This window comes from Cobetia sp. MC34 (assembly GCF_018340035.1).
Classification (GTDB): domain Bacteria; phylum Pseudomonadota; class Gammaproteobacteria; order Pseudomonadales; family Halomonadaceae; genus Cobetia; species Cobetia amphilecti.
This window is the reverse complement of the sequence record NZ_JADPPY010000024.1, coordinates 1-53,462: the sequence shown is the minus strand read 5'-3', so window position 1 is coordinate 53,462 and position 53,462 is coordinate 1. Positions and strand designations below refer to the sequence as shown.

Annotated in this window: 50 protein-coding genes; 18 read left to right on the top strand and 32 right to left on the bottom strand. The window is 62.8% G+C overall.

The window, feature by feature from the left end:
- The first annotated feature begins 128 nt into the window (after positions 1–128).
- The 6 genes from IZU87_RS12675 to IZU87_RS12650 all read left to right on the top strand — a co-directional run bounded on the left by IZU87_RS12675 (position 129) and on the right by IZU87_RS12650 (position 3,852).
- Positions 129–308 carry a TauD/TfdA family dioxygenase gene (locus IZU87_RS12675; protein ID WP_249330593.1) on the top strand — a complete coding sequence of 60 codons (180 nt, stop codon included), beginning with the start codon at positions 129–131 and terminating at the stop codon, positions 306–308.
- Positions 308–907, top strand: a complete 600-nt coding sequence (locus tag IZU87_RS12670) for an HD domain-containing protein (protein ID WP_054556215.1) — start codon at positions 308–310, stop codon at positions 905–907. Before IZU87_RS12675 ends, IZU87_RS12670 begins: the two co-directional genes overlap by 1 nt.
- Before the next feature lie 256 nt (positions 908–1,163).
- Entirely contained in the window at positions 1,164–1,490 is a 327-nt protein-coding gene (locus IZU87_RS12665) for a gamma-glutamylcyclotransferase family protein (protein ID WP_213114755.1), read from the top strand.
- 198 nt (positions 1,491–1,688) lie between these two features.
- The gene (locus IZU87_RS12660) at positions 1,689–2,165 is read left to right on the top strand and encodes a GFA family protein (RefSeq protein WP_054556217.1); all 477 of its coding nucleotides are present in this window, start codon (positions 1,689–1,691) and stop codon (positions 2,163–2,165) included.
- A gap of 297 nt (positions 2,166–2,462) precedes the next feature.
- Positions 2,463–3,446, top strand: coding sequence for a LysR substrate-binding domain-containing protein (locus IZU87_RS12655; protein WP_213114754.1), 984 nt, complete (start codon positions 2,463–2,465; stop codon positions 3,444–3,446).
- A 76-nt stretch (positions 3,447–3,522) separates the two neighbouring features.
- Entirely contained in the window at positions 3,523–3,852 is a 330-nt protein-coding gene (locus IZU87_RS12650; protein ID WP_153636169.1) for a gamma-glutamylcyclotransferase family protein, read from the top strand.
- A gap of 161 nt (positions 3,853–4,013) precedes the next feature.
- Here the strand turns inward: IZU87_RS12650 and IZU87_RS17935 are convergent, their stop codons facing one another.
- Together IZU87_RS17935 and IZU87_RS17930 are read right to left on the bottom strand one after the other, a co-directional pair.
- Positions 4,014–4,427, bottom strand: coding sequence for a LysR substrate-binding domain-containing protein (locus IZU87_RS17935; RefSeq protein WP_213114753.1), 414 nt, complete (start codon positions 4,425–4,427; stop codon positions 4,014–4,016).
- Positions 4,428–4,440: 13 nt separating this feature from the next.
- Positions 4,441–4,698, bottom strand: a complete 258-nt coding sequence (locus tag IZU87_RS17930) for a LysR family transcriptional regulator (protein ID WP_213114752.1) — start codon at positions 4,696–4,698, stop codon at positions 4,441–4,443.
- 243 nt (positions 4,699–4,941) lie between these two features.
- Here IZU87_RS17930 and IZU87_RS12635 point away from each other — a divergent pair, with 243 nt between their 5' ends.
- Positions 4,942–5,457, top strand: coding sequence for a lactoylglutathione lyase family protein (locus IZU87_RS12635; RefSeq protein ID WP_043333918.1), 516 nt, complete (start codon positions 4,942–4,944; stop codon positions 5,455–5,457).
- Between the two features lie 154 nt (positions 5,458–5,611).
- Here IZU87_RS12635 and IZU87_RS12630 read toward each other — a convergent pair whose 3' ends face one another.
- Together IZU87_RS12630 and IZU87_RS17925 are read right to left on the bottom strand one after the other, a co-directional pair.
- Positions 5,612–5,857: a hypothetical protein gene (locus IZU87_RS12630; RefSeq protein WP_043333917.1), complete on the bottom strand. Its 246-nt coding sequence runs from the start codon at positions 5,855–5,857 to the stop codon at positions 5,612–5,614.
- A 447-nt stretch (positions 5,858–6,304) separates the two neighbouring features.
- A complete protein-coding gene (locus IZU87_RS17925) occupies positions 6,305–6,430 on the bottom strand; it encodes a hypothetical protein (protein ID WP_283248907.1) in 126 nt (41 codons plus the stop codon).
- A gap of 350 nt (positions 6,431–6,780) precedes the next feature.
- On the opposite strand from IZU87_RS17925, the gene IZU87_RS12625 reads away from it, so the two are divergent.
- On the top strand, positions 6,781–7,476 hold the full coding sequence (locus tag IZU87_RS12625) for a haloacid dehalogenase type II (RefSeq protein WP_213114751.1): 696 nt from the start codon (positions 6,781–6,783) through the stop codon (positions 7,474–7,476).
- A 236-nt stretch (positions 7,477–7,712) separates the two neighbouring features.
- Here the strand turns inward: IZU87_RS12625 and IZU87_RS18055 are convergent, their stop codons facing one another.
- Complete coding sequence (locus tag IZU87_RS18055) at positions 7,713–8,462, bottom strand: IclR family transcriptional regulator (protein ID WP_213114750.1); 750 nt, start codon at positions 8,460–8,462, stop codon at positions 7,713–7,715.
- 118 nt (positions 8,463–8,580) lie between these two features.
- Between IZU87_RS18055 and IZU87_RS12615 the strand changes: the two genes are divergently transcribed.
- From IZU87_RS12615 to IZU87_RS12605, 3 genes are all read left to right on the top strand, one after another.
- On the top strand, positions 8,581–9,927 hold the full coding sequence (locus IZU87_RS12615; protein WP_213114749.1) for an MFS transporter: 1,347 nt from the start codon (positions 8,581–8,583) through the stop codon (positions 9,925–9,927).
- Between the two features lie 307 nt (positions 9,928–10,234).
- Positions 10,235–11,263: an HlyD family secretion protein gene (locus tag IZU87_RS12610; RefSeq protein ID WP_192837692.1), complete on the top strand. Its 1,029-nt coding sequence runs from the start codon at positions 10,235–10,237 to the stop codon at positions 11,261–11,263.
- A gap of 116 nt (positions 11,264–11,379) precedes the next feature.
- Positions 11,380–12,474 (top strand): NAD(P)-dependent alcohol dehydrogenase, encoded by a 1,095-nt coding sequence (locus tag IZU87_RS12605; RefSeq protein WP_213114748.1) that lies wholly within the window; start codon positions 11,380–11,382, stop codon positions 12,472–12,474.
- A 109-nt stretch (positions 12,475–12,583) separates the two neighbouring features.
- Here the strand turns inward: IZU87_RS12605 and IZU87_RS12600 are convergent, their stop codons facing one another.
- The 6 genes from IZU87_RS12600 to IZU87_RS12575 all read right to left on the bottom strand — a co-directional run bounded on the left by IZU87_RS12600 (position 12,584) and on the right by IZU87_RS12575 (position 16,849).
- Entirely contained in the window at positions 12,584–12,952 is a 369-nt protein-coding gene (locus IZU87_RS12600) for a Lin0512 family protein (RefSeq protein WP_213114747.1), read from the bottom strand.
- Positions 12,949–13,347: a Lin0512 family protein gene (locus tag IZU87_RS12595; protein ID WP_213114746.1), complete on the bottom strand. Its 399-nt coding sequence runs from the start codon at positions 13,345–13,347 to the stop codon at positions 12,949–12,951. Before IZU87_RS12595 ends, IZU87_RS12600 begins: the two co-directional genes overlap by 4 nt.
- A gap of 51 nt (positions 13,348–13,398) precedes the next feature.
- The gene (locus tag IZU87_RS12590; RefSeq protein ID WP_160317865.1) at positions 13,399–13,569 is read right to left on the bottom strand and encodes a hypothetical protein; all 171 of its coding nucleotides are present in this window, start codon (positions 13,567–13,569) and stop codon (positions 13,399–13,401) included.
- 129 nt (positions 13,570–13,698) lie between these two features.
- A complete protein-coding gene (locus tag IZU87_RS12585; RefSeq protein ID WP_249330592.1) occupies positions 13,699–14,922 on the bottom strand; it encodes an ABC transporter substrate-binding protein in 1,224 nt (407 codons plus the stop codon).
- Entirely contained in the window at positions 14,919–15,770 is an 852-nt protein-coding gene (locus IZU87_RS12580; protein ID WP_153636179.1) for an ABC transporter ATP-binding protein, read from the bottom strand. The genes IZU87_RS12585 and IZU87_RS12580 overlap by 4 nt, the downstream gene beginning before the upstream one ends.
- Positions 15,767–16,849, bottom strand: coding sequence for a FecCD family ABC transporter permease (locus IZU87_RS12575; protein WP_213114745.1), 1,083 nt, complete (start codon positions 16,847–16,849; stop codon positions 15,767–15,769). The genes IZU87_RS12580 and IZU87_RS12575 overlap by 4 nt, the downstream gene beginning before the upstream one ends.
- 426 nt (positions 16,850–17,275) lie before the next feature.
- Between IZU87_RS12575 and yghX the strand changes: the two genes are divergently transcribed.
- Positions 17,276–18,163, top strand: a complete 888-nt coding sequence (yghX, locus tag IZU87_RS12570) for a YghX family hydrolase (RefSeq protein WP_213114744.1) — start codon at positions 17,276–17,278, stop codon at positions 18,161–18,163.
- A gap of 192 nt (positions 18,164–18,355) precedes the next feature.
- Here yghX and IZU87_RS12565 read toward each other — a convergent pair whose 3' ends face one another.
- Positions 18,356–19,441, bottom strand: coding sequence for an endonuclease/exonuclease/phosphatase family protein (locus tag IZU87_RS12565; RefSeq protein WP_249330591.1), 1,086 nt, complete (start codon positions 19,439–19,441; stop codon positions 18,356–18,358).
- A gap of 394 nt (positions 19,442–19,835) precedes the next feature.
- Here IZU87_RS12565 and thiM point away from each other — a divergent pair, with 394 nt between their 5' ends.
- Both thiM and thiE read left to right on the top strand, forming a co-directional pair.
- The gene (thiM, locus tag IZU87_RS12560) at positions 19,836–20,675 is read left to right on the top strand and encodes a hydroxyethylthiazole kinase (protein ID WP_213114743.1); all 840 of its coding nucleotides are present in this window, start codon (positions 19,836–19,838) and stop codon (positions 20,673–20,675) included.
- Positions 20,665–21,288, top strand: coding sequence for a thiamine phosphate synthase (gene thiE / locus IZU87_RS12555; protein WP_213114742.1), 624 nt, complete (start codon positions 20,665–20,667; stop codon positions 21,286–21,288). Before thiM ends, thiE begins: the two co-directional genes overlap by 11 nt.
- Positions 21,289–21,435: 147 nt before the next feature.
- Here thiE and eat read toward each other — a convergent pair whose 3' ends face one another.
- From eat to IZU87_RS12535, 4 genes are all read right to left on the bottom strand, one after another.
- The gene (eat, locus tag IZU87_RS12550) at positions 21,436–22,854 is read right to left on the bottom strand and encodes an ethanolamine permease (RefSeq protein ID WP_153636184.1); all 1,419 of its coding nucleotides are present in this window, start codon (positions 22,852–22,854) and stop codon (positions 21,436–21,438) included.
- 73 nt (positions 22,855–22,927) lie between these two features.
- A complete protein-coding gene (gene eutC / locus IZU87_RS12545; protein ID WP_213114741.1) occupies positions 22,928–23,788 on the bottom strand; it encodes an ethanolamine ammonia-lyase subunit EutC in 861 nt (286 codons plus the stop codon).
- Positions 23,785–25,191: an ethanolamine ammonia-lyase subunit EutB gene (locus tag IZU87_RS12540; RefSeq protein ID WP_213114740.1), complete on the bottom strand. Its 1,407-nt coding sequence runs from the start codon at positions 25,189–25,191 to the stop codon at positions 23,785–23,787. The genes eutC and IZU87_RS12540 overlap by 4 nt, the downstream gene beginning before the upstream one ends.
- A gap of 178 nt (positions 25,192–25,369) precedes the next feature.
- Entirely contained in the window at positions 25,370–26,302 is a 933-nt protein-coding gene (locus IZU87_RS12535; RefSeq protein ID WP_213114739.1) for a MurR/RpiR family transcriptional regulator, read from the bottom strand.
- 166 nt (positions 26,303–26,468) lie between these two features.
- Here IZU87_RS12535 and IZU87_RS12530 point away from each other — a divergent pair, with 166 nt between their 5' ends.
- From IZU87_RS12530 to IZU87_RS12520, 3 genes are all read left to right on the top strand, one after another.
- Positions 26,469–27,797, top strand: a complete 1,329-nt coding sequence (locus IZU87_RS12530; protein ID WP_213114738.1) for an aspartate aminotransferase family protein — start codon at positions 26,469–26,471, stop codon at positions 27,795–27,797.
- A 65-nt stretch (positions 27,798–27,862) separates the two neighbouring features.
- Entirely contained in the window at positions 27,863–28,435 is a 573-nt protein-coding gene (locus tag IZU87_RS12525) for a carboxymuconolactone decarboxylase family protein (RefSeq protein ID WP_213114737.1), read from the top strand.
- Between the two features lie 298 nt (positions 28,436–28,733).
- Entirely contained in the window at positions 28,734–29,990 is a 1,257-nt protein-coding gene (locus IZU87_RS12520; protein ID WP_213114736.1) for an NAD(P)/FAD-dependent oxidoreductase, read from the top strand.
- A gap of 14 nt (positions 29,991–30,004) precedes the next feature.
- Here the strand turns inward: IZU87_RS12520 and IZU87_RS12515 are convergent, their stop codons facing one another.
- From IZU87_RS12515 to IZU87_RS12440, 16 genes are all read right to left on the bottom strand, one after another.
- Positions 30,005–31,111 carry a glycosyltransferase family 4 protein gene (locus IZU87_RS12515; protein WP_213114735.1) on the bottom strand — a complete coding sequence of 369 codons (1,107 nt, stop codon included), beginning with the start codon at positions 31,109–31,111 and terminating at the stop codon, positions 30,005–30,007.
- Between the two features lie 685 nt (positions 31,112–31,796).
- Positions 31,797–32,276, bottom strand: coding sequence for a hypothetical protein (locus IZU87_RS12510; protein WP_213114734.1), 480 nt, complete (start codon positions 32,274–32,276; stop codon positions 31,797–31,799).
- A 17-nt stretch (positions 32,277–32,293) separates the two neighbouring features.
- Positions 32,294–33,460 (bottom strand): glycosyltransferase family 4 protein, encoded by a 1,167-nt coding sequence (locus IZU87_RS12505; protein WP_213114733.1) that lies wholly within the window; start codon positions 33,458–33,460, stop codon positions 32,294–32,296.
- A gap of 206 nt (positions 33,461–33,666) precedes the next feature.
- Complete coding sequence (locus tag IZU87_RS12500; protein ID WP_052384903.1) at positions 33,667–34,785, bottom strand: hypothetical protein; 1,119 nt, start codon at positions 34,783–34,785, stop codon at positions 33,667–33,669.
- 8 nt (positions 34,786–34,793) lie between these two features.
- Entirely contained in the window at positions 34,794–35,591 is a 798-nt protein-coding gene (locus IZU87_RS12495; protein WP_213114732.1) for a glycosyltransferase family 4 protein, read from the bottom strand.
- Between the two features lie 114 nt (positions 35,592–35,705).
- Positions 35,706–36,695: a phosphoribosyltransferase family protein gene (locus IZU87_RS12490; RefSeq protein WP_213114731.1), complete on the bottom strand. Its 990-nt coding sequence runs from the start codon at positions 36,693–36,695 to the stop codon at positions 35,706–35,708.
- Between the two features lie 142 nt (positions 36,696–36,837).
- Positions 36,838–37,962 carry a glycosyltransferase family 2 protein gene (locus IZU87_RS12485; RefSeq protein ID WP_213114730.1) on the bottom strand — a complete coding sequence of 375 codons (1,125 nt, stop codon included), beginning with the start codon at positions 37,960–37,962 and terminating at the stop codon, positions 36,838–36,840.
- Positions 37,956–39,425 carry a lipopolysaccharide biosynthesis protein gene (locus tag IZU87_RS12480; protein WP_213114729.1) on the bottom strand — a complete coding sequence of 490 codons (1,470 nt, stop codon included), beginning with the start codon at positions 39,423–39,425 and terminating at the stop codon, positions 37,956–37,958. The genes IZU87_RS12485 and IZU87_RS12480 overlap by 7 nt, the downstream gene beginning before the upstream one ends.
- Entirely contained in the window at positions 39,416–40,255 is an 840-nt protein-coding gene (locus tag IZU87_RS12475; protein ID WP_213114728.1) for a WbqC family protein, read from the bottom strand. The genes IZU87_RS12480 and IZU87_RS12475 overlap by 10 nt, the downstream gene beginning before the upstream one ends.
- A 2-nt stretch (positions 40,256–40,257) precedes the next feature.
- Positions 40,258–41,400 (bottom strand): DegT/DnrJ/EryC1/StrS family aminotransferase, encoded by a 1,143-nt coding sequence (locus tag IZU87_RS12470; protein WP_213114727.1) that lies wholly within the window; start codon positions 41,398–41,400, stop codon positions 40,258–40,260.
- A gap of 178 nt (positions 41,401–41,578) precedes the next feature.
- Positions 41,579–42,889, bottom strand: coding sequence for an exopolysaccharide biosynthesis polyprenyl glycosylphosphotransferase (locus IZU87_RS12465; RefSeq protein WP_249330590.1), 1,311 nt, complete (start codon positions 42,887–42,889; stop codon positions 41,579–41,581).
- Positions 42,890–42,944: 55 nt separating this feature from the next.
- Positions 42,945–45,164 (bottom strand): polysaccharide biosynthesis tyrosine autokinase, encoded by a 2,220-nt coding sequence (locus IZU87_RS12460; RefSeq protein WP_107336369.1) that lies wholly within the window; start codon positions 45,162–45,164, stop codon positions 42,945–42,947.
- A 90-nt stretch (positions 45,165–45,254) separates the two neighbouring features.
- On the bottom strand, positions 45,255–46,373 hold the full coding sequence (locus IZU87_RS12455; RefSeq protein WP_054556249.1) for a polysaccharide export protein: 1,119 nt from the start codon (positions 46,371–46,373) through the stop codon (positions 45,255–45,257).
- 1,634 nt (positions 46,374–48,007) lie between these two features.
- A complete protein-coding gene (locus IZU87_RS12450; protein WP_249330594.1) occupies positions 48,008–49,117 on the bottom strand; it encodes a glycosyltransferase family 4 protein in 1,110 nt (369 codons plus the stop codon).
- 119 nt (positions 49,118–49,236) lie between these two features.
- On the bottom strand, positions 49,237–50,418 hold the full coding sequence (locus IZU87_RS12445; RefSeq protein WP_213114725.1) for a glycosyltransferase family 4 protein: 1,182 nt from the start codon (positions 50,416–50,418) through the stop codon (positions 49,237–49,239).
- Positions 50,415–51,467, bottom strand: a complete 1,053-nt coding sequence (locus IZU87_RS12440; RefSeq protein WP_213114724.1) for a glycosyltransferase family 2 protein — start codon at positions 51,465–51,467, stop codon at positions 50,415–50,417. Before IZU87_RS12440 ends, IZU87_RS12445 begins: the two co-directional genes overlap by 4 nt.
- Positions 51,468–52,157: 690 nt before the next feature.
- Here IZU87_RS12440 and IZU87_RS12435 point away from each other — a divergent pair.
- Positions 52,158–52,919, top strand: a complete 762-nt coding sequence (locus IZU87_RS12435; RefSeq protein ID WP_054556253.1) for a sulfite exporter TauE/SafE family protein — start codon at positions 52,158–52,160, stop codon at positions 52,917–52,919.
- The last annotated feature ends 543 nt before the right edge of the window (positions 52,920–53,462 follow it).

Here is a 53,462-nt window from a genome sequence, read left to right as displayed (position 1 = left end):
CTAGACGATGCTACACCTGATGAAGTGTACTTCTCTCAACCACTGATCCAGGCGGCCTGACGCCGATGATGACCTGATCCGAGCTTAGACGACCCGTCAGGTGGTCCAAAGGATGGGGTCCACTTCAGATGATGTTCGACAACACCCGCGTGCTGCATGGCCGTACGGCGTTCGACACCAATGAGGGGCACCGCCACCTGCAGGGCTGCTACATGGATAGCGATGGCCCGCGTGAGCGCTTCGCCACGACCCTGATGCGTCAGCGTCAGCAGCAGGCACAACAAGAAAACCGTGAGGAAATGGCGTAATGGATCAGGTTTCATTCACCCAGATGAAGGACGGCACCGCAGAAGACTATGCGTTGCTCGAGCGTCTTGAAGATCAGTTCAATGAAGGGCTGGTGGAGCGTCTCAAGCTTGCCCTGCGCAAGCTCGATGATGGCCTGAGTGGCTACAAGGTCAGCCGTCTGGAGCATTCCCTGCAGTCAGCGGCACGCGCCGAGGCCGATGGCGCCGATGACGACCTGGTCGTCGCCACCCTGCTGCATGATCTCGGCGATGAGCTGGCGCCCTACAATCACTCGCAGCTGGCCGCCGCCATCATTCGCCCGTACGTGCGTGCCGAAGTGACCTGGATCATCCATCACCATGGCCTGTTCCAGAAGTTCTACTACGGTCACTTCTACGGCGAGGACCGCAACGAGCGCGAGATCTACAAGGACCACCCCTGGTATCAGAAGTGCGTGGATTTCTGCGAGCGTTATGATCAAGCGGCCTTCGATCCCGACTACCCGACCCCGCCGCTGGAGCATTTCGAACCGGCACTGCGTCGCGTCTTCGCGCGCAAGCCCTTCGATCCGGACGTGATCGGCGAAGAGCCGGCCGGCGGTTTCGACAGCCGCGTCTGAGTATGTGAAGGCGGGTGCGTGAAACGCGCCGGACCTGCTCGGCTCCCCCGCTTGACCATTGCCCCCACTGGCCCGCCCAGTGGGGGCAATCTGGTTTGTGGGCGTTGCGTTGAGTGCTTCACGTCAACAAGGGGTTGAACCTCGCCACTCAACCTTCATCATCATTGGCTAACGTCAACGTCAATGAAGGCGGTGCCGGTACGGCCGTCTTTCCCTCGCGGATCATCCCCCCTTCCCCAACCCGACAGGCAGACGCATGGAACATCTCTTCATCTACGGTCCACTGGGCCCCGGCGGCCTCAACGAACATGTCATCGCCAATATCGATGGCGAATGGAGCTCGGCCTATCTACGCGGCCGACTGGAAAACACCGATCACGGCGATGAGCACAACTTCCCGGGGCTGGTCGTCGACAACACGGGCCAGGTGATACGCGGCCACGTGTTCTCCTCGGCGCATTTGCCCGAGCATTGGGATGCTCTCGATGACTTCGAGGGCCCCATCTATCAGCGCACCGTCACTACCGTCATTCTCGATGACAATCGTGAACTCGAGGCCTATGTCTACGCCCTGCCGCAGTGAGACTCACGCGCGGTACGGATAGCGATTGCTGACTCGTGGCAAGAGATGGATGGATCGTGGCTAGTGATGGATTGATCGTGGCAAGTGATGAATGACGGCCCGCCGCCTTGCGCCCGGATGGAGTAACATTGCCCTTCGGGCGATGCATGCCCAGTCAGCGCCAGCGTCCTCATTCATGCATCACAAGGGAGATTCCTCATGCAGCTTGAAGGTTCCTGCCACTGCAAGGCCGTCACATTCCAGCTCGAATCGCCGCACCCCTATCCGTATCAGCGCTGTTATTGCTCGATCTGTCGCAAGACGGCGGGCAGCGGTGGCTACGCGATCAATCTGGCGGGCGATGCCAACACCCTGAAGGTGGAAGGCCGGGACAATCTCTCCATCTATCACGCGGTGACTGACGGGGTCGAAAGTCCGGCGGAACGGCACTTCTGCAAGCGCTGCGGCAGTGCGCTGTGGCTCTACGATGCCCGTTGGCCGGAGCTGATCCATCCTCAGGCAGGGGCGATCGACACCCCGCTGCCCGTGCCGCCGGAGCATGTCCACATCATGCTCGACAGCAAGGCCAACTGGGTGGAAGTCGCGCACGAAGCGCGTGATGCTCATCACGCCGAGTATCCTGAAGAGAGCATTGCCGCCTGGCATGCGCGGATTGCCGAGCGCGACACCGACTGATATCGGCGGCGCGTCAATCAGGACCAGCAACTCCTCGATCAGGATCCGATGCGACGCTGGTCAGGATCCGTTGCGACCTCATGGCCTGATCCGCCGGGCTGAGCGTTGATGTCATTCGCTGGGTCGCGTATAAGTGCCGCCTATACAAGGCGGCACTCCTGTTTGTATCCGGTGATCCTTGGCTGATGCCTTCTCATGTCTTATCCAGGCAATCTCCCGAGCCATCAGCCAGGCCATCATCCAGGCCAAAACAGTACGACAGGAGCGCCGCGACAGCGCATCACAGTGAGGACTCTCGTGCCGGCCCGAAAGACAAGCTCCCCAGCGCCGCTGGAAAGCGCAAGCCCTCTGGATGACCTGCCCTCCCTGCGCGGGCTGGTCGCCTTTGACGTGACGGTCCGCCTGGGGTCGATGACGGCCGCCGCCAGTGAGCTGGATACCACCCAGCCCACCATCTCCCAGCGCATCCGCGCGCTGGAGGAGCACCTGGGCCATCCGCTGTTCGATCGCCAGGGCGGCCGGCTGATCCTCAACCATTACGGCGAGAGCTTCCATGCCGAACTGGCAGGCGGACTTGGCAAGGTATGCAGCGCCGTCACGGAAGCACGTCGCAAGGTGCACAAGCCGACGCCGCGCATCACCATCGCCGCGGGCGCCGGTTTCGCGCATGTCTGGCTGCGCCCACGCCTGGAGCGGCTGGAACAGGACTTTCCCGACTGTCACTTCACGCTGCTGCCGATCGATCGCGATGAAGACCCGCAGATGCAGCAGGCCGACATTGCGATCCGCTTCGGCCCGCCGCTGACGGGCGATCATCGCGATACGCTGGTGGTCGCGGAGCGCGCCTTCCCGGTCTGCTCCCCGGACTACGCCCAGCGTCATGGGCTCGAGAAGGGGCTGGATGCCGAAGCGCTGTCGCGCATCACCCTGCTGCATCTGGACATGCGCGATACCCGCTGGCTGGACTGGGCCACCTGGTGTCGCCACGCGGGGCTGCCGGTGCCGCGCCTCGACAAGGCCTTCCCCTACAACAACTTTCCGCTGACGCTCAATGCTGCCGTCAATCATCAGGGCGTCGCGCTGGGCTGGAGCCACGTCATCCAGGACCTGCTCGACAACGGCTCGCTGATCGCCCTGACGCCGCATATCTCGCGGGACCGCCACGGCTATCGCATGAGTGTCCGCCATCCCAACAGTGCCGTGATCCAACCGATCACCCGCTGGCTGACACGCGAATTTTCCGGCCTCGAGATTCCGGGGCCTACCTCAAGGCAGCCGTGAACGGCCGCAAGCCCTCGCTCCGTCCGGCGCGCGCCGCCGAGACAGGCTTCTCCCCCGACGAACGACAGAGACTCCCATGCAGCATCTATTCATCTACGGCACCCTCGGCCCGGGCGGCCCCAACGAACACGTCATGCTCGACATTGGCGGCAGCTGGACTCCCGGCACCCTCAAGGGCCGCCTGGAGGCAGCTGGCTGGGGGGCTGAGATGGGCTTTCCGGGGCTGAGACTGGATGAGGCGGGCGACACCATCCGCGGTCACGTCTTCTCCTCCGACAACCTGGCCGATCACTGGCAGGCGCTGGATGATTTCGAAGGCAGCGAATACCTTCGCCAGCCGGCCACGATCACGCTGGAAGATGGCAGCACCCTGACGGCACAGGTCTATGCGCTGAGCCAGCCGTAAGCTGCTCCATGAACTGTTTCATGAACTGTTCCATAAGCTGATCAGTGCGCTGATGCCCGGCGTCGATGCCTGAGTGTCGAGGTCTGAGCGCTGATGCCCGGCGTCGAGGTCTGAGCGCCGATGCCTGAGCGCCGAGGTCTGAGCGTCAATGCCTCGGCGCGCTACAGCGCCACCTTCAGATACTCCAACACCCGTCTGGCGCGCGCCGAGAGCGGCCATTCCGCTCGCGTGAGCAACCATAGGGTATCGACCACCTCCGTGCTGCCCTCAGGCGGTGGCACCACCCGGATGGCCTGATGATCAGGGAAGGCCTCGCGGGCATGGCGCGGCACGACGCTGAAGCCCAACCCACGGGCGACCGGCTCCAGAATCAGGCTGATCTGGTTGGTGGAGCCACTGCGCGGCAGTGAGCTGATGCCCGGATTGCCCGGGAAGCGCCGACTCAACAGGCGCGAGGCCATGTCCTGACCATCCGGGTGGTCGATGAAGCCCAATGTCTCGAGATCCCCCCAGTCATGGATCTCGACTCCCGCCGGCACCACCAGCTCAAGGGGCTCACGCGCCCACTCCGTCACGCTCAGGCGCGGGTCATCCGGCTTGAGCGTGACGGGTCAGGCGCTGCTCGGCGGTTTCCATCTCACGCGCGAAATCCAGCAGTGCATGGCCGGCCGGCGTCAGTTCGATCTTGCGCGGATGACGGATCAACAGCGTGCCAAGTCGGGTTTCCAGCTGGCGCACATGCTGACTGACAGCGGCCTGGGTCAGATCGAGCCGCTCCGCGGTACGCGTGAAGTTGCCGACACTCACCAGGGTGCGAAAGGTGCGTAGCCATTGGGGTTGCAGCATTCAAGCTCCTGGGGGCTGGAAGAATCAGGGGGCAGAGTCAGTGGACAGAATCAGGATGGCAGCGTCAGAGGAGGAGCATCAGCAAGACTGCGACGGAGAACCCCCACCGCAATAAGAAAGTCTTATCATTATCATAACAGCTACGTAGTTTTCATTATTGCTCATGACGCCCAAGATGGCTTCCAACGTCACGCAGGCAGTGACCGAGCCATTTCCTTCACGACTCACATATCGAGGTGACTCATGAGCAACGAAAAGAACACACCGTATCCGCGTACCTTCTCCCACATCGGCCTGTCCGTCGGTGATGTGGAAGCCGCGGTCAAGTTCTACACCGAGGTGCTGGGCTGGTACGTGGTGATGGAGCCGACCACCATCACCGAAGATGACTCCGCCATCGGCGTGATGTGCAGCGATGTCTTCGGTCCGGGCTGGGGCAGCTTCCGCATCGCCCACCTGTCCACCGGCGACCGTATCGGTGTCGAGATCTTCGAATTCCCGAACCACGAGACGCCGGAAAACAACTTCGAGTACTGGAAGACCGGCATCTTCCACTTCTGCGTCCAGGACCCGGACGTCGAAGGTCTGGCCGAGCGCATCGTCGCCGCCGGCGGCAAGCAGCGCATGCCGGTACGCGAGTACTTCCCGGGTGAGAAGCCGTTCCGCATGGTCTACATGGAAGACCCGTTCGGCAACATCCTCGAGGTCTATAGCCACAGCTATGAAATGACCTACGCCGCCGGTGCCTACCAGAACTGAGCACGGCCGCAGACGTCAGATACAGCAAGGCCCCGCCATGGCGGGGCCTTGCTGTATCTGACATTCATGCTCGAGACATCCCGACAGGAACCTCGAGAGCAACACACGATGACTTTCGTTGGGCGAGCTCACTAAAAGCCCACCCGCTCACGCCTCAGTGGATGACGGGCATGCTGCGCACACGACGGTAAAGACTCTGACTGGCGAGTTCCGGACTGAGCAAGGCAATCCGTGCCTTCTGCACTGCAAGCTCACGTTGCAACAACGACCAGGTGCCGATGAACTCGGCACACTCACCACAGTGCACCAGGTAATCGTCAGAGCGCTCATGATATTGATAATCCATGCTCAGGCAGTTACATACCGGGCAGGACAGAACGGCGTTGGCTTTCTCATCCATGATTCGATTCCCTGGAGCCACACTGATTGAATTCACGGCAATGATCACACGCGTTCAGGTAACCATTACGGGTGTGAACATCCCTCATACTGTGCAAAACCCGCTGAACTCACACTATCCATGATGTGATATCTGTACAACTCTCTCTTGTGGGCGACATTTCTCGAAACGTTAACCAGTGGTAACTTGCTGGCGTGTTCAGCACGTTGATCTCATCGCGACTCGCCAGTCACCATGACCGCGACGAACATCCCGATAGCAAATCACTTCTCCATGATTACACAGCGATACGCAAGACTACATTCGCTGACCGATGGCGAGCCGGCTTCAGACTCGCGAAACCATCAAGCGCGCACACCCTGTAGGCTCTGTCGCCAAACGGGCATGAAAAACCCACCCTGGAGGGTGGGTTTTACGTGAATTCCTTCGGCTGTCACCGCCAGCAGATCATTTCATCTTGCGCGCCGAATCATTCTGCTCGATACGGGTCAGTAGCCTGTCAAAGACGCCAGTCGCCAACAGCACAAAGGTGACGGCCAAGCCAAGCCCCATCCAGATAGCGATATTGCTCATTGTCCCTTACCCCTGCTGTTTTCTTGGTTTTTTCAGCCCTTCTGCGACGCAATATGGCGTAAATTCAATATTTGTACAACATTTGATCATGAAAATATCGACCGCCGTCTGGCGCTGAGACTGCCGGTGCCATTCCAGACCTCTGACCGGCGTCATCACACTGCCAACGGCCATGATTTGAGCAATCGCTCAACAACGGGTAGTCTTGAGTCATGAAGAAAGTGACGCGGGCTTGCCAGCGCTGATTCCTTGGCGCTGATCCGCTGGCACTGACCCCCTGACGCTCCCCGTCGGCCTGCTACCTCGCTTCGCGTCCACTGCATGTCTGAAATATCACCCCAGGAGTCATCATGTCTGACACGACCTTTCCCGACGTACTGGTATTCGACGTCAACGAGACACTGCTCGACATCACCACTCTCTCGCCGTTGTTCTCACGCGTGTTCGGTGATGAAAGCGTGTTGCGCGAATGGTTCGCACAGCTGGTGCTGTACTCGCAGACCATGACGCTCTCACAACGCTACACCCCCTTCGGTGCGCTCGGCGTGGGCGCCCTCAAGATGGTCGCCGACATCCATCAGGTCAGACTCGCGGATGACGATATCGAGGAGCTCAAGTCGCGCATGGCCGAGATGCCGGCCCATCCCGATGTCGCCCCGGCGCTTGAGCGCCTCAAGCAGGCCGGTTTCCGTCTGGTGACGCTGACCAATTCCCCCGCAGGCGCCTCCCCGACGCCGCTGGAGAAGGCCGGTATCAGCGAGGCCTTCGAGCAGCACTTCAGCGTCGACAGCGTCAAGCAGTTCAAGCCGGCGCCGGCCACCTATCAGCATGTCGCCGAGCAGCTCGAGGTCGAACTGGGCGACATGTGCATGATCGCCTGCCATGTGTGGGACACCATCGGTGCCCAGGCCGCCGGCATGCAGGGCGCCCTGCTGACGCGCCCGCACAATGCCGTGCTGCCCGCCGAGAATGTGCCGGCCCCGGACTTCATCGCCGCGGAGCTGATGACCCTGGCGGACCAGCTGATCGCGGCCAGAGAGGCCTGAGCGAGCCCTGGCCTCTGAGCTCTCTTTCTAGACTCTCTTTCTAGACTCTCTTTCCAAACTCTCTTTCCAAGCTCAGTTTCTCAGCTCTGTCTCTGAGTGCTGCCTCGTAAATAAACACCGCTCGCCCATTCGGGTGAGCGGCGTTGCTGTGCCTGCCTTCCTGTTCGCCCTCTCCACCATCTCGCCGTTCGATCAGCCGCCGCACATGGCAGCCTTGCTGCCTTGGCGGGACGCCCTCACTTGAGTGAACGGAAGGCCTTGAGCATCTCGTCACGGGTCGCCTGCAGCGCGGCCTGAATCTCCGCCCTGCGCTCGCTGATGCGCCACGAGGGGCCGACCACGGACACGGAGTAATGGCCCTGGCTGGTCTCCAGGCCGATTCCGATCGCGCCAACTCCCTGCATATGCTCGTCCTCATCATGGCCGATGCCGGTGCGACGCACCTCGGCTAGTTGCGTCAGCAGTGCCGGCATCGCAAGGGTGTTGTTCGTGTAGGCCGTGAGATCCGTCCCCAGCAGGCGCTCCACCTTCTCGTCCTCGAGATGCGAGAGCAGCACCTTGCCGCTGGCTGTCGCATGCAATGACAGGAAGTTGCCGGCCATCGGCGATACCCGCAGCGGCAGCGGCGACAACACCGAGTGCAGTATCAGCAGCTCGTTGCCGCTCAGACTGCAGAGCACCACCGTTTCCTCGGTGGTGCCGCTCAACGCCTCCAGAAACGACTTGGCATGCGTGGTGATATCGAGCTGGCTATGGCGCGCCAGCCGCATCAGCGCAGAGCCGAGCCGTATCCCGCCATGGCCGTGGATTTCCAGCAGGTCTTCCTGGGCCAGCGCATCGACCAGCCGCTTGACGGTCGAGCGCGGCAGATCATTGCTGGCGGCGATCTCCCCCAGGCTCATGCCCTGCTCACTGCCTTCCAGACTCTTGAGAATCGCCGCCACCCTGGCCACGACCTGCACGCCACTACCTTCTCTTGTGGACACAGACACAACTCCTTAACAAGCTAACTACATGCCTAACGAAACCACCAAGTGGTACAGTGTACCGTATAACGATACACCCAAGGTATCTAGCGCTTCACCTCAAAACGGGAACTCTACAGTGGCCGCTCCTCAACCCTTCAATCTACGACTCGCACTCGGTCTTGTGGGCATTCTGCTCGCATCACTGATGTCCGGTGTGGGAGAGCGTGTCACGCAGACCGTCCTGACGGATGTGATCGGACACTTCGACTTCTCCCACGATGAGGGCAGCTGGCTGACCACCATCTACAGCGCGGCGGAAGTCTCGATGATGCTGCTCGCCGGCTGGCTGGCCGTCACCTTCAGCCTGCGCCGCTTCGCGATCGGTGCCTGCCTGTCACTGGCCCTGTTCTCATTGCTGGTGCCCCTGGCCGATAGCTTCCCGCTGATGGCGGGACTGCGCGTGGCCCAGGGCCTGGCCTCCGGCAGCATCCTGCCGCTGTTGATGATGTCGGCGCTGCGCTTCCTGCCGTGGCACAGCAAGCTCTATGGCCTGTCGGCCTATGCGATGACGGCCACCTTCGGCCCTTATCTGTCGGCACCGCTGGCCGCTCTCTATGGCGACCTGGGCGACTGGAATCTGGTGTTCTGGGAAACCGCGCCGGTATGCCTTCTCGCCGCCGCACTGGTCTCCTGGGGCCTGCCGCAGGACCCGCTCAAGCTGGAACGCTGCAAGCAGTTCGACTGGCTCGGTGCCTTGCTGGGCGTCACCGCCCTGTGCGCGCTGGTCGCCGGCATGACCCAGGGTGAGCGACTCGACTGGGGCAACTCGCCGTTGATCGTCGCCCTGCTGGCCACGGGCGGGCTGGTCTTCGTGACCTTCCTGATCCATGAGTGGTTCCACCCCATGCCGCTCTACAAGCTGCAGCTGCTGGCACGCCGCAACTTTGCCTTCGGCATCATCACCCTGTGTACCTTCATGTTCCTGACCCTGGCCGCCGGCACCATTCCCGCCGCCTTCCTGGGGGAAGTGCAGGGCTATCGCCCCATGCAGCTGTTCCCGGTCATGTTGACCATGGCCCTGCCGCAGCTGCTGCTGGCACCGCTGGTGGCGACACTGATCAACCGCAAGAGCGTCGATAGCCGCTACGTGATGGCCACGGGCCTGGTGTTGATCCTGATCAGCTGCCTGCTGGGCTCGCAGCTCACCAGCGACTGGAATCGCGACAACTTCTATCTCATCGAGGTGCTCAACACCCTGGGCCAGCCGATGGTGGTGGTACCGCTGCTGATGAATGCCACCGGGGCGCTCAGCCCGCTGGAAGGGCCGTTCGCCACCGCGATGGTCAACTCGCTGCGCGCCCTGTTCACGGTGGTGGCCTCCACGGTCTACGGAAGCTTCCTCGTCACGCGTGAAGCCCTGCACACCACCCGCCTGGGCGAGGCACTCGGCCTGCAGGGCAATCAGCCCGCCGGACTCATCTAGGTCGATGCGGCAAGCGATATCACCACGCGCATCTCCGAGCAGGCCTCCGTGATGAGCTATGCGGATGCCTACCTCGCCATCATCCCCTTCGTGGTGGCGCTGCTGATACTGGTCATGGTGCTGCCTATCCGCCCCAACCGGCGCCGGCACCGGCACCTCAACCAGAGCCAGCACAGCGCTCTCAGGCTCAGCCCTCTCAAGCACACCCCTCCGGGGCATAGACACAGACAAAGCCGGCGGCTGCCCGCCAGCCAGGATTCAGCCACTTCCCCCTTCTTCGACATAGACGACGAGATACGACACCGACATGAACAAGACACGTACCACCCTACTGTTGAGCGTTCTGGCGCTCCTGCTGGTCGCGACCTACGCGGGCCTCTACTGGAAGGGCCACGATGGCCGCGAAGCCACCAACAATGCCTATGTACGCGCCGATAGCGTGATGGTGACCACACGCGTCGCGGGCCAGATCGACAAGGTACTGGTGGAAGACAACGAAGTGGTCAAGGAAGGCCAGATCCTGGCCACGCTGGATGACCGCGATTACCAGGCCTCCCTGCACTCTGCCCAGGCCGATCTCGCCGCTCAGCAGGCAGCGGTCGGTGACCTGGATGCCAACATCGAGCGTCAGCACGCAGTCGTGCAGCAGTCAATCGCCGAAGTGAAATCCACCCAGGCCTCGCTGCGTTATGCGCGCAATGATGCCAAGCGTTACCGCAGCCTGCGCATGACCAACGCCGCCTCCCAGCAGGACAAGGAAAAGGCCGATGAACAGCAGGGCATCTGGGAAGCCAATCTCGTGCAGGCCCAGGCGGCTCAGCGCTCGGCGGAAAAGCAGATCGGCGTCCTTGAAGCCCAGCGCGTGGAAGCCCTGGCCGAGGTCGAACGCTCACGTGCAGCGCTCGAGCAGGCGGAACTGAACACCGGCTATACCGTCATTCGTGCGCCGAAGGACGGCATCGTCACCCAGCGCTCACTGCGTGTCGGCGCCTACGTGCAACCGGGTGATTCGCTGCTGGCCATCGTGCCGCACAAGGAAGCCTATGTCGTCGCCAATTATCTCGAGACCCAGATGGCCGAGATGGAGCCGGGCCAACCGGTCGAGATGACGCTGGATAGCCTGCCGGGCAAGACCTTCACTGGCCATGTCGACAGCATCGCACCGGCCTCCAGCAGCGCCTTCTCGGCCGTGGCCAGCGAGAACGCCACCGGCAACTTCACCAAGATCACCCAGCGCATGCCGGTCAAGATCGTGTTCGACCCGAACCAGCCCGACTTCGACAAGGTACGCATCGGCATGTCCGTGATCGCCCATGTCACGACCCAGCAGCCCTGAGCGACTTGCGACAGTCCTGAAACAGTCAAGAGAAGCGTCCCGGAGGACACGCCGCCCCGGGACGCCTCTGAAGAACGCCATCACGCCATCACTCGATCATCAACGGGATCAACACCATGAAAATTCGCGCCGCCGTCACCGCCACCCAAGGCCAGCCCTTCGACCTCAAGGACGTCGAACTGGCGTACCCCAAGGGAGACGAGATTCTGGTACGTGTCGTGGCCACCGGGGTCTGCCATACCGATGCCGCCGCACGCGACCTGGGCATCGCCCCCTATCCGATCGTGCTCGGCCATGAAGGCGCCGGCGTGGTCGAGCAGATCGGTGACAATGTCCGCGACATGGAAGTGGGCGACCATGTGGTGCTGTCCTTCGCGCACTGTGGTCATTGCAGCCACTGCCTGACCGGACACCCGACCGTCTGCGAGCGTGGCGGTGAGCTCAACTTCGGCGGTGTGATGGATGATGGCGGCAAGCGCCTGAGCTGTGACGGCCATGACGTCGCCACCTTCTTCGGCCAGTCGTCCTTCGCCACTCACGCCGTGGTCAGCGAGCGCAATGCCGTCAAGGTCGACAGCGATGTCGATCTCGCCCTGCTGGGTCCGCTGGGTTGCGGCATCCAGACTGGCGCCGGCACCATCCTCAATCGCCTCAAGCCGGGCTTCGGTGACAGTCTCGTCGTGTTCGGCTATGGTGCCGTGGGCCTGAGTGCCGTGATGGCGGCCAAAATCGCCGGCTGCAAGAACATCATCGCGGTCGACCTGCACGAGAGCCGTCTGGAGCTGGCCCATGAGCTGGGCGCGACCCACAGCGTCAACGGCAAGACCGAGGACCTGGTCGGCGAGATCAAGCGCATCACCGATGGCGGCAGCGAATTCTCCCTCGAGACCACCGGCGTGCCGATGCTGGTGCGCAGCTCCCTGCAGGTGCTGCGTCCGCTGGGCACCTCTGCCATCGTCGGCCTGACCCACGATGTGACCCTGGACGTGCACCACGACCTGATGGCGGAAGGCAAGTCGATGATCGGCGTGATCGAAGGCGACGCCGTGCCGCGCGTCTTCATCCCGCGCCTGGTCGGCTACTACAAGGAAGGCCGCTTCCCCTTCGACAAGCTGATCCAGATGTATGACTTCGATGACATCGAACAGGCCTTCGCGGATTCGAAATCAGGTCTGACCGTCAAGCCGGTGCTGCGCATCAGCTCGCTGTAATCAGCGCCTGCGCCACCTGGCCTGTACCGCAAAGCCCCCGTGCGTCACTGACGCACGGGGGCTTTCTTCGTTGGTCGGCACGACCTCAGTCAGCGCGCTCGCGCATTGCCTACGACTGACACAGCTGCCAGGCGTCGTGGTCGATATCCAGCATGGCGGCGACGGCGGCCGAGGCGATGACATGCGTCTGGCCACTGGCCTCGTCATGCACATTGAGGCCACCCTGCACCACCGTCACCTCGGCGCGCCCACGGGGAAGCTCGCGCGCCACCGCGTCCGTATCCACGGCGTCCGGCTCCTGGACCGCGATGGTGACCTCGACGCGCATCTGGTGGTGATCGATGCCGAGTGACTGGAACATCACGATGGAGGAATGATGCAGGGCATCATGCACCGCACGGCAGGCGGCCTTGGTGTAGTCCATGCCGTAGAGGTCATTGCCGGTGCCCATCTCGAGAATGATGCGTTGCTCGCTCATGCCTGACCTCCTGCCGACTGCCCGGGCGTGGAAGAAGTGGACGCCGCGCCGGCGGCCGCCATGTCGAATGACACGATGATGGCGACATTGGCGATCACGCTGACCCCGCTGCCATCCGGCTTGGCGACGTCCAGCCCGCCCTTGACCACGCGCACACTGGGCTGACCGTAGGGAAAGATGCCCAGCAGGGCGTCACTGTCGACCTTGTCGGGCTGCTGCACACCGATCTCGACCTCGATCAGCATCGCCTCCTTGGGGAAGCCGAAGGCGTCCGCCACGTTGAGCGAGTTGTGCCACAGGGCATCGCGGATGCCACGTGCCGCCGCCTCGGTGTAGTTCTGGCTGCGAATGGAGGTGCCCATGCCGAACTGGGTCACCATGCGTGTCTTGGCCACATTACCCCCTGATTTCCTGTCACGGAAAAGACGTACCACTCGCGCCGCCTATCAGCGCGGATGCTTGAAAAGCCCGATCACCCAACCTATCCCGCCCAGCAGCAGGGCGCCCTGCCAATCTCCCTGGAACAGCTCGATCAGCGCCAGGACGATCGCCACCAGCTGCGCACTGCGCACCGGGCTGACCGTCGCTGTGGGCTTGCGGTCATCCTGCTCTGACATGCGGCCTCCCGTCGCTGGCCCGATATCGTCATCAGGCGATGACAACGTCGCCCCATCGTTTCAGGAAAGCCTCAAGTAGAAAATACGACTTCCGTCCCCGAGCACCAGCAGGCACCAGCCCCGATCAGCTCATCGGGTCGTGTCAGGCGCCTCAAGCGCCAGCTGGCCCCAGAAGTGGCCGCTGCTGCGCGACAGCGTCGGGTCATTCATCAGGTAGCCAAAGGTGGCCATGGGGTCGAGATCGGCAAAGGTCTCGGGGTGCAACCAGCGCGCGATGGCCTCCAGCGCGACGATGGCATAGGGCCCCTGGTGGAAACCATGCCACAGCGCCATCACCCGGCCCTGCTTGACGGCATCCAGTGACTGCCAGCCGGGCAGTGTCTGCACCATACGCGCCAAGTCGTGCTGGATATCCTCACCCGAGATGCCGATGCCGGCGCGCAGGCCATCGCCCTTGGCCCACTGGCCGCCGGTATTGAGAATCGCCTCGGGCGGGTGTGCCAGCACCCACTCCTTGCTGAGGGTGGCACCGCTGACCGGCGCCAGTTCAGCGGCCAGATTGCGCCCGCCAGCCCGCGTGACCAGGTCCGCCACGCCGTTGTGCAGATTGGTACGACAGCAATCCACCTTCACGCCCGGTGCGATGTTGATCAGCACACGCGGCCGTTCGGTTATCGTTGCCAGACGTTCGTCAATCAGCGCCAGATGCGCCGCGATGGTGTCATCCACCTCGCGGGCACGCGCCTCGACACCGAGCACCTCGCCCAGCAGGCGCACGCTGACCGGAGCATCCTGCAACGGATGATGATTGAACTCGACATACAGATAGGGAGTGCCAACCTCGTCCAGCAGCGCCGCCAGCGGCGAGCCTTCGATACGTGAGCGCTGGGAGAGATCGAACAGCACCAGGTCCGGCGTCAGCGCCAGCAGGGCCTCGCCCTCGAGGCTCGGCGTCGAGGCGCGACTCAGCGCTGGCAGCGTGGCAAGTTGCGGCCAGCGCGCTTCGAGACGCGCGGTCATCGCCGGGTCAAATACCGCCAAGGGGTAGGCCCAGCCGACGATGCGCTCAAGCGGCGCATCCAATAGCGTCAACAGCGCATACAGCTGGCGCGGCTGGGCGAGGAAGATGCGCTGCGGTGAGGCCGCAAGCGTCACCTCGCGCCCGGCGAGATCCGTGACCTGGCGCGGAAAGCTGGCCCGGGTCTGCACCTTGGCGACCGGCTCGGCGGCATGGGCAAGGTTGCCCGGTGCGCTCGAGAAGGCGCCAGCGAAGACACTGGCGAGTGCCAGCAGGCAGGCACCTGCCAGTCTTCTGGGCTCGCTTCTGGGCTCAGTCTTGCGCACCGCCATCATCGTCTGGCTCCGGCATCGCGCGTGATATGGCCGATATCGGCGTGGGCCGAGTCGGCGACGCGGTCGGTGAGCACCACCGGATGGCCCAGCGAGCAGCTCTCGATACGCGCCTCGATGCCGTAGGCCTCGCGCAGATGCTCAGCGGTGATCACCTCACGCGGGGCTCCAGTGGCCAGCAGCCCGGAGGGCGCGAACAGGATGATCTGATCACAGAAACGCAGCGCCAGATTGATGTCATGCAGCGCGATCAGGCAGATGGCCTGCTGCTCCTGCACCACACCGCGCACGCCTTCGATCAAGGCCAGCTGCCAGCGCAGGTCCAGCGCACTGGTCGGCTCATCCAGCAGCAGCAGTTGTGGCTGGCGCACCAGCGCCTGGGCGAGACCGACCATCTGACGCTGGCCACCGGAGAGCGTGTCCATGCGCCGGAAGGCCAGCGAATGCAGCGACAGGCGCGCGAAGACCTGCTCGACCAGCGAATCCGTGGCCTCGCGGCTCAGTTCGGCACGCGCCGCGCGACAGGCACTGGCCACGGCTTCATAGGCGACCAGACTGGTCGGCTGCGGCAGCGTCTGCGGCAGGTAGCCGACATGACGCATGCGGTTTGCCCCGTGCAGCGACGACAGCGCAAGCTCGCCGAGGTGGATGTCGCCCTTGGCCGGACGCATGCCGGCAATCGCCTTGAGGAAGGTCGACTTGCCGACCGCATTCGGCCCGAGCACACCGACCAGTGAGCCCGCCGGCAGCGGTGGCAGGTCGAGTTGATCGAAGATCATGCGCCGCTGATAGCCGGTGGTCAGCTGCGAGATCTTCAAGGATGCTTGCGAATCAAAGACGTGATGGCTCATCCCTGCCCCCTGCGCTGTCCGAGCAGCAAGGCGAGGAAACAGGGGATACCGATCAACGAGGTCACGATCCCCACCGGCAGCACCAGTCCGGGTACCAGCGACTCACTGGCCGTGGCGGCCAAGGACAGCACCAGCGCGCCCGCCAGCGCACTGCCGGGCAGATAGAAGCGATGGTCTTCCCCCAGCGCCAGACGCGCCATGTGCGGCCCGACCAGACCGATGAAGCCGATGGTGCCGACAAAGGCCACTGCCACTGCCGCCAGCAGGCTGACGCGCAGCAGCGCCGTGCGGCGCAGACGAGTGACCGGCACGCCGAAGCTGCGCGCATGGTCTTCGCCGGCACGCAGCGCTGTCAGCGCCCAGGCACGCCGCATAGCAAAGGGCAGGCAGACGACCAGCACACTTGCGATGATCGCGACTCGCTCCCACGAGGCTTCCGACAGGCTGCCCATGGTCCAGAACACCAGCTGTTGCAGCGCATCGGGACTGGCCACGAACTGCACCAGCGCATTGACGGCGTTGAGCACGAAGACCAGCGCGATGCCGAACAGCACGATGACCTCGCGACTGGCGCCATACAGCGAGGCCACGGCATCGATGGCCAGAATCGACAGCGCCGCGAACACGAAGGCCATCAGTGCGATGGTGTAGCTGGGCGGCAGCCCCGGCAAGGCGACATCCAGGATGATGACCAGCGAGGCGCCAAGCGTCGCCGCGGCCCCCACGCCCAGTGTGAAGGGGCTGGCCAGGGCGTTGTTGAGCACGGTCTGCATCTCGGCGCCCGCAAGCCCCAGGGCTGCACCGACCAGCGCCGCCATCACCGCCGTCGGCAGACGAATCTGCCAGACGATGGCTCCATTGATCGGCCCGTGCGAGCCGGGATTGAAGAGTTCGCCCAGCAGATCAGACAGCGCGAGATCGGCAGGGCCGGTCATGATGTCGCCAAGGATGGCCAACAGCAGTGCCAGGCCCAGCGCGGCGAGAATCACCACACGTTTCCAGGCGAAGCGCCGGTATTGCTGGGCGAGCGTAGGCGACGACTCAGGCGCTGAGGCCTGAGCGTGCGCGGGGGGAGACATCGGACTTTTTTCAATCACCAGCAAGGTCTGCCACTAGGAGGAGGAAGTGAACTTCCATGCATCAGGGCCCACCGGAGCCGCCAGGCAGCTCGGCTATCAGCATGAATCATGCGCAGATGATAATGATTGACGCCTGCAGTCACAATGCGCACGGCCGCGACTGGCGATATGCGCGACTCGGCTCACGCCCATTCAACCCAGCCAGGCAGCGCCGCCAGTCCTTCCTACACCAGTTCTGCCCACACCCGCCCTGCTCACATCCGGCTCACATCCGGCTCACGCACGCTTCGGCAAATACCTGACTCAGAAAATGTCAGGCTCACAAAATGACAGACTCGGTGAACAGGCCGGCAAAAACTTGGTAGCGTCATGGCGGGTTGCTATGTTCAAGATTCGCTCGCCCTTTCTCTTGCCCAGGAGTCTGACATGGCCCGCCTCACTGCAAAGGATTTTGCTCCCGAGTTGCTGGAGCTGTACGACGGATATGTGCATGGCAACATCACTCGCCGCCAGTTTCTGGATCACGCGGCGGCCTTTGCCGTTGCGGGCATGACGGCCACCTCGATTCTGGCAAGCTTGAGCCCCGACTACGCGCTGGCTTCCCAGGTCGAGTTCACCGACCCCGACATCGTCGCCGAATACATCACCTACCCGTCCCCCGAGGGCCATGGCGAGGTGCGCGCCTATCTGGTGAAGCCCGCCAAGGTCAGCGGCCCGCTGCCGGGCGTGGTGGTGGTGCATGAGAATCGTGGCCTCAACCCCTATATCGAGGACGTGGCGCGCCGCGTGGCCAAGGCCGGCTATATCGCGCTGGCCCCGGATGGGCTGAGCTCGGTGGGCGGCTATCCGGGCAATGACCCCAGGGGCAAGGAGCTGCAGGCACAGGTAGACCCTGAAAAGCTGATGAACGACTTCTTCGCCGCCATCGATTACCTGATGAGCGAGGACCGCACCACCGGCAAGATCGGCATTACCGGCTTCTGCTACGGCGGGGGCGTCTCCAATGCCGCCGCCGTGGCCTATCCGGAGCTTGCCTGTGCCGTGCCCTTCTATGGCCGCCAGCCGCGCGCCGAGGAAGTCGCCGCCATCAAGGCCCCGCTGTTGCTGCACTATGCGGAGCACGATGAGCGCGTCAATGCCGGCTGGCCCGCCTATGAAGCCGCGCTGAAGGAGCACGACAAGGTCTATGAGGCCTACATCTACCCGGACACCCACCACGGCTTCCACAACGATTCGACGCCACGCTATGACGAACAGGCCGCCAAGCTCGCCTGGGACAGAACCCTTGCCTGGTTCGAGAAGTATCTGAGCTGACCTAAGACGGCACCAGGAAGACGGACTGACCGCCTCAAGACGACGAAGCCAGCCATCACGCTATCCCCGTGATGGCTGGCTTCGTCATTTTCGCGTGAGACCGAGACTGGTCTCTTCAGGCTCAGGCCTGATCAGTTCAGACCAGACCTATTCAGACTGATCTGTTCAGAACAGACCCGTTCTGAAAAAAACTCAGCTGCACAGCATGCCGCTGGCGACGATCTCGCTGAGCGTACCCTTGCCGATGCCGCTGATGCGGGTCAGTTGACCGCTGGAACTCCACGGACGCTGACGAATGATATCGGCGGCGCGTGCCGGCCCGATATTGGGCAGGCGATCCAGCTGATCGGCATTGGCGGTATTGAGGTCGATACAGGTCTGACTCGCCGAACTGGAGGCGTTGGATGCACGACTGGCCACCTCTGTGCCCGCCGCCTGCGACTGGCCGCCGTCCAGCGGCAGCAACGCCAGTGTCTCGCCGGTCACCGACAGATAGATCGGGGCGTGATCGGAGACATCGGCACGCGCCGCCTCATGACTGATACCCAGATAGTCCGGGAAACGGAACACATCGCCGCTGGCGCTGGGCCATTCGCTCGGCACATACCAGATGTTGTCGTAGAGCGAGGCATAGCGGCCATCGGTCTTGGAGAGCGTCGTCGCGCCCTCGGTGATCAGCGGGCGCAGGCCGAGGGTCCGCAGGCCTCCCCACGCAGGCTCATCCGGCGCCATGTTGAAATCGCCCATGATGATCGCCGGGGTGCCGGGCGAGATTTCCTTCATCAGGTCGTAGATATCCGCCAGCGCACGGATTTCCGGCGCGCGATCCGCCTTGCTGTCGCCGTAGACGATATGCACGTTGGCGGCGCTGAAGGCCCGCCCGCTGTCCTTCTCGACGAAGGTGGCCAGCAGCGGCTCGCGCGAGAACACATCCTCGGGGTCGAGATAGACGGTAGCCCCGCCCTGATAGGCGATCGTCTTGTCGCGATACAGATAGGCGTAGCGCTCGGTATAGGTACTGCGCCCGACCGCATGGCTGACCAGGCTGTCCCACTCATCGCCGGTCAGCGCCTCAAGCTGCTGCTCGAGCTCGCTGACGACCTCCTCCTTCATCACCTCCTGCAGGCCGATCAGGTCCATATGGCTCGCCACCGCCGCGACCTGCTCGAGATGCTTGCCGTTGTTCCAGCCGGCATGCTTGAGATTCCAGCTGGCGATCACCGCATCCGCCTGACTGCTGGCCGCAGCGCCCAGCAGAACGGACATCGTCAGTGCCATCACCACCCTTCTGGCGATGCGCTCAAGCCGAGAACCGCCAGACGGCTGCCGTCCGCGCGGGAGCTTGCTGCTGTTGCTCGTGCTGCTGTTGCCAGCGAAATCCAGGTGACTGCTGCTCGTATTGCTGACGCTACCGCGCTGACCTATCCGTATCACTGCGTGACCCTTGACTGATGACTCGCACACAAAAGACCGTAAGAGACTGTATCTTATGGACTTGTCGTCAAGGTTTATAGAACCACGATATTATTTATTATCCTTTGCGCGACTCTTGATAGATGACAGGGAGCTAGCGCGTCACGCCACCGTCAGCGCCGGACCTTGCCACTTGACCTTTCAGCGCCAGCTTTTACTCTCGAGCGCTGATGCTTCCTTTCTCCAGTCACGAGATCCCATGACTCCATCGTCATCCCTTTCTCCCGGCAGCCTGCTGAATCAGCTGCGCCAGACCACGCCGCTGGTGCACAACATCACCAATCACGTCGCGATGACGCCGACCGCCAATACCCTGCTGGCCATCGGTGCCTCGCCGCTGATGGCGCATGCACAGCAGGAAATTCAGGAGATCTCCGCCATCAGTGCGGCGCTGTCGATCAATATCGGCACCCTGTCACCCAGCTGGATCGAGGCCATGCAGCTGGCCGCGATGTGCGCCCACCGCGATGGCAAACCCTGGGTGCTGGACCCCGTCGGCATCGGCGCCTCCAGCCTGCGCCAGTATGCGTGCCGCGCGCTGCTGGAATATCGCCCCAGCGTGATTCGCGCCAATGCCTCCGAAGTGCTGGCGCTTGCCGGTGAGATGAATAAAGGCCGCGGCGTGGACAGCGGCGATGACGGTGAGGATGCGCTGGAGCGCGCCAGTCGGGCCGCCGTCGCGCTGGCACGCGCGCAGAACTGCGTGGTGGCGATGACCGGTCGTGTCGATGTCGTCACCGATGGCCAGCGGCAAATCACGGTGCAGGGTGGTCATGCGCTGATGGGCCGCATCACTGCCATGGGCTGCGCGTTGAGCAGCGTGGTCGCCGCCTTCCTCGCCGCCTCCCTCGTCGGGCATGACGACACTCTGCACGCCACCGCCGCCGCGCTGGCCTGTTACGCCGAGGCCGGTGAGACGGCGGGGCAGTCGGCGCAAGGCCCGGGCAGCTTCGTGCCACGCTTCATGGATGCCCTGTATACTCTCGACGCCGATTCCACCCCGCTAGCCTCTCGTCTGGAGCTGACCGATGTCACTTGATCTATCCCTTTACCTGGTCACCGACCCCGCGCTGTGCGCAGAGCGCGGCCTGGAAGCCACCGTGATGGCCGCCGTGCGCGGCGGCGTCAGTGTCGTGCAGCTGCGCGACAAGCACGCCAGCGACGAGGAGATGATCGCCCAGGCCATCCGCCTCAAGGCGCTGCTGGACGAGTACGAGGTGCCGCTGATCATCAATGACCGCATCGAGGTCGCGCTGGCCAGTGGCGCCGATGGCCTGCACATCGGTCAGAGCGATGGCGACCCGGTCGAGGCGCGTGGCCGTCTCGGCGAGGACGCCTTGATCGGCCTGTCGGTCCAGACGCTTGAGCAGCTCAAGGCCGTCGATGTCGAGCGCATCGACTACCTCGGCCTCGGCCCGGTATATGCCACCCCGACCAAGCCGGATCATGCCGCGCCGCTGGGCATCGAGGGGCTCACGCAGCTTGTGCGCTCAAGCCCGCTGCCGACGGTCGCCATCGGCGGCATCTCGCTGGCCAATGCCGGCGAAGTCATGACCAGCGGCACCGACGGCCTCGCCGTCGTCTCGGCGCTGTGCAGTGCCGAAGACCCCGCCGAGGCCGCCCAGCAATTCTTGGCGCAGTATCCTTTCTGATCAAAGATGAGCTGAACTGAACTGAGCTGAATCGCTCGGATCGATCCGAGCCTGCCAGTCACAGCAACGCCCGCCATGGTCAGCCATGGCGGGCGTTGTCGTCTTTGCTACCTGAGCGGCTTGAGCTGATTGAACTGATTGAGCGGATCAGCTGGTCGCCAGGTCACTCTCGGCATTCGCCACCAGCGCGAACTCCTCCTCGGCGGTCTTCGCCACCAACCGATGACGGCTGAAGATGGCGTAGTAGGCGATGCCCACCACGAACAGCACCAGGGTGTAATTGAAGGCTCGCGGATCGAAGGCATAGACCCCGGTCAGCGCGATCAGCGAGAGCACCAGCGCGATGGCGGACGTCACGATGCCGCCCGGCGTGCGATAGGGACGTGCCAGCGCCGGTTGACGCAGGCGCAACAGGATGTGGCTGGCCGCCATCAGCGCGTAGGAAACTGTCGCCCCCACCACCGCCATGCCCAGGATCAGATCGCCCTCGCCGGTCAGCGAGACCAGGAACCCGAAGATGCCCGGCACCACCAGCGCCCAGGTCGGCGCCTTGCGCTTGCTGGTCAGCGACAGCGTCTTGGGCAGATACCCGGCCCGCGACAGCGCGAAGACCAGACGGCTGTAGCCATAGATGATCGAGAAGAACGACGCCACCAGCCCCGCCAGGGCCAGCACATTGACCAGTGTCGCCAAGCCCTCGCTGCCGGTGGCCTTGAGGGCATCCACCAGCGGCACGGCGCTGCTGCCGATTGCCTCGGCACCTGCGGCACCGGCCAGCAGGAAGACGACCAGCACGGCGGTGAACATCAGAAACAGCATGGCGCCGATGATGCCGCGCGGGACATCACGGGCCGGATTGCGCGATTCCTCCGCCGCCAGCGGCACCCCTTCCACGGCCAGAAACAGCCACATGCCGAAGGGCAGCGCCGCCCAGATGCCATACCAGCCATTGGGCATGAAGTCGCTGGCCCCCCAGGCGTCGGTCGGTGCGATGTCGAACAGGCGACTGCTGTCGAAGTCACCGATCAGCGCGACGGCGGTGGCGATGATCGCGAACACGGCCAGGCCGCTGATCACCATCATCACCTTGAGCGCCTCGCCGACCCCCGCCAGATGAATGCCGATGAACACCAGATAGAAGATGGCGTAGATGATCGGGCCATTGATGCCCAGCAACGATTCCACCGCGCTGCCGATGAAGATGACGATGGCCGCGGGGGCCAGCGCATATTCGATCAGCACGGCAAGACCGGTGAGGTAGCCGCCTGCCGGCCCCATCGCCTGGCGGGCGAAGCTGTAACCGCCGCCGGCAGCCGGAATGGCCGCGGACATTTCCGCCAGCGACAGCACGAGTGCCAGATACATGATGCCCATCAAGAGCGCGGCGATCGCGAAGCCGCCCCAGCCCGCCTCGCCGATGCCGAAATTCCAGCCGGCGAAATCGCCGGAAATCACGTAGGAGACCCCGAGGCCCGCCAGCAGGACCCAGCCTGCCGTCCCTTTCTTCAATTGGCGCCTGGCCAGATAGTCCTGCTCATTCGTGTCGTGATTCGTGTCGCGAGTCATGGTGCCGCCTTGTATGCCTCAGGCATTTGTCATTGTTGGATCGGGAGATTCCCGCTGCTGCGCTGCCGTCCCATCAGGACAGCAGGAAGTTCTGGATACCGGTGCCGCCTTCCAGCGCCGTCTCGCCGCTTCTGTCCTTGAGGCCCACGCCGGTGAGGCCGAGCTTGCGTGCCTCACGCAGCAGGTAGTGCAGACGCTGGGCGGCCATGGCGAAGTCGAGCCCTGCCGGGCGCACGTTGGAGATGCAGTTGCGGCTGGCATCGCTCAGGCCGACGCGCGGCTGCCAGGTCAGATAGAGCCCGAGGCTGTCCGGAGAGCTGAGGCCGGGACGCTCGCCGACCATCACCAGCACTGCACGAGCCTTGAGTAGCTCGCCGACTTCATCGCCAATCGCGACCCGCCCCTGCTCCACCACGCAGATCGGCGCCAAAGACCAGGCATCCGGCCCGTCTTCGGCAAGCGCCTCCAGCAGTGCCGCGATGAAGGGAGCGGCATTGCTCTGCACCGCCAGAGACGAGAGCCCATCGACGACCACGATGGCCAGATCGGCAGGCTGGGCGTCGAGGGCGGACAACTGCTGACGCGACGACTCATCGAGACGCCGGCCGTAATCGGGGCGTTGCAGGTAGGTGGTGCGATCCACAGCGCGACTGTGCAGTCGCTGGATCTGCGGAGCATTCTCGAGCGCTGTGAGCTGATTGAGGTCCTCGATCAGTCGAGGAATCTCCAGCGGCAGGTGGACGGCGTCCTGGGCGCGGGCGTGCGCCAGCTGGAATTCCAGCGAACGATTGGTCGGCAGACTGATGCCGGCACGGCCAAGGCCGATGCGCGCATCCGTGAACTGGCCAAGCCGCTGCCAGGGATTGGGCGTGACGATGGCATCGGGTTCCAGGCTGCGCGAGATCGCGTCAGCAGAGGGCTGGTCAGGGTTCATGCGTCACCTCCTGTCACCTGACGCAGTGAATTGGCGAAGCGGTCGGGCATTTCACTTGGCAGCGCCTGGGTGGCGACATCGGTGAAGATCTGCATCTCCTCGAGCCAGGCGGCGAATTCCAGCGCCGGCCCCAAACCCAGCACCCGCCGTGCATAGAGAGCATCGTGGAAGGAAGTGGTCTGATAATTGAGCATGATGTCATCCGAGCCGGGGATGCCCATGATGAAGTTGCAGCCCGCCACCCCGAGCAGCGTCAGCAGAGTATCCATGTCGTTCTGATCAGCATCGGCATGATTGGTGTAGCAGATGTCACAGCCCATCGGCAGGCCCAAAAGCTTGCCGCAGAAGTGGTCCTCGAGGCCGGCGCGGATGATCTCCTTGCCATTGAACAGATACTCGGGGCCGATGAAGCCGACCACGGTATTGACCAGCAGCGGCGAGTACTTGCGCGCCACCGCATAGGCGCGCGCCTCGCAGGTCTGCTGGTCCAGGCCGTGATGGGCATCGGCGGACAGCGCACTGCCCTGGCCGGTCTCGAAATACATCACGTTGTCGCCCACCGTGCCGCGCTTGAGCGACAGCGCAGCCTGCTGCGCCTCCGCCAGCACGGAAAGCTCGACACCGAAGCTCTCGTTGGTGGCCTGGGTGCCGCCGATGGACTGGAAGACAAGATCCACCGGGGCACCCTGCTCGATGCACTCGAGGGTATTGGTGACGTGGGTCAGCACGCAGGACTGGGTGGGGATCGCGTACTTCTGGATCACCTCATCCATCAGACGCATCAGCTTGATGCTCTGAGCCACGTTGTCGGTGGCCGGGTTGATGCCGATCACGGCGTCGCCGTTGCCGTAGAGCAGGCCATCGAGAATGCTGGCCGCGATGCCGGTGACGTCATCGGTGGGATGATTGGGCTGCAGGCGGGTCGAGAGATGGCCGCTCTTGCCGATGGTATTGCGAAAGGCGGTGACCACCTCGCACTTCTTCGCGACCAGAATCAGGTCCTGATTGCGCATCAACTTGCTGACCGCGGCGGCCATTTCGGGGGTGATGCCGGCGCGCACCTGCGCCAGCAGCGCGGGGGTCGCGAGGTCACTCAGCAGCCAGTTGCGGAAGTCGCCGACGGTGAGGTGCGCGATCGGCAGGAACGCCACCGGATCATGCTCATCGATGATCAAGCGGGTGATGTCGTCCTGTTCGTAGGGAATCAGCACGTCTTCGAGGAAGGTCTTGAGGGGCAACTCCGCCAGACACAGCTGAGCGACGACTCGCTCCTCGGCGGTTTCCGCGATCACGCCAGCAAGACGATCTCCGGAGCGGGCGGGCGTCGCCTTAGCCATCAGCTCGGCCAGATTGGCAAAACGATGGACTTGACTGCCCAGGGTATAACGGTACTCGCGGCTCATGGGAAATTCCTTGCCCTGACGGATGTCATTTCATATCAGTCGTTTTGCAGGAATCACGCCAATCTCCCTCCATGCCTCTTTGGTCCTGCATACGCCTTGAAGCCGCATTGCGTAGGCCTGCGCCCGCACCACTGTGGTGCATGAAGGCGTTCCCCCTCGGTGCAGTGCGTCGCGGGCATCAGCCGCGTGCGCCCCCCAGCTCCATGATGATCGCCTCGCGCTGCTTGAGCGAGGCCACTCCCGCATCGCCCAGCTTGCTGGCCACCTCGCTGAGCAGACCTTCGGCGAGAAACATGAAGGCGCTCATGCTGTTGCTGTAGAAGAGGCTGTGATTGGTCACATGGAAGCTGTAGCGCGCCAGGGGCTCCAGCGGAGAGCTGGCCGAATCGGTCAGCGCGATCACCTCGACCCCACGCTTCACCGCCACCTCGGCGCAGGCCACCACGCTTGGGGTATAGGGGAAGCAACTGGCCACCACCAGCACGTCACCGGCCGACAGCTGGGCCAGTGCATCGGCCACGCCCTGACGACTGGCATCCAGCGGTGCCACGTCCGGGCGCAGCATGCCCAGCCCATAGGCCATGAACAGCGCCAGGGAATTGAACTGACGCATGCCGTGCAGACGCACGCGCGGCGCCTCGGCCAGCAAGGTGGTCGCGGCCTCGAAGGCCGCGGCGTCCACCCTCTCCAGCATGCTGAGGATGTTGGCGCTCTCCTGACGCCCCAGCCGCGCAAGCTGGGCCATGGCGCTGCTATCGGCGTCTCGCGCCAGCAGCTGCGAGGCCTGCTGGCTGTAGAAATGCTCACCATCCGTCACCGCCTGGCGAAAGACATCCTGAAACCTGCTGAAGCCCTCGTAGCCCAGCCGCTGAGCCAGACGCGAGAAGGTCGAGGCATTCACGCCGGTCAACTCCGCCAGCTGGCTGATGGAAGACACCGCCGTGCGTTGCGGGGACTCGATCAGCACCGCCAGCACGCGCCGGGAACTCGCGCCGAGACGAATCTCCACCTCACGACGATCGATCGCCGCCAGCAACTGCTTCAACCCCTCCAGGGTCTCCGGCGGCGAGTCAGGGGATGCGGGCCCGGGGGCTCGGGAGGATGGGGGCATGGGATACCTCCTTGGCAAGGGACAGGACAGATGGCGGCAACGGTAGCATCTCTGGCCGGTCGAGTCCGAAGGCACAAGCGACCATATGCAATTATTTATTGCACAAAATTCAAATGCACTACATATTTGCATTACGTCTTCGCACCCCTGCCGCCACGGAGCCCGCATGAGCCACGTACTGCATCGCAACCTCAATCAGGAGTATCCCACCGCCGTGAAGGGCGAGGGCCCCTACATCGTCGATCGCGAGGGTCGCCGTTATCTGGATGCCAGCGGTGGCGCGGCCGTGTCATGCCTGGGGCACAGCGACGAGGCGGTGGCGCAGGCCATCAAGGATCAGGTCAGCCAACTGGCCTACGCGCACACCTCGTTTTTCACCAGCGACCCGATGGAGCAGCTGGCCGACTTCCTCATCGAACGCGCCCCCGCTGGACTCGACTCCGTCTACTTCGTCTCCGGTGGCTCGGAAGCGGTCGAGGCGGCACTCAAGCTGGCCCGTCAGTATTTCGTCGAGATCGGCCAGCCCCAGCGCAAGCATCTGATCGCGCGGCGCCAGAGCTATCACGGCAATACGCTGGGCGCGCTGGCCACCGGCGGCAATGCCTGGCGGCGTCAGCAATTCGAGCCGCTGCTGATCAACGTCAGCCACGTCAGCCCCTGCTACGCCTATCGGGACCAGCAGCCCGACGAGACGCCCGAGGCGATGGGCATTCGTCTCGCCGCGGAGCTTGAGGCGGAAATCCTGCGCCTGGGCGCCGACAACGTGATGGCCTTCGTGGCCGAGCCGGTGGTCGGTGCCACCCTAGGCGCCGTCACCGCGGTACCGGGCTACTTCAAACGCATCCGCGAGGTCTGTGATCGCTACGGCGTGCTGCTGATTCTCGACGAGGTGATGTGCGGCATGGGACGTACCGGCAGTCTGTTCGCCGCCGAGCAGGAAGGTGTCACGGCGGACCTGATCACCATCGCCAAGGGCCTGGGCGCCGGCTACCAGCCGATCGGCGCGACCCTGGTCAGCCAGCGCATTCGTGACGCCATCGCCAATGGCTCCGGCTTCTTCCAGCACGGCCATACCTACATCGGCCACGCCACTGCCTGTGCCGCGGCGCTGGCGGTCCAGCAGACCATCGAAGCCCGCGACCTGCTCACACGCGTCAATTTCCTCGGCGAGGGGCTCAAGGCGCGCCTGAACGAGCGCTTCGCGCATCACCCCCATGTCGGCGACATCCGCGGTCGCGGCCTCTTCCAGGGGCTGGAGCTGGTGGCGGATCGCGATTCCAGAAAGCCCTTCGACGCCTCCCTCAAGCTGCATGCGCGCCTCAAGAAGGCCGCCATGGCCGAAGGCCTGATGTGCTATCCGATGGGCGGCACCCTCGATGGCCGCCAGGGCGATCACATCCTGCTGGCACCGCCGTTCATTCTGCAGGAGTCGCATCTGGACGAGATCACCGCCAAGCTGGGGCGTGCCATCGATACCACCCTTGCCAGCCTGTGACGGCTCAGCTGCAGGCACATTGCCTACCCCACGATCTTTGAATGGATTTGAATGGAGTGACTTTCATGGCGATCACATCGCGCCTGACCGAACTGGATGACGCCAGCATGAGCACGGCTCAGCGCGAGGTGCTGGCCGAGATTCTCAGCGGCCCGCGCGGCAATCTGGACGGCCCCTTCCTGGCCTGGATCCACAGCCCCGAGCTTGCCAGTCATGCCCAGCGCCTCGGTGCCTTCTGCCGCTACGCCACCGGCCTTGAGCTGCGCCTCAGCGAGCTGGCGATTCTCACCACGGCGGTGTGGTGGAAATCCCAGGCTGAATGGCAGATTCACGCGCCGATTGCCGAGCAGGCCGGCCTCGCGCCCGAGATCATCACGGCGCTGCGCGAGGAGCGTGAACCCGCGTTTGAACAAGACGATGAGCGGTTGGTCTATCGCATCACCCGCGCCCTCTACGCCGAACAGCGCGTCGATGATGCCCTTTACGGCGAGGCCGTCGCGATGTTTGGCGAAACCGTGGTGGTGGAGCTGGTCGGGGTGCTGGGCTATTACGCCCTGGTGGCGATGACGCTGAATGTCTTCGCCGTCCGGCGTGGTGATGACATCCCGCTGCCCTTCGAGGAGCCGAGCCGATCTTGAAACGCGTGTCTTGAAGGGCCTGGATAGCGCCACGCCCGGAACGCTTGAGTACGACACGCCCGGTAACCGCGCGCTTGCCGAGCTGTCGCCCGCGAGGCATGCTCGAAAGGCCCCTTCTGCGCCCCGGCCACCCCCGGGGCGTGCGTCATTGCGGCGCGAATACCTCGATGACGACGCTTCGATATCGACGCCAGGATGACAACACCTCGATAACAACACCTCGATAACAACACCTCGATAACAACACCTCGATAACAACACCTCGATAACAACAAGATGACCACAAGGTGAGCGATCAATGAGTGATAGCGAACACACGGAAGTGGCGGTGATCGGCGCAGGCGCCGTGGGTGTCGCCTGCGCCCTGTGGCTGCGGCGCAGCGGCCACGAGGTGACGATGATCGAACGCGAAGGCATCGCCAGCGGCACCTCCTTCGGCAATGCCAGCACCCTGGCGGATTACGGCTGCCTGCCCATCGCCCGTCCGGAAATCTGGCGCAGCATGCCGTCGCTGCTGCTGTCGCCTGACTCACCTTTCGTCATCGACTGGAAATGCCTGCCCAGGCTCTCGCCGTGGTTGATGCGCTTCATGGGCCAGTGCAACGCCACTCGCTTTCGCGCCAACAGCGAGATGCTGGCCCAGCTGCTCAGCCATACCTACACGGACTACCAGCCGCTGCTGGACGATGCCCCCGCCGCCGCCGCGATGATTCAGCGCAAGGGCTGCCTGTATGCCTACGGCAAGGCCGAGAACCTGCAGGCCGCACAGGGCGATATCCGACTGCGCGACCAGCTCGGCATTCACCAGCAGGTGCTGACGGCGGACGAGCTGATCGCGCTGGAACCCGCCATGGAAGGCCACACCGCGGGTGGCGTGCTGTTCCCCTCCTCCTGTCACCTCGATGACCCGCAGGTGTTCATCGACACCCTGGCCACCCCACTGCGCGAAGAGGGCCGAATCGTCAGCGCCGAGGTCACCCGCCTGAGCCGTCGGGCCTCCGGCATGCTGCTGGAGTACGCCGATGGCCGGCGACTCATGGCGGACAGAGTGGTGCTGGCAGCCGGGGCCTGGTCGGCACAGCTGGCCCGCCAGATCGGCGACCGGATTCCGCTGGATACCGAGCGTGGCTATCACATCGAATTCGATCTCGAGCAATCACCGCTCAACCGCCCGACCTGCCCGGTGGAAAGCGCCTTCTACATGTCGCCACTGCACAGTGCCGAGGGTGCGCGCCTGCGCGTGGCCGGCACCGTGGAGCTGAGCTCGCTTGCGGGGCCGGCCAACCCGGCCCGTTTCGACTATCTGGAAAGCCGGGTGCGCAAGGTGCTGGGAATTGACGCCCCGGCGGCCCGGCGCTGGCTGGGCTTTCGTCCCACCCTGCCCGATTCCGTACCGGTGATCGGCCCGTCACTCAATGAGCCACGCGTGATCCATGCCTTTGGCCATCAGCATATCGGGGTGACACTGGCAGGCGTGACTGGCCGCCTGGTCAGCGAATGTTTAGCCAAAGGCTCACCAGAGTGGATCACGCCCTGCTCTGCGGCTCGATTTTGACACTCTGGGAGGATTCACGAGGCATCCGCGATGCGGGTTCGACCGGAGGTCAGGCGCTCCAGCAACTGCTGCCACTCACCGCACAGGGTGTCCGCATCAAAGCGCGCGGCATTGTCGCGTGCCAGCAGGGACATCTCGCTGCGACGAGCTTCATCCGTGATCAGATCACGGATCTCGCGCGCCAGAGCCTCATCGTCCTCGACATCCACCAGCACGCCGCTGCCGCCGGCCAGGATTTCGGCAGGCCCGGTCTCACAGTCTGTCGAGACCACCGGCAAGCCGAAGGATTGCGCTTCCAGCAGTGTCATCGGCAGCCCCTCCCAGCGTGAGCTCATCACGTACAACGCCGCCCGCTGATACTCCTTTTCCACCTGTGAGGTGCGGCCCACGAAGACGACGCTGTCACTCAGGCCCAGTGTCCAGGCCTGGGCCTTGAGGTCATTTTCGTCCTTGCCCCAGCCGACGATGCGCAGCCGCCAGTCAGGGTGGACCGACACGACCTTGTGCCAGGCGTTCAGCAGCACATCGAAGCCCTTCTGCTCCGTCAGGCGCCCGACGGCAAGCACGGTACGCGACGCTGCGCTCTCCTCGCTGGGCTTGGGGAAGTGCGGCACCGGATTCCAGATCGCGCCGACCTTGTCGCGGATGCGATAACGCGCTCGCCAGGCCTCGGCATCCCGCTCAGTGAGCACCACGATGGCGTCGGCCAGGCGCACGGCGGTGGAGCGCCCCACCGAACGCAGGCGTGAACCATGATCGGTGGCGAGGTTGAAATGCTCCCAGCAGATGATTCGAGCGCGCTGGAACGAGGCCCACGGCGCACAGAAGGCGAACAGGATCGAATCCACCAGCACCACTACATCGGCCTGTTGATGTCGGACCTTGGTCAGCAGCGCCGAACTGATGCCCAGCGAACGTCGGGCCCCGCCTCTGGCTTCCTTCAGATTCAGGCAACAGGTCGTGATGCTGTCCTCTAGGGAAAACGAACTGGTCGCTGGCCCGAACAGACTCGCGATCATCACGTCATGACCCGAGCGCGCCAGTCCGCTGGCGATTTCGCATGTGACACGTTCCGTGCCTCCGTCGCTGGAAAGATTACCGACGACAAACAGAATCTTCATTGGTTCATGCGCTCCACAGGGAAATGCTCGCCGCGAGGCACCCGTCAGCAGGCGAGATATCGCCTTGCTTGATCGAAATGCTCAACTGCGGCGCAGAAAAAACCCGCCACCGACGAGGGTCGATGGCGGGAGATAGGGGGTATGACATGAAGCGGTGCGATCTAGCGCAGGAACGGTCGCGCAAAACGGCTGACAGCAAGACGAGCGGCGGTCACCACGTCTTGACCGCTTCATGAAGAAAAATGCCTCAGGCATTTTTTGGGAAGACGGTACGTCAGCAAGACAGCACGTTAGAAAGAAAATGCGCCAGCAAAACAGCGCGTCAGCAAGACAGCGCGTCAGCAGGACAGCGCGTCAGCAGGACAGCGCGCCAGCAGGACAGCGCGCCAGCAGGACAACACGGCAAGAGGAGCGTGCGCGGGGAGCTGATACGAAAAGCGAGCTCGGAAAGCGAGTTCGAAAAGCGAGAGTGGCAAGCGGCCTGAGCGCTGAACGAACACTGCCAGGCATCATGCGAGATGCCAGCTCAACGCGTCTTGCCCACCCCCGCCTTCCGAGAAGCACGCTTGTCCTGAATCATGGTGAGCGTACAACGCGCGCCGTGGCATGGGTGATGAAGAGATAAATCCAATGCCGGCGCGCCAGGCTCAGCTCGATAGCTCAATGCTGGCACCTGAAGACAGGATCAGCGGCCAGCCATCGGGTGCGATGACTCAGCGTCCTGCTGGCTCGTCCGGCTGGCAGTGATGGCCTCAGTCGAGACGCGATGAATGATGCCGCAGTCTTCACAGTGATAGAGCGGCGCCTTGCCGGCCAGTCGCTGCCACCAATGGCGTTTTACGCGGTGTACGCTGGCGCCCCCGCATTGGGCGCAGAAACGATATCCACTCATGACGACATTCTGCTCTCTGTTGATGGTGTTCACGGGCATCCTTCCCTTTGATAACGATCGATCGCGTTCCAGCGAGACGGCCTGTTCAGCGACACGCGGTGTGTCATTGCCAGAAGAAGCACTGCCCCGACCGATTGAGCTCTCCAGGCAGGCGCCTGTCACTCTCACTCGCGGGGCCATTATGCGCGTTAAATCCAGCAGCAGTTCCTGATATTTGCCCAACTGTCGAGAACGATTTTCTTCATCTTCCTGACGAAAATCCAACGGTGTCAATATGTTAGCGTCCCGCTTCAGGCGGTAGCGAGTACTGACTTACGCAACTCGATATCCAGTGTGTGCTGCAGACAGCCCAGATAGGCACGCACCACGATCTGCTGATCAAATTCACGCTCGATACGCACGCGTGCCGCCTGCCCCGCCTCCATCAATGCCGCATGCGACATGTCCAGACAGCCCTGCATCTGCTGCTCAAGAGACTCGACATTGGCCGCTTCGCACAGCCAGCCAGTGACACCGGGATTGACCGAGCTGCGACAGCCCGGCACATCACTGACGATCGCCGGACGCCCCATCGAGGCCGCCTCCAGTACCGTGCGCGGCATGCCTTCCCGGTACGACGGCAGCACCAGCACATTGGCCTCGGCCAGGAAGGGGCGTACATCCCGCTGTTCGCCCAGGTAGTGCAATACGCCGCGCTCGCGCCAGGCAGCGATTTCCTCATCGCTGATCGCGGTGCGATTGCTGATTCCCGACGGGCCGATCAACCAGAAGCGTGCCTGCGGATAACGCTCATGCAGACGCTCGGCCGCCGTCACGTATTCCCGCACCCCCTTGTCGCCGATCAGGCGTGCGACCATCACGAAGGTCAGCGGTGGCGTCTGCGGTTGCGGCGCAAAGGCGAAGCGTTGCGGGTCGATACCGGCGCCGGGCAGCACGACAGACGGCGTGGACTTCTGCAGCCCGAGGCGCATGAACAGGCGTTGGTCATCGCGGTTCTCGAAGAACACGCAACGCGCGCCACGGTTGGCGAAGCCATACAGCGCCCGTACCCGACGAAACAGCCAGCTGTCATGTATGAAGGCGGTGCCCAACCCCGAGACGTTGTTGGTATAGGGGATCTTGAGCAGCCGACACGCCAGCCCCGAATAGACATTGGCCTTGATGGTGAAGTTGAGAACATAGCGTGGCTTGAGTTTCAGCAATGTCCCCAGCAGCGCCAAAAGGCTCTTGCCCTCACCGATCAGCGAGGTGCCCTTGCCTTCCATGCCCAGCGCACGATGCTCGACCTTGAGCTCGTCCACCAGGTACGCGCTATGCGCATCGGTGGGCGCAAGGCACACCACGCGATAACCCGAATCACGCAGCCCTTCGATGACGCCGCGATGGAAGTTGTAGAGAAAGAACGACGAGTTGGAGACCAGCACCACCGTGGAGGGCTGTGCGTCACGTGTTGGCATGGGGCATTCCTTGCGTGTCATGCGAAGAAGAACATGCGCGAGCATGAGCCCGCGCGACCGGAAGCATCCGGGAGAGAAACCTTGAATAAGGGGAGCCATCGACAAGAGAAACGATCGAGAAGCGACACCAGCGCGAAAGGAAAGACGTCGTGCCTCAATCCAGCAGCTCAGGCCGGCAACTCAGTCCAGCAACTCGTTCCAGCAGCTCAGTCCAGCAACGCAGGCCGGCGTTGCTGCTGCCACAGCCGCACCAGCCCTGTGTCATGCGCCATGCACACCACATAGATGACCAGGAACGGGAAGCGATAGCGCACCGCGGTGCCGTAGTTGAAGACGACCAGCCCATAGATGGTGAAGGCGCCGATCAGATACAGCAGCCAGAAGAGCGTCTTCTCACGCTGGACCTGCCAGCACTTGAGGGTCAGCCAGACGAGGAAGGCGACCACCAGCAGGTTCTCTCCCGACTGGATCAACTGCAGCGCATTGGCGGCTTCCCAAGGCAATGGCTTGATCAGGAAATAGAGCGCGCCTTGGATTCCCGTCACCACGAAGTCCCCGAAGCCCTGAATGACCTCTACATCCTCGATCTTGCCGCCATCCTCCAGATACATGGCCGCGCGGAAGAAGTTGATCTGGTCCACCGCCAGCGGATAGATGACCAGCACACTGGCGGCCAGCCCGACCAGCAACCAGCAGAATCGCTTGGTCGACAGGCCCTGACGGCTGACATCGTAGAGGAGATAGATGCCGAGGAAGATCAGCATGATCAGAGCGTTCTGGAACTTGATGATCCATAACGGCAACAGGAAGATCAGCGCCCACATCGGCCGGCGTTCGATGGCCAGCAGGAAGCTGCCCAGCATGAAGCCGGTGACCAGGGTGTCGCGCAGGCTCAGTGAGCTGTAGAGCACCAGGCTCGGGTAGCACAGCACGAACAGCAGTACCGCATGGGAGATGATGCCGCGGCGAATCAGCACCATCAGCGCGCCGATATAGAGGAACTTGTTGAAGAAGCCTAGGCTGGTGATGGTTTCCGCCAGCGGCAACGGCAACAGCGCCAGAAATCCCGACGAGACCGAGACGGTCAGGGAGTGGTCCATCGCTCCCCAGTCCATGCTGCGCATGGCCAATACCTGCTCCCAGTAGCGGAACTGGTCCGGCATGTACTCGGCATCGAACAGCACATTGTTCAACAGGTACGGCACCGCACTGCTCAGACTCAGGATGATCGCGACATTGCGCGTCACCCAACCACGCAGAAAGCCCACCATCACCAGTACCAGACAGACGAGCAGGTTGGGCAGGTCGAGCAGAATGTGTTCCATGGAAAGACTTATTCTCGTGCGCCGCTGTTGGCCAGTTCGGCCTGCAGACTGGCGGATGACATGAGGGGCGCGGACGCGCCGGTATCAGCGCTGGTGGCCTGCCGACTCACCACGCCAGAGGTATCGAGGGACGGCGAGGACTGCGCGAGGCCAGCCGCAGCACCCCCGCTGCTGACCTGCCAGCCTTGGGACGAGAAGGGTGACGCGCCCTCGACCTCGGCTGCCGACAGCATCAGCGACAGGCACTGCATCAATTGATGCTCGCTCAGCGCGCCCGTCTCCTCATCAGGGGCCAACGGCAACGTCACGACGCGCGTTGCCTCGATACCGCCCTCGTGGCGTGCCTGGCAGCCGGCTTCATCGCTTTCGACCAGCACCAGTGCCGCATGCGGATACTTGAGCGCCATTCTGCGCCTCAGGCCCCGCGCCTTGCTGCCCGCCGCCACCAGTTCAGTGGCCGGTGTCACGGCATGATGCGCAATCACCGGCACGCGCCAACGATCCAGACGGCGCGCCTTGAGCACATTGAGGTTGGCTTCCAGACCGCTGGACAACAGGAAACACGGGCGATGACGCGCCAGATAGCGCGTCAGAGCCAGCACGCCCGTCAACTCACTGTGCACGCCCAGCTCTACCAGCCGCACCCCATGTGCCAGACCTTCGATCAACTCCTCATGGGCCTGGGGCACGATGAGGTCCACCTCGTGACCCAGGCGCGTCAGCCCCGCCGCCAACGCCAGCATCTGGCGAGTCTCGAGGGTCATCTGCCGTGCCACGACCAAAAGCGCCATCCGATGCGTCTTCATTGCCACTCCTTCGCCAGTGTTAGCCTTGAGCCAGGCTTGATCGAGTCAATACACGATGACCGCCATGCCATCTGCGCATGGTGGTCATCGTCAGCCCCACTTCCTTCGGTTCATTCAGGCCAGGCGCTGATAGACACTGCGCGCCTGGCGGGCCAGCGGCGCCGGCAACCAGGTCACGACCCGGCGCGCCATGCGCTTGAACGTGCACACCAGCACCTGGCCCTTCTTCTGCGCTGACATCGAGGCCCACTCGGGGGTCATCATATGGTGGGCGTCCACGCAATAGACGGGCCTGCCGGTCATGCGCGTGATGTTGGTGGCCTGCCCCACCTCGCTTTCGATGAACAGGCGACAGCCGGAGTCACGGTAGTAATCCGCCTTGTGACTCGAATGGCGATTCTGGCGCAGCCGCTCTTCCTTGCTGGGCAGGTCAAGCATGATCAGGTGGTCATACTCGACACCGTGCCGGGCCAGCCAGGCGGTCGTCTCGGGACGATATTTTTCCAGCCGGTTGGTGACCAGTGAGTGCACACGGTAGGTCGGGATATGCAGAGGCGCCGCGCTGGTCAGGAAGTCGCGATAGCGCGGGCCGTCATCGTTCTGCTCAGGCGTCGGGTCGAGGCACAGCACGCCATCGATATCCAGGCAGCTATCGGCCAGCGCCGGGTGATGAAACAGATTCCACTGGAAGGCACGCGGGTGCTCCAGTTCGACCAGATACATGTCCACCCCCACCACCGGTGCCGGATTGGCATAGATGACGCAGGTGGTGATGTCACAGGGGCATTCTTGCGGAATGCGCGCCAGGGAGGCCTTGAGCGAGGCTCCACTGTTGAAACTGTCATCGACCAGCAGCACACGCTGATTTTCCCAGGCGCTCTGCGCCGCCCCCCGGACCTTGCGCGTCATTCCCTTGCCGGGCGAGCCGTTGGCGATGAAGGTGTCGAGATCCGTGCAGGCCCGATTGAGCATGGCGCTGATCATGTAGGCCGGCACCATTCCACTGCGCGGGATTCCGACGATCAGGTCGAAATTCCCGGCCTGCAGGCGCGACAACTGTCTGGCGATGTCCGAACTCAGGTCGGCGTAACTGCGATAATTCATGTTGCGGTCCCCTTGCGACTCACGACGGCCCAAGGCCGATATCCTTCGCGCTTTTGTGTGTTGCAGCGCTTTTTTGATGTCATTGACGACGTCCTGTCATCAAACGCTTCTCTCGCCCTCATCCCCCGATAATCGGGGGCATTCAGGCGCTTTTGCGCTTCTGCACTGCACTTTCGGATGTCACACGACGGCGACGAGTGCCTATCAACCTGGTCATCACATCCTGACGTACGAGGCGCAGCAGCCGACTGCGGTCCATGTGCGAGAGCAGCGCGACCCCCTGGCGGAAGTTGGCCAGGCGCTGCATGGGGCTCGCGGGCGCCATCACGTACTGCTTGAAGTAGTGATAGAGCGGGATATACAGGCTGTCGGAATGCGGCATATGCCGGGTATTGGCATGAAAGACGTCGATGGCCGAGATCATGTCGCGCTGATAGCGCTGTTCGGCCTCGCTTTCCTGCTGCTGCGATGTCCAGGAACCCTTGGCATTGCGGCGATAGACACAGGCAGCATCTTCGTAATAGAGAGTCTCGCCTTGCAGTGCCATGTAGGACTGCAGGAAGAAGTCCATGATCGGGGCCCCGCGATAGGACGCCATCATCGCGTCGACGGTGGCATCGACGCGTCGGAAGCTGAAGGCCGGTGACGGAATGGAGGCACCGCGCAGCCCGATCACCGCCTCGGCAGAGATCTTCTTCACGCTATCGGCATAGCGGCAGATGAGCGAATGCTCGCCGGTGGCTTCATTGAATTCCAGCGCCGGATGGAAGCAGACCGTCGCCTCGGGATAGGCGTCGAACAAGGCGACCTGACGGGCCAGCTTGTCGGGTTTGATCCAGTAATCATCGCCCTCGCAATAGGCAATGATGTCGCCGCGCATCACCGGCATGCAGAAGGTGATCGGCCAGATATGTTGCGAGTACTGGTTCACGTCCTGCAGGATCGGCCGCACGATGTTCGGGTAACGGGCCGCATATTCCTCGATGATTTCCCGCGTGCCATCCGTCGAGACATCATCATGCACGACGATCTCGAACGGAAAACGCGTGCGCTGCATCAGAAAGCCATCCAGTGCCATGCGAATGTAGTCGCCATGATTGAAGGCGAAGCACATCACCGAGACGCGCGGGGCGCTGAGATCACCCTCCCACTCGGCCATGATGGCGGCTTCCTCGGCGGGCGCCGGCGGCACAGGCAAGGGGCCTGACTGCGGAGTGCCATCCATGAGGGGCGTCGCGAGTGCCCGGGCATAACTCAGTTCTAACATGCAGTATTCCCCACTTTCCGTTGTGAAAGACGCTCCTGGATCCAGCCGGCGCCGTACTGCCAGGCCGCGAAGCGCAGCCAGCAGGACAGCAACAGATAGGCCGCCCCTGCCAGCAGGCCTGATACCACCAGCACCACCGGCGCCGGCCAGATGGCCAACAGCGCAGGCACGGCCCACCAGGTCGTGCCCGCCACCGCACTGGCCAGCAGCAGAGCCGGCAGGAAGTCGGCCAGCTGCTCGCGGATGCTGTAGTTGATCAAGTCCCGCGAGAACCAGGCATTGGGGATGTAGGACACCACCGCCACCACGATCTGCCCGATCAGGATCGCCATCACGCCATGGCGCCAGGTCACCGCCAGCACCGCACAGATCAATACCTTCTTGACGATCTCGAGCCCGAGGAACAGGTCCGAGCGCCCCTTGACCTTGAGCACATTGAGATTGAGCGTGCTCAGGGGATACATGACGGCCGCGATGCACATCAGCTGCAGATAAGGCACCGCCGCCAGCCACCGCTCGGGTAACAGCGTCAAGAACAGCGGCTCGGCCAGCGCCGCCAGCAACAGCATCGCCGGGAACAGCAGATAGACCATGACCTGCAGGATCTGACGATAGGCACTCTTGAGGCGTACCGGATCCTCCTGAATGCTCGCCAGCGCCGGGAAGGTCACGTTCTGCACCGCCGTCACCAGCTGATTGATCACCAGCTCCTTGAGACGCTCGGCGAAGAAGAACAACCCCGCCACCGAAGCGGAGAACAGCTTGGCGATCAGCAGCACATAGAGATTGACGAACAGCACATCCAGCATGCGTGACAGGAACATCTTGTAGCCGAAGCGGAACATCGCCTTGAACGACACCACATCGAATTCCAGCCGCGGCCGCCAGCTACCCCACCACCACATCAAGGCGGTAGTGACCAGCGCCGCCGTCAACATCTGCCCCACCAGTGCCCAGACCCCGAAGCCCAGCCAGCCCAGCAGCACTGCCACCCCGCCCGACACCACGCTGCCGGGAATGCCAGCCTTCATGCGCGTGCGAAAATCCAGCGCACGGTTGAGCATCGCGCCCTGAATGACCTCGAAGGAATTGATCAGCACCACGATGCCGCCGATACGCACCAGCACGATCAGGCGTGGCTCGGCATAGAAATCGGCGATCAGGGGGGCGCTTGCATACAGCAGGCCGTAGGCCAGCACCCCGAAGGCGATATTGCTGAAGAAGGCGGTGCTGGCATCACGCGGCCCGAGGGTCGGCATGCGCAGAATGGCTTGCTGAAGACCCGAATCCATCATGGCCGAGGCGATGGTCAGAAAGACCAGCACCATCGCCAGCAACCCGAAATCTTCCGGCACCAGCAGCCGCGCCAGCAGCAGCGTGACCAGACTGGCCATGCCACGCCGCAATAGCTGATCGGAGAAATTCCACAGAATGCCGATGGCGGTCTTGTTGCTCAGTGACACGAGGCGAGGCCTCCCTGAACCGGGTGGGCCGAGACATCGCGCGCCAGCGGCCCCGGCACAGACGCCGTATCACCCGCAACATTGCCCGCGGCGCGCAGCAGCTCCAGGTCTTCCGGCAGCAGCTGGTACTCGGCGAGTCTGTCGCGTACCTCGCCCGGTGAGCACCACATCAGCATATCGATGATCGACAGGCCGGCGACGAACTCCGCCTTACGCCCCGAGCGACGCGAATCAAGCGGTGTCTGGCAGTAGTCACTCGGCTGGCTTGCGAGGAATGACAGCGTGATGCCATTGGCCGCAAAGGGCGCCGCCTGGTAGAGCTTGCGGCCGCCGATGCTGTTGATGTAACCCTCGGCCCCGCGTATCAGTGACATCTCGATCAGACGGTCCTGGGCCTTGAGACTGCGGTCGTGCTCAAGCTTACTGGTCAGCAGAAAGCGACACTCCAGCCCCAGGTAGTCACACACCCGCTCGAAGCTGTACTTGCACAGCGCCCCGATGCGGCGGTCTTCATGCTGGAACACCGCCTGCAGCAGCGGCATGACCTGTGCGTAATACGGCGCCTTGGCATAGGCGTGATGCAGCGTGATCAGCAGGCTGTCCGGTGTCGGGCCGAAGACGAGTTCGCTGATCAAGCGGTTGGGCGATGCCTTGGGCACCGACAGCGTGAAGCGATGCGCCTTGCCGCCCAGCAGCACATTGTTGCGATTGATATAGCCACGCGGAATGAAGGCGACATCGTCATAGACGAGAAACTCGTCACAGGCATGCATCAGCTGGAAATAGCCGATATGCGGGAACAGATAGGGCTGCATGATCGCGATGTTCATGATCAGGCGGCCTTGACGTGGCGATTGACGATGATGCGCACCGCCCCGAGGATCTCGCTGACCTCAAGCCCCGAGTAGAGCGGCAGGCACAGGATACGACTGGCGATATCGGTGGAATGCACGATCTGCGGGGTGATGACATCCTCGTCCTGCAATTCGGCGGCGGGCCGCCCGAGGAAGGACAGCGATTCCAGCGACGGGCAGAAGTAACGTCGTGCCAGATAGCCTTCCTGCTGCAAACGCTGCATCACCTCGAGCAGCATGCTTTCGCTTTCGAGAATGATCGGGAAGTAGGCGTAATTCAGGCTGGCGCCGGTCTGGCGGGTCTGCAGCTGGACATTGCCGCGCAGCGCCTGGGCATAGGCATGCCAGACCAGCGCCCGGCTCTCCAGATTGCCTTCGATCTCATCCAGCACGCACAGCCCCATCGCCGCCTGGAATTCGTTCATCTTGGCGTTGATGCCCAGCTCCTCGATGCACTCCGGGCCGATGATGCCGAAGTTGATCAACTTGCGGGCGCGTTCCAGGTCTTCCTTGCGCTTGAAGATGATCGCGCCGCCTTCGATGCTGTGGAACAGCTTGGTGGCGTGGAAGCTCAGGGTGCTGGCATCGCCATGTGACAGCAGGCTGTTGCCGCGATAGGTCACGCCGAAGGCGTGGGCACCGTCATAGATGACCTTCAGATCATGCGCCTCGCCCAGCGCATCGATGGCCTCGACATCACAGGCATTGCCGAACACGTGCACCGGCACGATGGCACGGGTGCGTGGCGTGATGGCCGACTCGATGCGTGCCGGGTCCAGACACAGGGTGTCGGGGTCGATATCCGTGAATACCGGCTGCATGCCCTCCCACTTCAGGCTGCTGGCGGTAGCGATGAAGGTGAAGGGCGTGGTGATGACCTCCGCCGATTCGTACTGGCCCGGCATCTGGGCGATGCCCAGCGCGCGATAGGCGATCTGCAGCGCCAGGGTGCCATTGCTGACCAGCAGCAGGTTCTCGACGCCCAGGTAGGTTTCCAGACGCCGAGTGAGCTCCTGCTCGAGCGGGCCGTGGTTGGTCAACCAGCGCCCCTCGAAGATGGAATCCACATAGCGGTCGAAATTCTCCCGCTCCGGGAAGTAGGGACGCGTCACCGTAATCATGATATCGACTCCTTTCGTACATCAGATGAAGGTTGGCTCTGACAGCAGACGAGTGCCGGTGCAGCGCGTTCGCTGCCGGGTTCCTCTGGCAGCGACTCGCTACACGTTTCAGAGAAGTGCCGCACACTCGCCTGCGGAGACACTCGTCTACAGACGTCTATAGATAGTGCAGGCCCGCTCAGCGCGAGCCGTTGCCGCTGATCACGATCTTGATGGTGCGGATCACCACCAGCAGATCGAGCCAGAAGGAAAAGTGCTTGATGTAGAAGAAGTCGTATTCCAGCTTGCGGATCATGCCTTCCACTTCAGCGGCGTAACCCTGCTCGACCTGTGCCCAGCCGGTGATGCCCGGCCGCACGACATGGCGGTAGTGGAAGAACGGCACATCCTTGCGATACCAGTCGGCCAGATTCATCGACTCGGGGCGCGGGCCGATCAGGCTCATGTCGCCCTTGAGCACATTGAACAGCTGGGGCAGCTCATCGAGACGGCACTTGCGGATGAAGCGCCCGACTCGCGTGATGCGTGGATCACTGCCTTCCTGGGTGAAGCCCGCGCCCTTCATGCCGTCATACATGCTGCGGAACTTGTAGACGGTGAAGGGACGACAGTGAAAGCCCATGCGGGGCTGGCGAAAGATCACCGGCCCGGGACTGTCGAGGCGAATCGCCAGCGCCGTCAGCAACATGACCGGCGCCAGCAGCGGCAGCATGAGCGCGGCGACGGTGAAGTCCATCCAGCGCTTGATGACCTCATAGTCTTCCCGCGGCGTCAGCGAGCCGAACTCGTTGGCGTAGAGGTGATCCAGCAGCACGCGACCGGTGATCATCTCGTGGGCATGGGTGGCGTGATAGACCGGGATACGGTGGATGGTGCAGTCGGCCAGGAAGCTCTCCCACTCGCTGGGCAGCTTACCGCGCAGGTCCGCCACCACGCCGTCGATACGCGGCAGGCCGACCAGGTCAGGCCCGCGCAACGACAGCCACTCGACGCCCGGGCGAGTACATAGACTCGGCGCCTTGCCGTAGGGCACCACCGCGAAGCGCATCCGGCGCAGTCGGGTGTCGATGTAGTAGTAGGCCGTGCACAGGCTCACCGCGAGCAGGAAGGACAGGCCGACCTGGTGACGCGAATACTCAAGCCCCAGCACGCCCAGCACCATCATCAAGGTCAGATAGGAGATGACGATCGCCGGCACGACATAGAGGTAGGAGCGCGTGCCCGGCAGGCGGGACAGGCGATTGACCGCCGTCACCGACAGGGTGTACGCCACACCGGTGCCCAGCAGGGCATGCCACTGATCATCGCTGGTCAGCCACCAGTGGGTGTCACCCTGCATCAGCTGGTTCAACCCTGCCTGGTACAGTGCCGGCGCGATGACCACCACCAGCATCCCGAAGATCAGCTGCAATCGCTTGCTGGCCAGCAAGCGCTCGTAGTGATGCGAGTAACGCCGCTGGTGCTCCATCGACAAGGGTATACCGCTCATCGTGCTTACCTCCTCCGTGATTCAAGCGTCATGAGAGCTGCCAAGCGAGACGATGTCAGGCGTAGCTGTAGTTGTAATAACCGTAGCCATGCTTGTCGCCAGCTTGCGGTTCGATGGCATTCAGGATGGCGCCCTTGACGTGAATGCCATTGTTCTCGAGCTTCTTGCGTGCATGCTCGAGTTCGCGCACCTGGTTCATGCCAAAGCGCGCCACCATCAGACTGGCGCCGACGTGACGACCGATGATCAGCGCTTCGGTCACGGCCAGTACCGGCGGCGTGTCGATGATGATCAGGTCGTAACGCTCACCGAGTTGCTCCAGCAGCTCGGCGAAATTGGGCTGCATCAACAGCTCCGACGGGTTGGGCGGCGCGACGCCACGGCCCAGGAAATCAAGATTGTCGATGCGCGAGTGATACAGCACGCTGTCCAGCGGACTGGCACCGCTGAGCACATCCGACAGACCGCCCTGCTCGGAGGTACGCTGGAAGGCGTGATGCAGGTGGCCGCGGCGCATGTCGGCATCGATCAGCAGCACGCGCTGACCGGCCTCGGCACTCACCGCCGCCAGATTGAGGCTGACGAAGCTCTTGCCGATGCCCGGGCTCGGCCCGGTGAACATCACCGACTTGCGGCGGTTGTCGAGCAGGGCGAAGTGCAGGCTGGTACGCAGGCTGCGCAGGGCCTCGATACTGATATCCGACGGCTGAGAGGTGGCCAGCACCCCCTGATAGATCTCGCGGCCGCCCTTCTCGCCCTTGAGGCGCACGCGGCGCATCATGTTGTGCTGCTGCGGCGACAGCGGCACCGTGGCGTAGACGGGCAGGTCCAGTGCCTCGATCTGCTCGGCGGTGTCGATGCCCTTGCGCATCGCATGCCGCAGCAGCGCGGCCAGCGTGCCCAGCATCAGGCCGATCATGCAGAACACGGCCAGCATCAGGGACGTCTTCGGCGAGATGGGCACTGGCTGCAGCACTGCCGGGTCCAGGATGCGCACATTGCCGACGGTGCCGGCCTTCTTGAGGCGCACTTCCTCGCGCTTGTTGAGCAGCGCGACATAGATTTCCTGGCTGACGGTGACATTGCGGTTCAGGTTGAGCGCCTCGCGCTGGGCGGCCGGCAGTTGCTCGGCCTGCTTCTGCACGCGCGCCTTCTCCTGATTGAGCGAATCACGACGTGCCACCAGCGCCCGATAGGCCGGGTGCTCGCTGGTGTAGGCACGGGACAGCTCGGCCAGGCGCAGCTTGATCTCGGTCAGCTGATTGTCCAGCCCGACGAGGTTCTCCATCACCTGCTGACTCTCGGCGGTCAGATCGACCGAGTCGCGACGGCGGCGATAGTCGTTGAGTGCCGATTCGGCCTCATCGAGCTGGCCACGCAGCGTCGGGATCTGGTCGCCCAGAAAGCCGAGCTGATTGTCCGCCTCGGCAGATTCCCGCTCGATGTTCTGCTGCAGGAAGACATTGGTGATGGTGTCCAGGGTGTTGACGATGGCGGTCTGGTCACTGCCGGACAGGCTCAGCGTGACCACCCCGGTGTCGGTGCCATTGCGCACGGCGGTGAAGCGCGACTTGAGCGAGTTGATGGCGCTCAGGTCCGAGATGCTGGTCAGCGTGAAGCGCGCCCCCGGCTCGGCTGACAACTCGCGCACGAAGACCTTGATGCCCTCCGCCAGCGCGTTCTCGCCCACCTTGCCATCGACGATCGCCTGCCCCTCGGCATCCAGCAGGCGGTAGCGCTCATCGCCCAGGGCCTCGAGGGTCAGCGTCTGCTGTTGCCACGGGCCGCTGAGCTCAAGCGTGGTGACCTTGAGGGTGTCATCGCCCCAGGCGTAATCCTGCCCGCCCAGGCTTGCCGGCAGGCGCAGATGGCGGTTGGAGAGCCAGTCACCGATGACCGGGTAACGCACCGGAGAGACCACGATATTGAGGCGCTCGCGATCCACGGCCTGGCCCAGTACCAGTCGTGAGGCGAGAATTTCCAGCTCATCGCTGGTGCTGCTCTCATCGCTGCCGGTCGCCTGACCGGCCAGCGGCCCCAGCAGGCTGGCGCTGCCGCCCTTGTCCTCGATCTGGATCAGGGAATCGGCCAGGTAGATGCGCTGCTGGCTACCGACGAGATAGATGCCCAAGAGGGTGAACAGCAGCGTGCTGCCGATCAGCCACCAGCGTCGATGCCAGAGCAAGGCGAGAATGGTGCTGAAATCGAGTCGGCGCGTGGTGTCCTTGCCAGGCTGTGCAGAAGAGGATGGCATGGGAGAGGTGTACTGATTCATGACGCCGCCTTGAGTAAACGATTCAGGCCCGGCAGGCAGGTGATACGGCAGGTCGCGACGCGACCTGCCATGCGGGAGTGGGACATGACCTCAATCCTCGATGTCATCGATGACCGAGACGAAGGCCCCGGTACTGGTCACGGACGGCAGCAGCTGGCTCAGCACACGGTTCCAGCGGCTGACCGGTGCGGCGGTCACGTAGACCACATCACGCGGTTGCAGCGGGAAGCGCGCGCCCAGCATCAGCGAGGTCGCATCCGAGATATCGAGAATGAAGACCGTGGCCAGCTTGTCGGACTCCGGCGAATTTTCACGCACCACGAAGACGCCTGACGGATTGGCGCGGTCCTCATCGACCCCGCCGGCCCGTGACAGCGCATCGGTGAGGCTCAGACGTTCATTGCCCACCGGCATGTTGCCGGGCTTGAGTACCTGACCGAGCACGAAGACGTTCTGGTCTTCCGCCACCGGCACATTGATCACGTCGCCATCCTTGAGCAGACGGTTCTGACGCATGTCGCCCTGCTGCAGCAGCTGATAGAGACTCAGGTGCTCCTGCTGGCCGTCGCGCGTCAGCGTGATGTTGTGGGTGTTGGCCAGTGCCGTGACCCCGCCGCTGGCACTGATGGCATCGATCAGGGTCAGCGGAACATCCGTGACCGGCACAAAGCCGGGTTCGGTCACGGCGCCACTCAGGTAGACGCGTTTGGAGCGGAATTGCGCCACCGAGACATTGACCTGCGGCTCGGTGATGTAACGGGACAGCCCCGCGACCAGCGCGGCGCGCACCTCATCCACTGTCATGTCGCGAATGTTGATGCGCCCGACATAGGGGTAGAACAGCGTGCCATCCGGCTGGACGATGTAGGTCAGTGCCTCGACCGTCTGACGCTGCACACCGCTTTCCTGAGCCAGGTCCAGCGGCGTGCTCAGATTGATGGCCAGAATATCGCCGCCGCCCACGCGGTAGACGTACTGCTTGATGTCATCGACCAGCTCAGGCGGCGCGGGAGCGGTCTGGGCGGGGCGTGCGCGATAGTTGGAGATCAGCCCGGGGGTGATCGGCGTGACTTCCACCTGGTCGGTCAGCGGCGCGACCTCGGCTTCATAATCCATGTGCCCACCGGGCGCGAAGGCACACCCGCTCATCGCCAATACCACGGCGGCAAATGAGAACGCCCGGAGCGTCGTTCTGACCGGTATATCCATATCCTGTCTCTTCCCCTGTGATCCTGACCGCTACCGCCAGGCGCTGTTTCGGCACGCTACCGCCCCGAGGAACTGGCGTTCTCCCCTGCTGCCGATAGCGGCGCCCTGTTGGCGTACATGTCATCTGTCATGGAGTGGTCACGCCTGCCCTTCGATACCCCTGCGATATCCCCGGACACACGTCAGGCATGTGTCCATGACACATGCCCATGACCGAACTCCGAAATGGAACGTTTATTAGTATTTTAGTAATTCACTACCAGGCATCTAACACATGCAACATATTGCGTTGATCGACTTTCTCATCAATCAAGACAACATGACTCATTTGATTAACCGATACTTATAAGATTGATCGCACCAACATTACTGATTACTTCTTTCTTGCACTTTTATTGACATTTCTGTTCAAGCGACTCGTTGCTTGAACCTGTCAGGGGCCACTGTCGACGGAAGGTTTGTGCAGCCCCTTCAAGCGGGCGAGACCTGACGATCTCGTTGGCGAGTCAGCTGGCACGGCAGCGTCAGAACGGGATGAGAATTCATGCCCGCATGCATTCCATGGAGAGGTGCGATGATTGAGGTGCAACGTTCGATCGCCCGGATGCGCCTGCGCCATCTGCCCGACCTGGCAGGTAGCGCGACCTCGAATGAGGCGACCGCCCAATGCCCCGCAAGGCAAGGGACACGGCCGCTGGCGCGTAAGGCACCGACGGCTTCGTCAATCACGTCCAATATATCAAATCCATTTAATACAATGTGTTACTGACATTCTCTGCCTGAGCTGACGCACTATCCTGTACGTCTGTGGCAAGCTCGGGTCTGACTGACCACCCGGCGGCAATGACCCCGACCCCAGACTCGACCCCGGGACTTGATGCCTTCTCATGAGGCATTTCGCCGTACCCGGTGTCGCACGCTGGAGCGGTACCTCTACCCGCCTGACTGCCCAGCTGCGAGGCCCGGCCTGCTCTTGTCTCGTGCTTGTATCTGCTTGTGTCGCTCGACTCCTGCGCATGCTGTCTGCATGCCTCGGCCATGCCCGGCGACCTCGATAGGCCGTGACATGACGCACGTCGCAGCGAAGAGAACCTGGCGCTTTACCGGCGACGTCTGATTCGCCAATAAGCGACATTACTGTCCCCTCTTCAACAAGGCTGATAATAAATCAATTGACTTCAACAGCAAGGACTTGTCGGGTCGTCGAGACGATTGTACTGGCGGTGATAACTTTAAGCTGCTTCCCCTAATCCTCATCATTGGCAGTCAGGTACCTGACAGACGACAGATTACCCTTAGCGCATCTAATGCGAATTGCGAAATCAAACTACTTTAATTTAGCAACAACTCATCATCTGACTCATCTTTGCAGAATGAGAAATCCCAATCGCACTTTGCACAGGCCCCACATTCGCTCCGCAGATCCCTGGATACGCCCCGCAAACGTTTAGCAGATACCGCGCAGATGCCTCGACCACGCCTGGACACGCCCCAAAGATGAAAAGGCCAGGGGGTGTCAGCGACGCCCCCTGGCCTTTCCAATGGCGATCATGAGCGACGCGACGTGGCCGGCTTTCCTGAACATGCCTTTCCTGAACATGCCCTTCCGTCACTTGGGTGTCCGCTGCGGACACTCAGGGCGTCACCTCCAGCCCCGAGGCGTCCTGCGCCAGTTGGTGGCTGCCATACAGTGCCAGATGCCCGCTCAGGGCGGTATCGATGTGATAACTGGCCCCGTAACGGCGCGCGTTGCGGGCGAAGGCACGCCGCAATTCAGCATCCCCCACCAGTCGCCCCAACGCCTCGGCGTAGCGCTCAGGCGTATGCTGATCAACCACCAGGCCATTGCCGACCCGATGCACCACCTCGGCACAGCCGCCGACATCGGTGACCAGCACCGGCAGGCCACTGAGCGTCGCCTCCAGCAGCGAGATCGGCAGCCCTTCCCAGGCGGATGACATGATGAAGGCATCGGCGCTGGCCAGCAGCCCCGCCACATCCGAGATATTGCCCAGCAAGCTGACCTCATCATGGAGCCCGAGCGCCTCGATCTGCGCCATCAGCTGTGCCTTGTGCGGCCCCTCGCCGGCGATCCTGAGCGTGAACACCAGGCCCTGCGCCTTGAGTCTGGCGCAGCTTTCCAGCATCAGGGGGTATTGCTTGGCATCGGTCAGACGTCCGATCGCCGCCAGCTGCACCGGGGCCTGCTGATTCGCCTTCCGCCAACCACTGGCCTTGAGACGCGCGCCGGAAACGGCGTTGTCGATCTGCACCACCGTACGCGCCGCAATCGGCGCCAGCTTGTCGGTGCAGGCGCGACAGATACCGACGTAGGCCGTCACGCGACGATCAAACAGCCGGAACATCCAGGCCGGCGCGCCCAGTTCGATGCTGTGCACCGTCATCATCACCGGCAACTGGCGCGGCAACCCAAAGGCGAACATCAGTGCGTAATACAGGTGGCAATGCACCACATCCGGCGCGAAGCGCGTCACTTCCCTGCGCAGCCTCGTCACGCCTCGCCACGGGCGACGGCGTGTCTCGATGCCCAGAAACGAGTAGCTGACATTGCCGGCACTCAGCTGGCTCAGAAAGCGATGCTCGTATTCGAGGTCACGGCCACATTCCGCGGCGGTTTCCAGAAAGGTGATATGCACACTGTGGCCAGCGGCCACCATCGCCAGACTCAGGTCCTTGACGTAGACCTCGGCGCCGCCAGAGGCGGGAGTCGAGATGACATGCATGATTCTCACGGCGATAGCCTCCTGCTGTCGTTCATGAAAAAAGTGAGGGCGGCTGCCCTCACTTGTCTGTCCACTGGCTGTCTTGCCTACCACCCTCATCCAGGCGGTCGTCATGCCGATCAGATCACCTTCAACAGCGCCGGGGCTTCCAGCCCCTCAAGCAGCGTGCGCCAGCTGGCCTCGACGGTATTGCGCGAGAAGCGGTCCAGACCGTAATCCACATTGGCGCGCAACCTGTCGAGCACCGCCTCATCTCCCAGCACCTCATCAAGCTGACGGGTCATGGCTTCCACATCGCCCTGCGCGACCAGATAGCCATTGACGCCATGCTTGATGATCTCGCCCGGCCCGGCCGGACACGCGAAGCTGACACAGGGCATACCACAGCTCAGCGCCTCGACCAGCACCAGGCCAAAGCCCTCGAAGCGCGACGAGAGCACGAACAGGTCCGCCGCGGCGTATTCGCGCCGGATGTCCCGGCATTGGCCCGGCATCTGCAGCTGATGGGCGATCTTCAGGCGCTCGGCCTGCGCCATCAGGGCGCCACGCTCTGCGCCCTCGCCGACGATGCGCAAGACCCAGCCATCACGGGTCGCCTCAGGCAACGCCGCCCAGGCCTCAAGCAGCAGATCGAAGCCCTTCTGCGGCTCGAGGCGGCCGACGGCCACCGCCACCCTGGGCGACCTGGCGTCTCGTAAGTCCGCCACTCGCTCAGCACTGCTCTCACGGCTCTGAAGCGCCTGACGCTCGGCAACGACATGCTCAAGCGGATTGAGGTTGGGCACCACGCTGAGTCGCTCGCGGGCGGCTGGATGCAGACGCTCCCAGTAGTGGCGGTCTTCATGCGACAGCACCACGATGCGGTCGGCGCGATGCGCCGCCAGACGCCGCGCCGTATCACGGCGAGCAACGCCGAGATCCGAGGTGGCATTGAAGTGCTCCCAGCACAGGTAGCGCGTGCGGCGACAGAGAAGCGTCGGCAGCAGGAAGGGCAGGAAGCCGATGCTCTCGACCACCACCACCACGTCCGGGCGCTTGCGCAGCACCACCCACAACAGGCGCAGGAACAGCCACAGGCCACGCACGGCGCCCAGATGCGAGCGCTCGGGATAGAGTGATTCGTGCACGATATCGTCATGCAGCGGATAGGGACTCTCCGCCGGGCCATATTCGCTGAGAATCTCGACCTGATAATCGCCACTGGCGGCCAGCATGTTGGCGGTATCGGCGCAGGCACGTTCGGTGCCGCCGGTGCGTGACTGGGCACCGGTATAGAACAGGATATGTTTATGAGTGCTCATGAGGCGTATTGGCTCCGGCGGACAAGTTGCCGGGACAATGCCGGGCTCACTGCATAGCTCATCAACAGCGCCTGCTCCTTCAGCGAGAGCTGGCGCAGAGATGACCAAGACGCTTGTCGTACCTGGTCGAGCACGACCTTGCGCACCCGCGAATCATCCGCCGTCTTGTTGATCGCCTGACGCATGATGAAGCTGACGCCGACGAACCGCAGGCCGCGGATTTCCAGCAGGGCCATGCCGTGCTTCGCGGCGAAATGCTCACGATAATGCTCCGCGAAGACCCGCCAGCTGCGGTGAAACTTGTCCAGTTCCTGGTTGCTGAACGGCTTGCGCGTCAGAGAGCCGTCACTGCGCTTTTCGAAGTAATACAGCACCTCGGGCAGATACAGCACGCGCTCTGCGCGTCCGAACAGATCCAGGTTATAGAGGCCATCCTGCGACACGGGCAGGTCAGGGAAGCTCAGCGAGCAGGCCAGGTCGGCGCGGATCGCCTTGCCCCAGGGAGACGACACGATGGTGTCATGCATGAAGTCACGAAAGGCCCGGGCCAGCGGGCGCTCCTCGGCCTGCTGGCAGAATGCCAGGCTGTCGTGATCGCCCTTGGGGCCTTGCAGGCAGTAGCGGAAGACCACCGCCTCGGGCGAGTCGAACGCCTCGATGCGGGCCTGCAGAATATCCAGCGCGCCAGGCGCGAAATGATCATCGGCGTCACAGAACAGCACATAGCGGCCGCTGACCAGACTCAGACCATGATTGCGCGTGCCACCCGGCCCCATGTTGTGAGGATTGCGGCGCAGGACCAGCCGCCCGGGGATGTCAGGCGTCTCGCCGGGCGGCGTGGACACTGAGGATTGCTGCTCCATTTGCTGCTGCGCCTGTCGCTCAGCCCACAGGAATCCATCATCCGTCGAGCAATCATCAATGATGATGTGCTCATAGGATGCCTGGTTGTCACGCAAGCTGTTGATGCAGCGCGCAAGACCATCCCCTGAATTGTGATTTGGCGTCACGATGGAAAAGTAAGGCGACTTCCCTGTATAGCGTTCCATGCCCTGCCTTCTTTATTGTTCACTGTCATTGACCAGCACAGCCGACCAGCGCCCTCGAAGCAGAGCACACACTGCACTGAAGAGTGGGTCAGTTCTTGCGACTGACTTTTATTCGCAATTTCTTGGATTTTAGTGCTTGAGTCCCGATCATCCGACAGGAGCTGATCCTGCACTGAAGATGACAGGTGAACGGCGTCACCCTGAGGAGTGGACACTGGAGGGATGTCCGCTCGTGAGAAAGGTAGTGGCAGAAAGTGGCAGCAAATGGCGACACTTCCTGCCCCGCCGTTGACCACAGACTAATAATCCCCCTCAGCCCAAACAAGCTGCGCTGTCGCCAAAAGCCGAAATCATGAGCGTTTATGCGCCAATCCTCCGGCAACTCATGCCAGATACTGATAATCAGTGACTACTGAAATACGCCCCGCCCACTGAGCCAATTGAGCCAGCACGACCAAAGCCGTCATGCCCGCGGCCTTATGTGACGCACATCAACGTGAGCACTTTGCGCGAGTGTCATACTGCCAGAGCGCGATGCAGGCTATGATGGCAGGCATTGGTCGGCCTCCCCGCACGCGCACGGCGCCCGCTCTCAAGCGCCCTTGCCTGCCAGCGCCAAGCGTCGCGCATGCTGGAGCCAGCGCCGTCCTGCCCTTTCTGTTCTATCCCCCCCTTGCCCACGGAGACTTCATGGAGCCTTGGCAACTTGTCGCCATCATGATGAGTCTGGCACTCGCCAGCTATATCCAGACCCTGACCGGTTTCGCCTTCGGATTGATCGTGATGGGCCTGCTGGCGACCCTCGATGTGCTGCCCATCGAGAGCGCCGCATTGCTGTGTACTCTGCTGGGCCTGTTCAACAACGGGATGGCCATGCGTGGGCACTGGCGAGAGATCAATCCGCGCCTGGCACGCCGCCTGCTGGTCACCAGCCTGCCAATGTTGCCGGTGGGCTATTTCCTGGCAGTCTGGCTGGGCAGTGAAAGAGCCCCCCTGCTGGGCATGTTGCTGGGCATCGTCATCCTGATCGCCTGTCTCGCCCTGCTGGCTCAACCGGGCCCGCGTGCCACGACATCGCCACGCTGGCACTTTCATACCGCGGGTGTGCTGTCAGGCCTGATGGGGGGATTGTTCGCGGCCAATGGCCCGCCTCTGGTGGTCGTGCTCTATCGTCAGCCGATGACCCTGATCGCCATTCGCTGCACGCTGTTCGGTGTCTTCATCGTCACCGGCATCGTGCGCATGGGCCTCAGCATCGCGGCCCCGGGGCGTATCGGCGACACCCTGCCCCAGCTGCTGCTCGTGGGTTTGTCGGGCGCCCTCGTCGTGATGCTCTTCACCGAGCTGGCGCGTCGCTTCCCGCCGCCCTTGAGTGACAATCGTCTGCGTCAGGTCGCCTATGCCATTCTGCTGGTCTCGAGCGTCAATCTGATCATCAAGGGCCTGATCTGATGTCTCAGCCCCCACCACCAGCACAGGACACAGCTGATTCAGCAGGCGATGAAGGCTTCATCGAGTTGTCGGGGAGCACGATTGACGCCATCAAGGCAGCGGGCAGAAAGCTTGATGAGGACGTTCAGGCGGGACGTATCCCTGCGGGCAGCTCGCGCTGGATGATGGCACCGTCGGGGGAGCGCTTCTGCATTCGTCATTCCGGCCCAGCCCTTGATGCAGAGACTGATGAAGACTCTGATGACGCGCCCGAGCCAGACGCTGACACGCATCGCCAGTCACTGGTGACTCGCTGCTGGCAGCGCCTGCTGGCGCGCGTGAAGCGCTGACGGGATTTCCCGAGGCCAAGCCCTCGAGAAAGCTCGCGATAAAGCCCTCCATACAGCCTGCAACAAGAAAGGGACTGCCCATGGGCAGTAATGCCAGTCAGTTAAGCCTATTCTCCATAAGCTGATCATGAGACCTTCCTGTGCCAGGTACACTTATTATGGGAAGGTCTCATGCATTTCAGCGACGCCATTGATGCCATTGCCAAGGCGGCAC

Bases quoted from the DNA above. Each gene is read 5' to 3' on its own strand.
- IZU87_RS12565 (WP_249330591.1), bottom strand. From the start codon at position 19,441: ATGGCACTGACGATGTCCGTTCTGCTGGGCGCTGCGGCCAGCAGTCAG.
- IZU87_RS12500 (WP_052384903.1), bottom strand. From the start codon at position 34,785: ATGGAACACATTCTGCTCGACCTGCCCAACCTGCTCGTCTGTCTGGTA.
- IZU87_RS17930 (WP_213114752.1), bottom strand. From the start codon at position 4,698: ATGCTGCAACCCCAATGGCTACGCACCTTTCGCACCCTGGTGAGTGTC.
- IZU87_RS12530 (WP_213114738.1), top strand. From the start codon at position 26,469: ATGAGCCACGTACTGCATCGCAACCTCAATCAGGAGTATCCCACCGCC.
- eutC (WP_213114741.1), bottom strand. From the start codon at position 23,788: ATGAACCCTGACCAGCCCTCTGCTGACGCGATCTCGCGCAGCCTGGAA.
- thiE (WP_213114742.1), top strand. From the start codon at position 20,665: ATGTCACTTGATCTATCCCTTTACCTGGTCACCGACCCCGCGCTGTGC.
- IZU87_RS12605 (WP_213114748.1), top strand. From the start codon at position 11,380: ATGAAAATTCGCGCCGCCGTCACCGCCACCCAAGGCCAGCCCTTCGAC.
- IZU87_RS12445 (WP_213114725.1), bottom strand. From the start codon at position 50,418: ATGAGCACTCATAAACATATCCTGTTCTATACCGGTGCCCAGTCACGC.
- IZU87_RS12610 (WP_192837692.1), top strand. From the start codon at position 10,235: ATGAACAAGACACGTACCACCCTACTGTTGAGCGTTCTGGCGCTCCTG.
- IZU87_RS12525 (WP_213114737.1), top strand. From the start codon at position 27,863: ATGGCGATCACATCGCGCCTGACCGAACTGGATGACGCCAGCATGAGC.
- IZU87_RS12495 (WP_213114732.1), bottom strand. From the start codon at position 35,591: ATGAAGACGCATCGGATGGCGCTTTTGGTCGTGGCACGGCAGATGACC.
- IZU87_RS12485 (WP_213114730.1), bottom strand. From the start codon at position 37,962: ATGTTAGAACTGAGTTATGCCCGGGCACTCGCGACGCCCCTCATGGAT.
- IZU87_RS12660 (WP_054556217.1), top strand. From the start codon at position 1,689: ATGCAGCTTGAAGGTTCCTGCCACTGCAAGGCCGTCACATTCCAGCTC.
- IZU87_RS12670 (WP_054556215.1), top strand. From the start codon at position 308: ATGGATCAGGTTTCATTCACCCAGATGAAGGACGGCACCGCAGAAGAC.
- IZU87_RS12470 (WP_213114727.1), bottom strand. From the start codon at position 41,400: ATGATTACGGTGACGCGTCCCTACTTCCCGGAGCGGGAGAATTTCGAC.
- IZU87_RS12455 (WP_054556249.1), bottom strand. From the start codon at position 46,373: ATGGATATACCGGTCAGAACGACGCTCCGGGCGTTCTCATTTGCCGCC.
- IZU87_RS12465 (WP_249330590.1), bottom strand. From the start codon at position 42,889: ATGAGCGGTATACCCTTGTCGATGGAGCACCAGCGGCGTTACTCGCAT.
- IZU87_RS12575 (WP_213114745.1), bottom strand. From the start codon at position 16,849: ATGTCTCCCCCCGCGCACGCTCAGGCCTCAGCGCCTGAGTCGTCGCCT.
- IZU87_RS12505 (WP_213114733.1), bottom strand. From the start codon at position 33,460: ATGCCAACACGTGACGCACAGCCCTCCACGGTGGTGCTGGTCTCCAAC.
- IZU87_RS12450 (WP_249330594.1), bottom strand. From the start codon at position 49,117: ATGCATGTCATCTCGACTCCCGCCTCTGGCGGCGCCGAGGTCTACGTC.
- IZU87_RS12590 (WP_160317865.1), bottom strand. From the start codon at position 13,569: ATGTCAGAGCAGGATGACCGCAAGCCCACAGCGACGGTCAGCCCGGTG.
- IZU87_RS12635 (WP_043333918.1), top strand. From the start codon at position 4,942: ATGAGCAACGAAAAGAACACACCGTATCCGCGTACCTTCTCCCACATC.
- eat (WP_153636184.1), bottom strand. From the start codon at position 22,854: ATGACTCGCGACACGAATCACGACACGAATGAGCAGGACTATCTGGCC.
- IZU87_RS12600 (WP_213114747.1), bottom strand. From the start codon at position 12,952: ATGAGCGAGCAACGCATCATTCTCGAGATGGGCACCGGCAATGACCTC.
- IZU87_RS12585 (WP_249330592.1), bottom strand. From the start codon at position 14,922: ATGATGGCGGTGCGCAAGACTGAGCCCAGAAGCGAGCCCAGAAGACTG.
- IZU87_RS12625 (WP_213114751.1), top strand. From the start codon at position 6,781: ATGTCTGACACGACCTTTCCCGACGTACTGGTATTCGACGTCAACGAG.
- thiM (WP_213114743.1), top strand. From the start codon at position 19,836: ATGACTCCATCGTCATCCCTTTCTCCCGGCAGCCTGCTGAATCAGCTG.
- IZU87_RS12650 (WP_153636169.1), top strand. From the start codon at position 3,523: ATGCAGCATCTATTCATCTACGGCACCCTCGGCCCGGGCGGCCCCAAC.
- IZU87_RS12490 (WP_213114731.1), bottom strand. From the start codon at position 36,695: ATGAATTATCGCAGTTACGCCGACCTGAGTTCGGACATCGCCAGACAG.
- IZU87_RS12440 (WP_213114724.1), bottom strand. From the start codon at position 51,467: ATGGAACGCTATACAGGGAAGTCGCCTTACTTTTCCATCGTGACGCCA.
- IZU87_RS12435 (WP_054556253.1), top strand. From the start codon at position 52,158: ATGGAGCCTTGGCAACTTGTCGCCATCATGATGAGTCTGGCACTCGCC.
- IZU87_RS12630 (WP_043333917.1), bottom strand. From the start codon at position 5,857: ATGGATGAGAAAGCCAACGCCGTTCTGTCCTGCCCGGTATGTAACTGC.
- IZU87_RS12535 (WP_213114739.1), bottom strand. From the start codon at position 26,302: ATGCCCCCATCCTCCCGAGCCCCCGGGCCCGCATCCCCTGACTCGCCG.
- yghX (WP_213114744.1), top strand. From the start codon at position 17,276: ATGGCCCGCCTCACTGCAAAGGATTTTGCTCCCGAGTTGCTGGAGCTG.
- IZU87_RS12580 (WP_153636179.1), bottom strand. From the start codon at position 15,770: ATGAGCCATCACGTCTTTGATTCGCAAGCATCCTTGAAGATCTCGCAG.
- IZU87_RS17925 (WP_283248907.1), bottom strand. From the start codon at position 6,430: ATGAGCAATATCGCTATCTGGATGGGGCTTGGCTTGGCCGTCACCTTT.
- IZU87_RS12460 (WP_107336369.1), bottom strand. From the start codon at position 45,164: ATGAATCAGTACACCTCTCCCATGCCATCCTCTTCTGCACAGCCTGGC.
- IZU87_RS12475 (WP_213114728.1), bottom strand. From the start codon at position 40,255: ATGAACATCGCGATCATGCAGCCCTATCTGTTCCCGCATATCGGCTAT.
- IZU87_RS12520 (WP_213114736.1), top strand. From the start codon at position 28,734: ATGAGTGATAGCGAACACACGGAAGTGGCGGTGATCGGCGCAGGCGCC.
- IZU87_RS12675 (WP_249330593.1), top strand. From the start codon at position 129: ATGATGTTCGACAACACCCGCGTGCTGCATGGCCGTACGGCGTTCGAC.
- IZU87_RS12515 (WP_213114735.1), bottom strand. From the start codon at position 31,111: ATGAAGATTCTGTTTGTCGTCGGTAATCTTTCCAGCGACGGAGGCACG.
- IZU87_RS12665 (WP_213114755.1), top strand. From the start codon at position 1,164: ATGGAACATCTCTTCATCTACGGTCCACTGGGCCCCGGCGGCCTCAAC.
- IZU87_RS12540 (WP_213114740.1), bottom strand. From the start codon at position 25,191: ATGAGCCGCGAGTACCGTTATACCCTGGGCAGTCAAGTCCATCGTTTT.